The sequence below is a fragment of the Achromobacter kerstersii genome (assembly GCF_902859595.1).
GTDB classification, from domain to species: domain Bacteria; phylum Pseudomonadota; class Gammaproteobacteria; order Burkholderiales; family Burkholderiaceae_B; genus Achromobacter; species Achromobacter kerstersii.
This window is the reverse complement of record NZ_CADIJQ010000009.1, coordinates 226668-282686: the sequence shown is the minus strand read 5'-3', so window position 1 is coordinate 282686 and position 56019 is coordinate 226668. Positions and strand designations below refer to the sequence as shown.

59 protein-coding genes and 1 tRNA gene (2 of these 60 running past the window's edge) are annotated in these 56019 nt (G+C 60.2%); 23 read left to right on the top strand and 37 right to left on the bottom strand.

The window, feature by feature from the left end; genetic code table 11:
• Positions 1-834, top strand: the 3' portion of a protein-coding gene (locus HV765_RS24205) for a DNA cytosine methyltransferase (protein ID WP_175171243.1). The gene continues 282 nt to the left of window position 1, outside the view; 834 of the gene's 1116 nt are visible here — the last part of the coding sequence; its start codon lies beyond the left edge, outside the window; it ends in the stop codon at positions 832-834.
• Positions 835-1639: 805 nt separating this feature from the next.
• On the opposite strand, the gene HV765_RS24200 is transcribed toward HV765_RS24205, so the two are convergent.
• From HV765_RS24200 to HV765_RS24140, 13 genes are all read right to left on the bottom strand, one after another.
• Positions 1640-1936: a HigA family addiction module antitoxin gene (locus HV765_RS24200; RefSeq protein ID WP_175171242.1), complete on the bottom strand. Its 297-nt coding sequence runs from the start codon at positions 1934-1936 to the stop codon at positions 1640-1642.
• Positions 1933-2283, bottom strand: coding sequence for an XRE family transcriptional regulator (locus HV765_RS24195; RefSeq protein WP_175171241.1), 351 nt, complete (start codon positions 2281-2283; stop codon positions 1933-1935). The genes HV765_RS24200 and HV765_RS24195 overlap by 4 nt, the downstream gene beginning before the upstream one ends.
• On the bottom strand, positions 2276-2641 hold the full coding sequence (locus HV765_RS24190) for a type II toxin-antitoxin system RelE/ParE family toxin (RefSeq protein ID WP_175171240.1): 366 nt from the start codon (positions 2639-2641) through the stop codon (positions 2276-2278). Before HV765_RS24190 ends, HV765_RS24195 begins: the two co-directional genes overlap by 8 nt.
• 165 nt (positions 2642-2806) lie before the next feature.
• Entirely contained in the window at positions 2807-4792 is a 1986-nt protein-coding gene (locus tag HV765_RS24185; RefSeq protein ID WP_175171239.1) for a ParB/RepB/Spo0J family partition protein, read from the bottom strand.
• Positions 4793-4820: 28 nt separating this feature from the next.
• On the bottom strand, positions 4821-4970 hold the full coding sequence (locus tag HV765_RS24180) for a hypothetical protein (protein ID WP_175171238.1): 150 nt from the start codon (positions 4968-4970) through the stop codon (positions 4821-4823).
• A 69-nt stretch (positions 4971-5039) separates the two neighbouring features.
• Positions 5040-5462, bottom strand: a complete 423-nt coding sequence (locus HV765_RS24175) for a thioredoxin domain-containing protein (protein WP_175171237.1) — start codon at positions 5460-5462, stop codon at positions 5040-5042.
• Between the two features lie 19 nt (positions 5463-5481).
• The gene (locus tag HV765_RS24170) at positions 5482-5712 is read right to left on the bottom strand and encodes a hypothetical protein (RefSeq protein ID WP_175171236.1); all 231 of its coding nucleotides are present in this window, start codon (positions 5710-5712) and stop codon (positions 5482-5484) included.
• 13 nt (positions 5713-5725) lie between these two features.
• Complete coding sequence (locus HV765_RS24165) at positions 5726-6217, bottom strand: hypothetical protein (RefSeq protein ID WP_175171235.1); 492 nt, start codon at positions 6215-6217, stop codon at positions 5726-5728.
• A gap of 500 nt (positions 6218-6717) precedes the next feature.
• Positions 6718-7365, bottom strand: coding sequence for a hypothetical protein (locus tag HV765_RS24160; RefSeq protein WP_175171234.1), 648 nt, complete (start codon positions 7363-7365; stop codon positions 6718-6720).
• A gap of 259 nt (positions 7366-7624) precedes the next feature.
• A complete protein-coding gene (locus HV765_RS24155; RefSeq protein ID WP_254600712.1) occupies positions 7625-7813 on the bottom strand; it encodes a DUF6900 domain-containing protein in 189 nt (62 codons plus the stop codon).
• Positions 7814-7822: 9 nt separating this feature from the next.
• Entirely contained in the window at positions 7823-8077 is a 255-nt protein-coding gene (locus HV765_RS24150; RefSeq protein ID WP_175171232.1) for a hypothetical protein, read from the bottom strand.
• Positions 8074-8721 carry a DNA methyltransferase gene (locus HV765_RS24145; RefSeq protein WP_175171231.1) on the bottom strand — a complete coding sequence of 216 codons (648 nt, stop codon included), beginning with the start codon at positions 8719-8721 and terminating at the stop codon, positions 8074-8076. The genes HV765_RS24150 and HV765_RS24145 overlap by 4 nt, the downstream gene beginning before the upstream one ends.
• 301 nt (positions 8722-9022) lie before the next feature.
• Positions 9023-9514: a class I SAM-dependent methyltransferase gene (locus tag HV765_RS24140; RefSeq protein WP_175171230.1), complete on the bottom strand. Its 492-nt coding sequence runs from the start codon at positions 9512-9514 to the stop codon at positions 9023-9025.
• A gap of 222 nt (positions 9515-9736) precedes the next feature.
• On the opposite strand from HV765_RS24140, the gene HV765_RS24135 reads away from it, so the two are divergent.
• The 4 genes from HV765_RS24135 to HV765_RS24120 all read left to right on the top strand — a co-directional run bounded on the left by HV765_RS24135 (position 9737) and on the right by HV765_RS24120 (position 14114).
• The gene (locus HV765_RS24135; protein ID WP_175171229.1) at positions 9737-10720 is read left to right on the top strand and encodes a restriction endonuclease; all 984 of its coding nucleotides are present in this window, start codon (positions 9737-9739) and stop codon (positions 10718-10720) included.
• 316 nt (positions 10721-11036) lie between these two features.
• Positions 11037-12332, top strand: coding sequence for a hypothetical protein (locus HV765_RS24130; protein WP_175171228.1), 1296 nt, complete (start codon positions 11037-11039; stop codon positions 12330-12332).
• Positions 12333-12655: 323 nt separating this feature from the next.
• On the top strand, positions 12656-13138 hold the full coding sequence (locus HV765_RS24125) for a DUF2321 domain-containing protein (protein WP_175171227.1): 483 nt from the start codon (positions 12656-12658) through the stop codon (positions 13136-13138).
• Positions 13139-13154: 16 nt separating this feature from the next.
• Complete coding sequence (locus HV765_RS24120) at positions 13155-14114, top strand: PDDEXK family nuclease (protein ID WP_175171226.1); 960 nt, start codon at positions 13155-13157, stop codon at positions 14112-14114.
• A 399-nt stretch (positions 14115-14513) separates the two neighbouring features.
• Here the strand turns inward: HV765_RS24120 and HV765_RS24115 are convergent, their stop codons facing one another.
• Positions 14514-14927 (bottom strand): antirestriction protein, encoded by a 414-nt coding sequence (locus HV765_RS24115; protein ID WP_175171225.1) that lies wholly within the window; start codon positions 14925-14927, stop codon positions 14514-14516.
• A gap of 297 nt (positions 14928-15224) precedes the next feature.
• Here HV765_RS24115 and HV765_RS24110 point away from each other — a divergent pair, with 297 nt between their 5' ends.
• The 4 genes from HV765_RS24110 to HV765_RS24095 all read left to right on the top strand — a co-directional run bounded on the left by HV765_RS24110 (position 15225) and on the right by HV765_RS24095 (position 18520).
• Positions 15225-16241, top strand: coding sequence for a hypothetical protein (locus tag HV765_RS24110; RefSeq protein WP_217483391.1), 1017 nt, complete (start codon positions 15225-15227; stop codon positions 16239-16241).
• A gap of 102 nt (positions 16242-16343) precedes the next feature.
• A complete protein-coding gene (locus HV765_RS24105; protein ID WP_175171223.1) occupies positions 16344-17021 on the top strand; it encodes an SOS response-associated peptidase in 678 nt (225 codons plus the stop codon).
• 299 nt (positions 17022-17320) lie between these two features.
• Positions 17321-17632: a hypothetical protein gene (locus HV765_RS24100; RefSeq protein ID WP_175171222.1), complete on the top strand. Its 312-nt coding sequence runs from the start codon at positions 17321-17323 to the stop codon at positions 17630-17632.
• Positions 17633-18142: 510 nt separating this feature from the next.
• A complete protein-coding gene (locus tag HV765_RS24095; RefSeq protein WP_175171221.1) occupies positions 18143-18520 on the top strand; it encodes a hypothetical protein in 378 nt (125 codons plus the stop codon).
• A gap of 348 nt (positions 18521-18868) precedes the next feature.
• Here the strand turns inward: HV765_RS24095 and HV765_RS24090 are convergent, their stop codons facing one another.
• The 7 genes from HV765_RS24090 to HV765_RS24060 all read right to left on the bottom strand — a co-directional run bounded on the left by HV765_RS24090 (position 18869) and on the right by HV765_RS24060 (position 23171).
• On the bottom strand, positions 18869-19855 hold the full coding sequence (locus HV765_RS24090) for a Fic/DOC family protein (protein ID WP_254600710.1): 987 nt from the start codon (positions 19853-19855) through the stop codon (positions 18869-18871).
• Positions 19809-20015 (bottom strand): antitoxin VbhA family protein, encoded by a 207-nt coding sequence (locus HV765_RS24085; RefSeq protein ID WP_205736951.1) that lies wholly within the window; start codon positions 20013-20015, stop codon positions 19809-19811. Before HV765_RS24085 ends, HV765_RS24090 begins: the two co-directional genes overlap by 47 nt.
• A gap of 99 nt (positions 20016-20114) precedes the next feature.
• Positions 20115-20363 carry a hypothetical protein gene (locus tag HV765_RS24080; protein WP_175171219.1) on the bottom strand — a complete coding sequence of 83 codons (249 nt, stop codon included), beginning with the start codon at positions 20361-20363 and terminating at the stop codon, positions 20115-20117.
• Between the two features lie 56 nt (positions 20364-20419).
• Entirely contained in the window at positions 20420-20767 is a 348-nt protein-coding gene (locus tag HV765_RS24075) for an H-NS histone family protein (protein WP_175171218.1), read from the bottom strand.
• Positions 20768-20820: 53 nt separating this feature from the next.
• On the bottom strand, positions 20821-21132 hold the full coding sequence (locus HV765_RS24070) for a hypothetical protein (RefSeq protein WP_175171217.1): 312 nt from the start codon (positions 21130-21132) through the stop codon (positions 20821-20823).
• 90 nt (positions 21133-21222) lie between these two features.
• A complete protein-coding gene (locus HV765_RS24065) occupies positions 21223-22419 on the bottom strand; it encodes a DUF7673 family protein (RefSeq protein WP_175171216.1) in 1197 nt (398 codons plus the stop codon).
• Positions 22416-23171: a ParA family protein gene (locus HV765_RS24060; protein WP_254600709.1), complete on the bottom strand. Its 756-nt coding sequence runs from the start codon at positions 23169-23171 to the stop codon at positions 22416-22418. The genes HV765_RS24065 and HV765_RS24060 overlap by 4 nt, the downstream gene beginning before the upstream one ends.
• A gap of 1639 nt (positions 23172-24810) precedes the next feature.
• Here HV765_RS24060 and HV765_RS24055 point away from each other — a divergent pair.
• The 6 genes from HV765_RS24055 to HV765_RS24030 all read left to right on the top strand — a co-directional run bounded on the left by HV765_RS24055 (position 24811) and on the right by HV765_RS24030 (position 28962).
• Positions 24811-25164 carry a hypothetical protein gene (locus HV765_RS24055; RefSeq protein WP_175171215.1) on the top strand — a complete coding sequence of 118 codons (354 nt, stop codon included), beginning with the start codon at positions 24811-24813 and terminating at the stop codon, positions 25162-25164.
• 22 nt (positions 25165-25186) lie between these two features.
• The gene (locus tag HV765_RS24050) at positions 25187-25567 is read left to right on the top strand and encodes a hypothetical protein (RefSeq protein ID WP_175171214.1); all 381 of its coding nucleotides are present in this window, start codon (positions 25187-25189) and stop codon (positions 25565-25567) included.
• Positions 25568-25836: 269 nt separating this feature from the next.
• Entirely contained in the window at positions 25837-26331 is a 495-nt protein-coding gene (locus HV765_RS24045) for a hypothetical protein (protein WP_175171213.1), read from the top strand.
• Positions 26331-27596 carry a DUF1173 family protein gene (locus tag HV765_RS24040; RefSeq protein WP_175171212.1) on the top strand — a complete coding sequence of 422 codons (1266 nt, stop codon included), beginning with the start codon at positions 26331-26333 and terminating at the stop codon, positions 27594-27596. The genes HV765_RS24045 and HV765_RS24040 overlap by 1 nt, the downstream gene beginning before the upstream one ends.
• A gap of 33 nt (positions 27597-27629) precedes the next feature.
• Entirely contained in the window at positions 27630-27896 is a 267-nt protein-coding gene (locus HV765_RS32255) for a DUF4224 domain-containing protein (protein ID WP_175171211.1), read from the top strand.
• The gene (locus tag HV765_RS24030; protein ID WP_175171055.1) at positions 27802-28962 is read left to right on the top strand and encodes a site-specific integrase; all 1161 of its coding nucleotides are present in this window, start codon (positions 27802-27804) and stop codon (positions 28960-28962) included. The genes HV765_RS32255 and HV765_RS24030 overlap by 95 nt, the downstream gene beginning before the upstream one ends.
• 94 nt (positions 28963-29056) lie before the next feature.
• Here the strand turns inward: HV765_RS24030 and HV765_RS24025 are convergent.
• Positions 29057-29132, bottom strand: a tRNA-His gene (locus tag HV765_RS24025).
• Positions 29133-29339: 207 nt separating this feature from the next.
• Here HV765_RS24025 and cls point away from each other — a divergent pair.
• On the top strand, positions 29340-30797 hold the full coding sequence (gene cls, locus HV765_RS24020; protein ID WP_175171210.1) for a cardiolipin synthase: 1458 nt from the start codon (positions 29340-29342) through the stop codon (positions 30795-30797).
• 62 nt (positions 30798-30859) lie between these two features.
• Here cls and HV765_RS24015 read toward each other — a convergent pair whose 3' ends face one another.
• Positions 30860-31288: a PaaI family thioesterase gene (locus HV765_RS24015; protein ID WP_175171209.1), complete on the bottom strand. Its 429-nt coding sequence runs from the start codon at positions 31286-31288 to the stop codon at positions 30860-30862.
• A 218-nt stretch (positions 31289-31506) separates the two neighbouring features.
• Between HV765_RS24015 and HV765_RS24010 the strand changes: the two genes are divergently transcribed.
• The gene (locus tag HV765_RS24010; RefSeq protein WP_175171208.1) at positions 31507-32379 is read left to right on the top strand and encodes an NAD(P)-dependent oxidoreductase; all 873 of its coding nucleotides are present in this window, start codon (positions 31507-31509) and stop codon (positions 32377-32379) included.
• Positions 32380-32394: 15 nt separating this feature from the next.
• Here HV765_RS24010 and HV765_RS24005 read toward each other — a convergent pair whose 3' ends face one another.
• Entirely contained in the window at positions 32395-33657 is a 1263-nt protein-coding gene (locus HV765_RS24005) for an MFS transporter (protein ID WP_054427791.1), read from the bottom strand.
• 160 nt (positions 33658-33817) lie between these two features.
• A complete protein-coding gene (locus HV765_RS24000; RefSeq protein WP_175171207.1) occupies positions 33818-34210 on the bottom strand; it encodes a hypothetical protein in 393 nt (130 codons plus the stop codon).
• A gap of 144 nt (positions 34211-34354) precedes the next feature.
• Here HV765_RS24000 and HV765_RS23995 point away from each other — a divergent pair, with 144 nt between their 5' ends.
• Positions 34355-35257, top strand: a complete 903-nt coding sequence (locus HV765_RS23995; RefSeq protein ID WP_175171270.1) for a DMT family transporter — start codon at positions 34355-34357, stop codon at positions 35255-35257.
• A gap of 54 nt (positions 35258-35311) precedes the next feature.
• Here HV765_RS23995 and HV765_RS23990 read toward each other — a convergent pair whose 3' ends face one another.
• Positions 35312-35968: a GntR family transcriptional regulator gene (locus tag HV765_RS23990; protein ID WP_054427793.1), complete on the bottom strand. Its 657-nt coding sequence runs from the start codon at positions 35966-35968 to the stop codon at positions 35312-35314.
• Between the two features lie 163 nt (positions 35969-36131).
• Here HV765_RS23990 and HV765_RS23985 point away from each other — a divergent pair, with 163 nt between their 5' ends.
• The gene (locus HV765_RS23985; protein WP_054427794.1) at positions 36132-37118 is read left to right on the top strand and encodes a Bug family tripartite tricarboxylate transporter substrate binding protein; all 987 of its coding nucleotides are present in this window, start codon (positions 36132-36134) and stop codon (positions 37116-37118) included.
• A 25-nt stretch (positions 37119-37143) separates the two neighbouring features.
• Positions 37144-38739 carry a gamma-glutamyltransferase family protein gene (locus HV765_RS23980; protein ID WP_217483390.1) on the top strand — a complete coding sequence of 532 codons (1596 nt, stop codon included), beginning with the start codon at positions 37144-37146 and terminating at the stop codon, positions 38737-38739.
• Between the two features lie 13 nt (positions 38740-38752).
• Here the strand turns inward: HV765_RS23980 and HV765_RS23975 are convergent, their stop codons facing one another.
• Positions 38753-39454, bottom strand: coding sequence for a response regulator (locus HV765_RS23975; protein WP_054427796.1), 702 nt, complete (start codon positions 39452-39454; stop codon positions 38753-38755).
• A 412-nt stretch (positions 39455-39866) separates the two neighbouring features.
• On the opposite strand from HV765_RS23975, the gene HV765_RS23970 reads away from it, so the two are divergent.
• The 3 genes from HV765_RS23970 to HV765_RS23955 all read left to right on the top strand — a co-directional run bounded on the left by HV765_RS23970 (position 39867) and on the right by HV765_RS23955 (position 45352).
• Complete coding sequence (locus HV765_RS23970) at positions 39867-40289, top strand: Hpt domain-containing protein (RefSeq protein ID WP_175171206.1); 423 nt, start codon at positions 39867-39869, stop codon at positions 40287-40289.
• A 267-nt stretch (positions 40290-40556) separates the two neighbouring features.
• Positions 40557-42296, top strand: coding sequence for a ShlB/FhaC/HecB family hemolysin secretion/activation protein (locus HV765_RS23965; RefSeq protein WP_254600708.1), 1740 nt, complete (start codon positions 40557-40559; stop codon positions 42294-42296).
• A gap of 80 nt (positions 42297-42376) precedes the next feature.
• Complete coding sequence (locus tag HV765_RS23955) at positions 42377-45352, top strand: two-partner secretion domain-containing protein (protein ID WP_175171205.1); 2976 nt, start codon at positions 42377-42379, stop codon at positions 45350-45352.
• Positions 45353-45470: 118 nt separating this feature from the next.
• Here HV765_RS23955 and HV765_RS23950 read toward each other — a convergent pair whose 3' ends face one another.
• The 10 genes from HV765_RS23950 to HV765_RS23905 all read right to left on the bottom strand — a co-directional run.
• A complete protein-coding gene (locus tag HV765_RS23950) occupies positions 45471-46655 on the bottom strand; it encodes a fimbrial protein (RefSeq protein ID WP_175171204.1) in 1185 nt (394 codons plus the stop codon).
• A gap of 53 nt (positions 46656-46708) precedes the next feature.
• Positions 46709-47488, bottom strand: coding sequence for a fimbria/pilus periplasmic chaperone (locus tag HV765_RS23945; RefSeq protein WP_254600707.1), 780 nt, complete (start codon positions 47486-47488; stop codon positions 46709-46711).
• Positions 47485-50064 carry a fimbria/pilus outer membrane usher protein gene (locus HV765_RS23940; protein ID WP_254600706.1) on the bottom strand — a complete coding sequence of 860 codons (2580 nt, stop codon included), beginning with the start codon at positions 50062-50064 and terminating at the stop codon, positions 47485-47487. Before HV765_RS23940 ends, HV765_RS23945 begins: the two co-directional genes overlap by 4 nt.
• A 148-nt stretch (positions 50065-50212) precedes the next feature.
• Positions 50213-50971: a fimbrial biogenesis chaperone gene (locus tag HV765_RS23935; RefSeq protein WP_420840150.1), complete on the bottom strand. Its 759-nt coding sequence runs from the start codon at positions 50969-50971 to the stop codon at positions 50213-50215.
• A gap of 17 nt (positions 50972-50988) precedes the next feature.
• On the bottom strand, positions 50989-51537 hold the full coding sequence (locus HV765_RS23930) for a fimbrial protein (protein ID WP_175171203.1): 549 nt from the start codon (positions 51535-51537) through the stop codon (positions 50989-50991).
• 331 nt (positions 51538-51868) lie between these two features.
• Complete coding sequence (lhpI, locus tag HV765_RS23925; RefSeq protein WP_217483389.1) at positions 51869-53635, bottom strand: cis-3-hydroxy-L-proline dehydratase; 1767 nt, start codon at positions 53633-53635, stop codon at positions 51869-51871.
• Between the two features lie 106 nt (positions 53636-53741).
• Positions 53742-54467 (bottom strand): amino acid ABC transporter ATP-binding protein, encoded by a 726-nt coding sequence (locus tag HV765_RS23920; protein ID WP_054427803.1) that lies wholly within the window; start codon positions 54465-54467, stop codon positions 53742-53744.
• Positions 54468-54496: 29 nt separating this feature from the next.
• Positions 54497-55156, bottom strand: a complete 660-nt coding sequence (locus HV765_RS23915) for an amino acid ABC transporter permease (RefSeq protein ID WP_175171202.1) — start codon at positions 55154-55156, stop codon at positions 54497-54499.
• Positions 55157-55159: 3 nt separating this feature from the next.
• Positions 55160-55825: an amino acid ABC transporter permease gene (locus tag HV765_RS23910; RefSeq protein WP_175171201.1), complete on the bottom strand. Its 666-nt coding sequence runs from the start codon at positions 55823-55825 to the stop codon at positions 55160-55162.
• A gap of 18 nt (positions 55826-55843) precedes the next feature.
• Positions 55844-56019, bottom strand: the end of a protein-coding gene (locus HV765_RS23905) for a transporter substrate-binding domain-containing protein (RefSeq protein WP_254600705.1). 673 nt of this gene lie beyond the right edge of the window; 176 of the gene's 849 nt are visible here — the last part of the coding sequence; its start codon lies off the right edge, out of view; the stop codon is at positions 55844-55846.

Here is a 56019-nt window from a genome sequence, read left to right as displayed (position 1 = left end):
GCGCGTAACGGGCTGTTCTCGGATTTCTTCCGATTGGTCAGCCAAATGCGCCCGGCGTTCTTCGTTGCTGAAAACGTGCCTGGCATCCTAGCGGAGCGCAATGACGACATCCGGGCGCAAGCGCTTCGCAACGTGCCCGGTAACTATTGCGTCCTAGATCCGATCGAGGTTCAGGCGAATCTCTACGGAGCGCCGACGACCCGAAAGCGAATTTTTTTCATCGGCTATCAGCCAAATCGCTTCAGTGTAGAGTTGACCGCGGAGCACTTTGCTCCTCCTACGCATATCGAACAGGCTATCGTTTCGCTCGCCCTTCAAGGTCTTCCTCTACGCATCGATTCCCGCTGGCAGACTGAAGAACTCGGCTGGAGGTCTGCTACGACATGCGGCGGAGAATTTTTAGCCGATCGTATTACCAACTGCGTGCCGCAAGGGGTAGGCGACCCACAGCTCCTTGAACGCTACTTCGAAAAAGGCCAAGTATCGGGCTGCCTAGGGACACGCCATAGCGACGAACTGCGGCGCCGTTACCGAGCTCTTAAGTATGGCCAGATGGATGCGGCCACTAGGTCACGCCGTTTGGATCCAAACGGCTTTTGCCCGACGCTACGTGCGGGGACCGGTTCCGACAAAGGATCGTATCAAGCGGTGAGGCCTATCCACTTCAGTGCGCCGAGGGTGATAACGCCGCGGGAGGCCGCAAGACTTCAAGGCTTTCCAGACTGGTTCGTATTCGACCCTACCAAGTGGCACAGTTTCCGCCAAATTGGCAACAGCGTGTCACCGATCGTGGCCGAACGGATCCTGACGCCGCTTCGCCAGTTTCTGCTGTAAGCGGAAGGTTTGACGGGTGATCGTTACCTTTCTTCCGGGTCGGAAAGAATTGCGAGCGTGAAAAATGGGGTGCTCAAGGCATTCGTTAGTCCTGGCCACTGGTGTGTTCATCTCTCGAAGAATTGGAAGCAGCCCGATGCACAGGCACCAATGGATGAATGCAGGGTTTCACGCCCAGCCGTGATTTTGGCAACAACAGATCATTGCCCGTCGCCCCATCGTCCGTGTTTCGCCCGTTCGGTCCATCATGCTTCCGGCCTATCCTCCAGTGAGGGCCATGGTTGCACCGTCGATTTGGCACGGTAATGGCTCGGTCATATCCAGGATGTGGCACGGTCATGTCCCGGTTGCGTCCCGGTTGCGTCCCGGTTGCGTCCCGGTTGGGTCCCGGTTGGGTCACGGTTGGGTCACGGTTGGGTCCGATTAGTCCTGCGGCCTGCCTCTCACACCCATTTTGTATACGCGCGCACCGGTTTTTGAGCCATATGGCGCGGGGCTTTGGCCTATCGCAGCGATTTCGTTGTCAGACAAAAGAAAAAAGCTCTCTCGCAAGAAAACCCACAAAAATCAAAGAGATAAACCCACCCGGAGGGTGCGTCCTGTGTGGTGGCTTTAAGGGACCCGCCGCCGCCTGGCGGCGGGGGCCTTAAGGGCACCTGTGAGCGTCCGGGGGACGCTCACGAAGTCCGCAGGACGGCCCCGCCGGCGCAGCCGGTGGGATAGGCCGCCCCATACCAAACCCGTTGGTACATCCAAAGCAAAAGGCCGCCCTAGGGCGGCCTTTTGCTTTGGCGGATGGTTTAGGTCAGTGCGATGCTGCCGTTGAGGCCAACGGCCGAACAGGCGGCTGCTCATGCTGTAGCGCCTGCCATAAATCATAGTTGGCCTGCATTGCCACCCAGGCCTGTGCGGTACTGACCCCAGCATGCTCAAGCCGGACAGCCAGATCTGGGCGGACACCAGCCTTGCCATTGAGTACCCGGGAAAGTGCCACCCGCGACATGGCCAGCCGTTCAGCAGCCTCGGTCACAGATAGCCCCAAGGGGGCAATTACGTCCTCCCGGAGAATTTCCCCGGGGTGCGGCGGGCGGTGCATGGTCATGGTCTAGCTTCCACTAGCTCTGCCCCACCGATCTTGTCCGACAGGTCGGAAAAGTTGCTGATCCGCACGGACCCGTCCGGGAACCGGGCGACAACTTCAAGCTGGCCACCCATCGCCTCGATGTGGCTGCGCAGCGTCGAAATGTACATGTCCGTCCGCTTCTCCATCTTGGCGATGGACGGCTGCTGTACGTGCAATATGTCGGCCAGGACCTTTTGCGACAGACCACGGGCCTGACGCAATTCCTGTAGCGGCATGTCCCGGAGCATCTCTTCCGTAGCAGCCTTGGCGCGAAGCTGAGATTCCGGCGACATGGCCGCTCGGAGCGCTGCAAATTTCTTAGCCATTGATCTGCCCTTCCTTTCGCAATTGTTCCAAATGATCGTCGTAAAGCATGTCGGCTCGCGGCACGAACTCTTCATACCAGCGGTCATTCCCCGTTTTGTCACCGCCTATCAGCAAAATGGCGGTCCTCCTGGGGTCAAACGCGTACAGGGTACGCAGAGGATGCCCGCCCGCCTGCGTTCTAAGCTCACGCATGTGTTCGTGTTTTGAGCCGTTGATTCCACTCGAATGCGGAAAGCCCAACGACGTGCCCCGTTTTTTTAGCAGCCCAACCGTGGCGGCCACTGATTCCTGTTCGCTGACGGACAAGCTGTTCCACCAGTCTTCGAACTCATCCGTGAACTCAACTTCCCAAACCATCAGTTCCCCGCCGTTGCTGTTTGAAAAATTATAACCTGCACGGAATATTCCATCAAGGGAATATTCCGTTGTTTTCGCCGTGTCGCAGACGACCCACGGACCGGAACGCCCGTCGGCTCGCGTTCTGGGCCAGGGGCCGTCGCGCGGCCCCTGCGGACATGCTCCTTATTCCTCCATTTCCCCCATCGGGTGTTCCACGGCCAGTGCGACCTGAAGGGGTTGGGCGCGCATCAGTTCAGGCACCCAGCCCTTCCCTTCCAGCAATTGCTCGGCAGCGGTGGCGGCCTGCGCCTTTTTCATCGCAAGCAGCGGCTTCGCCTGCTCGGCATCGACCGCTTCCGTGACCACTGCTGCGATTCGGTCCTTGGACACGTGGGCGAGGTAGGACTGCGCCGTGGGCTTCCACCAACTGCTCATGTCCAGGCTTACCATTTCTCCCAGGCGGTCCAGGTGCTTCGTTTCCGATCCGTATGCATGGCTGCGATGGCGGTAGATCGAAACGCTGGCCAGTACTGCCAACAATGAAATCAAATCGGCGTGCGATTTTTCGAGCAGCCAGGGCAGCACGGCTGCGCCGTCCTCGGGCACACCCTTCGTCGCGGCTTCGATATGCTCCTGCACCGCTGCCCACGCCGGACTGGCCTTGATGTCCGGGTCGGTATTCGCCAGATCGTGATGCGCGGGCCGCAACGAAAAATCGAAAGTGTCGCCGCTGCCGGGACGCCGGTTGAATTCAAAATCGCCCAGCATCTGTTCGATAAGCAGGCAAAGCGCCAGCGTAGGACGCGCCATGACTTCAGCTTGAATGGCTATCACGCGCTGCGCGTGAAGGCGAGTGGTCAACGCTTCAGAATGGACGGGCCGTGTTTTGACGGGGGGCAAGTCCACGCCCGCCATCGTGTCACCCTCTCCTGCTTTGCTGCGCACGATTTGCGCCACCGCCTCGCGTTCATCCTGGCGGATCAGGCCACGGGTAACGGTCAGCTCACCTTGATAAGTCAGGTGCAGGACCGCGCCAGCCAGGGCTTTGAGGTCGGAGGGGTAATCCGCGAATGAGTCGCGGAGCGCTTGGATTTGCTCTTGAAGCCGTTCATGCTCGTCGATCAACTGGCAGTACTTGTCGTCGTCGCGATCATCGTCCTGTTCCAACTCACCAAGGCTCTCGCCAACCTTTTCCAACTTGGATTGCAGCGCCTTCATCGACTTCGCCTCGTCTTTGGTCGGCTCACGACGCGCGCGTGCGATCTCTCCAAAATTATTTTTGTCCTGGTCCGTGAACGACACTTGATAATCCACCCAGAGCCAGCCTTCTGCCTCAATTGCCTTATTGCGCTTGGACCGTTGCATCTTCGCCTTAACCATCGAGCGAACCATTTCCGAGTCGGTCAGATACACGTCGTCTTCGAAAAGATCACGGCGGACGTCCCCGCCCGCCTTCTCGTAGGCCGCGACCGTCACGTAGCGGGCAGCGGCCGAGTCGCTGCGGATTTCGGATTCCCCCAACAGACTCCGGATGTAGTGAGGCCGGTTCCAGTATTGCCCGTTTGCCGACTTCCATGCGGCTTCTTGGCGGGCATGGTCTGCGACGGAAGCCAGCGCTTGCATATCCACCAATTCCATCTTGCCGTCGCGATAAAGCTGCATCAACGCGGGGGAAACGCTGCCCAGCGCAAGCAGCTTCTTCACTGCCGATTCGGTCGCGCCATGAGCCGCCGCGATAGCCTCTACCGTCCAGTTATCGGCGCGCAGTTGCGCATACCCCGCATACACGTCTGCCGGGTGCATCGCCTTGCGCCCGATGTTTTCGATCAGGCTGGCGTGGTAAGCGTAAGCGGCCGGAATCACGAGGCAAGCGACCGGGTAGTCGGCAGGGAAAACTCCGTCTTCGATCAGCAGGCCGAGGGCCGTCCAACGCCGCCCGCCCGCGCATACTTCGTAGGAACCGTCCGGCGCGGCGACGACAACCAGGTTTTGCAACAGCCCGCCCATGGCCCGAATCGTTGCCTTCAATTGCAGGAGTTCAGGATCGTGCTTGCGGTCTTGTACGCCACGAGCCTGATACGTGTCGCTGAGGCGCAGTTGCGAATGGGGAATGTCCATGCGAATTGCGGCAGCGTGGACGGCGGCGAGTTCGTTGGAATCGAGTTTCATAGGTATGTACTCCAGGTCAGTATCGGGATCAGTGCAGTTGCGGCGCGGCGGCAGGCTCGTCCAGCGCGGCGATTAGGACGGTGAGTTGTCGCATGGTCATCGCGGGAATGCGAAAGCCCAGGCCCAGCAAGTGAGCGCGGCGCATGTCGTTCGCCAATCTGATAAAGTCGTGGTTCATCACGATTCTCCTAGTCCGAGGGTTGCGGGTGATGGCCCTTGTCGGTTGCAGCCGACAGGGGCCTTTTACTTAATAGCCCAGCCAGTTCAGCAGGTCGCGCCCGCGATATAGCGGGTGGTTCCCGTTGTCGGTGAAAAAGTCTTCGGCGCTCAGTTGGTGATCACGTATCTCGTGCATCACCTGAAGCCGGGTCAACACGGCTTCCTCTGCCGCGTCACTTTCGCGCAGGCCGTCCGCAGCGACCGGGCCGGTGTCCAACAAGTCGGCCAGCAGTTCGATCATGTCGGGACGGTGGCCTGTCCAGGCGACCAACTCGTTTTCGATGGCGACGGCCAAGACCGGCGCGGTGTCATAGCCTTTTTCCGCGAGCGCCTGCGCAAAGTCGGCGGCGCTGCGTTCGGTGAACTCGATGCCGCGTGCGGCAAGATCATCTTTAGAAAGCTCGCACTGGGCGCAAGCAAGGTGGGTGTACAGAACGACGCCGCAAGACATGGTGGATTTCCTTGTTTGACTAGACTTCGGTTGAACCGATCCAGGACGTTCCCAGAAACGCATCGCAGCCGATCACGGCCGATTCAGGTTGCACATCGCAAAGCCCCTCATGTGTCCAGCCCTGGGTCGGTGCCTGTTGGACGTGCAGGGTCAACCCATCCAGGCCACGCAGGAGCAAAGTCCGGTGGCGCAGCGCGGCCAAAATATCCGGCTCGCCTTCCATCTGGTCCGTTACGTACTTGATAAGCATCTCGGCTCCGCACTCAGCCGTGGTGCGGGCAAGGATTGCCGAAGCCGTCGTAGCAGCACGAACATTCGGCCATGGCTATGGATTCCTCTGCGGCGTTCCAGCCGTCCACCCATGCGCTTGCCAGTTCGGCAACATCCGCCAGCAGCGGCGGTACGTTTTCGGCGTCACGGCCACGGGAAAAGTCTTCCCGGCCCTGAACGTGAGCAAGCATTTGCGAGTAGCCAAGCTCCATGTAGCGACTTTCATCGTCGAACATTCCGGTGGCCTTAGTACGAGCCACTCGGGCATCCAAGCCGCGAAGGAACACAACGAAGGGCTTCGGCGTTGCAGTTATCTGTACAGTGTTTGCCATGGCTATTTCCTCTGCATCAAAGATTGTTTTGAAGTGCTGACCGGGCCTGAAGATCGTTAGCCCGATCGTGAACGGCTGGAATCGCTGGACTTTGTCTTCGTGGTGTTTGCCGCCAGTCCTGTTAGTCGCCGAGCCCGTGCCGATCTGGATCATGGAGAGAGGAGCGGAAAGGGGCAGGAACGGAAGCCGCAGCCTTGCGCTCAGCGCAAGGACCGGGTGAGTACCTGGCGAAGCGAACCCCTTGGAGGGACGAACGCAGTGATACAGTCGGCGTTTCTAGGGCGCGGGGACTGACAGGGCGCCAGGCTTGCGTGAGATAGCCAGAGAGGCGCAGGCGTGCCGCGCGGCGAGCGCCCCAAGCCCGTAGGGCTCAAATTCGGCCGTAGGCCGTTGGCAAGCGGTAGCGCGCAGCGCCGTCAGGCGCGGAGGCGTGAGCCGACCAGAGGGAGGGACGGATGGAAGCCCCCACGGGGGGCAAGACTGGCGGGGTTGGCCAGGCTTGACGCGCAGCGCGAGAGCCCGACCCGTAGCGAGTAGCGTAGGGGCACGCCCTAGCCTGGTTGGCTTACCTGATCGTCCACTTTCTGATCCTGCTGCGTATGCACATAATGGCGGACCAGCTATAAAAAAATCGACCTCTTACACGGTTCTACTTAGGCGTTGCTGGCGGCGAAACCGGTCCCGTAGACGCGGATCTCTCCGTGCTCGAGAACCCATAGTCCAAGGGCGCTGAGCATTGGTTGCACAACTAACTCATACACTGCAACGGCTACGAGTTGGGCCGACTCGGCTTGCTCAATATCCGCCCTTGCTCCCTGATGGATGATCTGGTTGCGCAACTTCTGCTGCTGCTTGCATTCTTCGAGCAAAGATTTCGACACCAGGGGTCGTCGAACTTCAGCAATGTCCATACCGGCAAGATCAGCGAACAACGTCTTGAGCAAATTTACGTACCGATCGAAGCCGGCTTGTCCAAGTGCTTGCCCCACGATGACTTCCGCCAAACCGTCCATGTGGACGAGCCCATGAACGACTGGCTTCAGTAACGTTGCCTTGAGTAGAAGTTCGATCGCGGTCACGAAATACACGACGGCGGCGCCAGAATGACCATTGGAACGAAGCCTCCTTCCCTCCTGGATCGCATCGACAGCAGGCCGCATGACGCGCGGATTCGCCACGTAATAAGATTGAAGGCGGTCTCTGGTGAACTCGGTAATAGCCTGAGCTTTGTGGTCGGGATAGAAATCACGGGCAATCTGCTCGTACATTTCATTGCGATCATCTTCATCAGGAGTGTTCATTTCTGTGCGTCCCTGGAAACGCTCCGCGGGCATGCGGCGAAAGCGATATTGGCTTTGCAGTTTAGCTGCTAAATCCAGGCGGCAAATGACTGGGCGACGAATGACTGTTCCCACACTACGGCAGTTGAGGCGAGCTGGTCTCATACGCCTTCCCCGAGGTTGATCACGCAGCCGCCGGCGGCAACCGCCCTCCTATATGCATTCGCCGTACGCGGCCGCGTCGAGGTGCGCCACGCCGAAGGCTGACGCACCGGCCCCGCTAGTCGGACCGGTGGTGGTCCACCATGCCAGCCAGATACGCCGCCTGCAATGCCCTCCAAAGATCCCACACCGATATTTCGCGATAGTCCTTGGAGCGGATCCTCTGAAGTTCCAGACATTCAATGTCCAAGATTTCCAGGGCGATGTTTTCGATGGCCAGTTCCGCGGCCTCGGATAGTTGCGGCATTGCCATCCGTCACTCCCTATCCAGTTCGACCAGCACCTGGCTGGCCAGCTCGTTGAGGTTGATTTCCAACAGGGCGATGGCTCGCACCTCGTCCAGCGGCAAGGATTCGAGGAATCGCGCCATGCGTTGTTCAATTTCCTGAGCCGCCAGCACCGGCCAGGCGCCGTATGCGGCGATCGCGGATAAACCTGCCCGATTGTTGCGGCCGTAGCCTTGTAGGTATGCGATAAGCCCACTCTGCATTTCGTTAGCTGTCCGGCTCATGCTGCGATCCTTTCCTGGCTGGCCAGCGCGAGGCGCTGCATTGCGGCGTCGTGGTACTTCGGGTCCATTTCGATCCCGTAGAAGCGCCGACCGGTCTGCCGGGCGGCCACGCACGTGGAACCGGAACCGGCGAACGGGTCTAGAACAATGTCGCGCGGACGACTAAAGGTTTCGATCAGCGGCGTCAGGCATTCAACCGGCTTCTGGGTCGGATGGTGGCGGTTCCCGGTGTACTTCCAGGGCAGCACATCGGGCAATGGCGTCGCTGGCAGCGCCGGCTGGCCCTTGGCTAGCAAGTAGGCGGACTCGTGCTGGTACGCCAAGAATCGCGCATTCGATTGGTATTGCTTGGCGAACACGATGTGGCCTACAACACGAAAGCCTGCCGCGCGCCAGGCGGCAAAGAACCGATCGACGCGGTTCCAGCCATAGAACGAAATGCAGAACGCATCATCGCGAAGCACGCGGAACATCTGCGCAAACGCCGGCGTCATCCATTCGTCGGTGCGGTCATTGGCAATGCTCCGGCCGGAGCGGTCAACGTAGTTGACCAGGTACGGCGGATCGGTCAGTACCAGGTCAACACAGCGATCCGGCAAGGTGGGAAGAACGGACAGGCAATCGCCCAGGACAACACGACTCATGGTTGGCTCCTTGCGTGCAGCAATGTCAGCCGATCTGCATTGCACTGCACGGGGCAGGCGGGCGCAGCCCACGAAAGCGCGGTCAAGGGACGTGGAATAAATAGCGAACGTAGTGAGCGGTTTATGCCGCGAAAGCCCTTGAAGATGGGGCCGCGGCTACAAAGCCGCGCGCAGCGGCCCTAGCGTCCGTGCGGGAGTGGGATGCGACTGTATGCTCCGTGCAGTGCTTGTGGCTCTGCATGGTCCGAAGTTGGCGCGTCGCCAGCGCGCCAGGCCCCGATGAGGGGCCATCACGGCGAGCCTAGAAGAGCGACATTTGGCCCGCGGCAGCGGCCTGACGTGCTGCCTTCGGCATTGCGTACAGCGCCTCGTTGATTTGGGGTTCAGGCGCCTCGACTGCGGGCTGCCCCACGTGCACCTGGCCAGCGGCCGCCGGTGCCTCCACTAGATTGCGCATCGCATCGAGCGCCTCACGTTGACGCAGCCGCGCACTCCAGCCGCCCAGCACGTGCGCCGGGGTAAACCAATGCTCCCATTCCTCGAGCGACAGCGCGTTGCCGTGAATGACGATCGCCGGCACATGCAGCAAGGCCAGCTGCAAGTACGTCATATGCACGCAGCGGCGGTCGAGGTCGATCGCAGTCACGTGCATGGCTTCCTGATAGTTGATCTCTGCGTCGGACATCGCATGCGCTGCCGCAATGATCATTCCGCCGGCGCCGCTCGTCGGCTCCGATACCCGGACGAATCCACGATCGGCAACCTGCTTGGCCAGTGCTTCGCGATCACCCATGACGATGCCACCTATCTGGCATCGAGGTAGACGATGCTCTTGAATAGGCAGAGCAAACCGAGGTTTGATGGGTTGCCTGCCGGCGAGCGGTCGCTTGCCGGTCAATATGCTCTTGGCGCTGGCATAGCTCCCTCACCACGGGACAAAACGACACGGGCCCGGGCGCTGCAGCTGATAGTACATTCCTGAAACTAAACAGCTTGCCACATAGGATCATACGTAATGAACTTAAGACTTAACGACTTTCTTGAACCGCCTGAGGATGCTAGCCCAGCTTGGTTTCAGCGTCGCGGCCGCAGCTTTGAGCGAGTTCTTAAGCAAATATTTGAGCGCGAAGGCATGGCTCCTAGAGCCAGCATGCGTCCCAGCGGAGAGGAAATTGACGGATCCTTTTCTATCGGTGATCGTTTTTTTTTGCTAGAGGCCAAGTGGCACACCCCGCCGATGGCGGCCTCCGCTCTTTATGCCTTCAAGGGCAAAGTTGATGGCAAGCTCGTCGGCACTATTGGTGTCTTCTTCTCAATGTCCGACTACAGCGCCGAGGCCGTAGATGCGCTGCTTTACGGAAAGGAGCTCAACCTGATCCTATTTGGCCGTCAGGATCTGCTGCTGATTGAAGACCAGAAAATCTCCATGCATGAGGCCATGCGGGTGAAGCTGCGTTATGCAGCCGAGTACGGCCAACCTTTCTTTCCCCTGTCCACTCATCTCGCCGAGCAGGCACGACTTGGCGCAGAAGACGCAACTCCAAAGCCTCAGCACGACTGGACCATAATCGTCGAAGGTGTGGATGATGTTCGGACTATCGAGGAGTTGCTTGCGCGTCTTGAAATCCCGGCTAAGGTCACAGTGTTTTCGGCAGGTGGCCAATTGTCTGTAGCACCGTTGGTCATGCATCTGCGAAGGACAGGCAATCGTCATGTGGCAGCCATCGTCACTCCGATCCCGGACGATGAAATGCAGCAGGAACATATGCAAGAGCTCCAGCGCAGTGGCGCTATCTTGATTCCCTTGCAGCATTCGTTGGAGGATTGGCTGGGTAGCTATGTCAATACGAACTATTACAACGCGGCCTATCCCCTCACTAATCGCGCCGGAAAAATGGCGCGTCGGTACGCCCGCAATGCCGACCTCCTTCAATTGCTGGCCGGCACACCGTCCTTTGCAGCGTTTTTGGAGCAACTAGAGGTGCGCCCTAAAGAGTGACCGGCCAAGTAAAACAACACATTAACTCGGCCAGTGGCGGATCCGGGTTGTCATCAGCCGATAGACGAGTACGGCTCTCGGCCAAAAGCGGACCTCACGGGTCACTCTTGAGATGACGGGTTCAGGCCGATTACGCCCCCCCAGGGTCAGATGTCTACGACCGTGATGGACATAGTTGGACTTTGACTACAGACAGCCTCATTGAATCCACTGGACCACACTTACTTCACCTACAACCAAAGCGTGAAGATGGCTAGTATCGCCAATATCCAAAAAGAGTTTGCATGCAGGGCAAAAAACGCCGAGGGAGATAACTATGAGATGTGATTTTGATGATTCGACACCTGCAGTCTGGCAGCGCGAATTGACAGTTGAAAATCTGATTGACTATGCGACAGCTTCGAGACAACTGTCAGCCTACATTCGCGTACTGAATGACGAAGGCTATAAAAACCTTGTTGTACCTAGTCGGGGAGCAGTGCCGTTTGTCCGTGCAGCTACGCAGGCTTACATGCTTCAATCGAACGAGTTGCCGACGCGTGAGGAGCGACTTGCAGGGAAGGTTGACTTGATCACCTCGCCGTTCATGCGCAAGTTGATCTTGCCATTCTCAGCAGATCCTAGCGAACAGTCTCAGACCAGCGGTGCAATCAGGGAGTACTGGAGCCGTGTTCTCGCTGCGATCATCAGAAGAGATGGCCGAGATCAATACTTAGTTTTATACAAGGCTCTTGTTGAAAAGCTTGCCAGGCGACGATGGGCTGATGCACTTGATCGCGATCTGCCAACGGAGAAGTTCATCTTCGTGGATACAGTGATCTCCGGTCGCGCTATCTGCGAAATTATTGCGGCCTTCAAAAAGGTTGGCCTTGATAAATGCTACTTCATACTGATTACAGATGACAATGGCAACAAGATTGCGCCGAAGTACAGACAAGTGATAAACGATCTCACCCAGGCGGGTCGATGTACCGTGATCGATGTAAAGCGAATGTTTACGGAAGACCGCGGCCCTGGTGCGAGTGGCGTCTGGAGTACTGTATATCCGCAGGTACTAAAGGCTGTTCAGCAGACATTTCCATGGGCGAAAAATTGCTACGGCGCGGGTACTTTTTATCACAAGGTCTCAAGCGCTCAATTCGAACCTAATGATGGAATTGGCAAGGCTGACTACAACATGCCTGTCACTCTGATGTACTCCTCAATTAGGACGGGCATCTTCACAGCGCTGCAAGCCATGCATCAGTGTGACCAAGCCGAAAATTACTTAGGAGGAGAGGGGCGTAAACAACTACCGAATTTTGGCTCTCTGGTAACAGATTACCGCACTAGGATAATGGACACGATGGAGAAAATGCTTAACTTTCAGCTTCGCGAGATGCGTGAGACGTTGAATAGCTTGGGGAGTTATTCGCCCCTGGACAAAAGGACCACGAAGCTCTTGGCTGGGCCAAGGGTCAAAGAGGAGCACCCTAATGCGGAAGTTGAGGTTTCGAGCTCACACCTAGTGAGGGTTATCCTGCCTGAGGCCGAGGTCGATGCCTTTGTTCGAGAGGCGATAACCGAACTCAGCACTAATCGCGATGTGCTCGCGGATGATTGGTTTCGTTGACGACGACTAACGCGATTCGCATTGTGTTTTGTAGCGAACGAACTGAATCGCCCCGGTTTTCGCCGAGGCTGAGGCAAACTATTACGACCAACTCGGCAAAACCGCCGACGAGGCCGTTTTTACTCTAACCAAACAGCCTCCGCGAAAACCGGGGCGATTCAGTTTGTCGTTGGTTCAAACCTAAAGAGCCCACCTCGATCTACCCTTAGCAGCCGGCATCTGCAGCGATTCTGCGGCAGGTGCTTCTTGCTTCGTGGGCCTGTGCCAAATCGAACGTCTGCAACATGCATGTTACAGTGAGCAACGTAGCTCTTGGAGGGACGATGGGTACCTACCGTGTTGCAGAGGTCTGCCCGAACGGGCATGTGTCCACCAGTTCGGCAGACACATCACCGGAGTTGCGCGAGAAGTTCTGCTCCTCGTGCGGCGAGCCGACGATGACCCAGTGCCCGTCGTGCCGTGCTGCGATACGTGGATACTATTACGTCGAAGGGGTGTTCTCCTTGAGTGAATACATCCCACCTGCGCACTGTCACAACTGCGGAAGCGAGTTCCCGTGGACGGCTCGCAAGGTCGAAAGTGCTGTCGAACTGGTGGAAGTGGGCGGCGGCCTGACCGACACAGAACTTGTGCAGTTGCGTACTGACTTGATTGAGTTGACGAAAGACAGCCCGAAGACGCAAGTAGCGTCTCTTCGCTTCAAGAAGGCAATGACCAAGGTCGGCGGCACCGTAGCTCAGGGCGTGCGCGACATCGTCGTTGACGTGTTGAGCGAAGCGGCCAAGAAGGCCATCTGGGGCGCTTGAGAGTAGGTACAACTACATGGCCGACGCATTCCACTATCCACCGGAGCTACTTGAGCTGTTGGTTGAGACCGTTCCTCGACTAAGCCGGGCGAAGAAAGGCGTTGTGCTATTCCTGCGCGGCGCTGGCGTAGCCGACGAGGATCTATCAGAGGTCGAACGTACCTTGGCGACGAATCCCCACTCGATCAACAAGTTTGAGATCGTCCGCAAAGTGCTCACCAAGGTCAACGTTCGTGGCGATAGCGGGCTGCGTCCTCGGCGCGAGATCATCAAGCGCGTTGTGGAGTTCGAGAACTTCGAGACCTGTTGGCCGGAAGATCAGTTGAAGGCCAAAGGGCTTGTCACCAGCGTGCGTGAAGCCGTCAACGCAAAGGACGCGTTCACGCGCATGAAACAAGAACGGGATGCCGAGCGTGAAGTTACGCTCGCCCGCCAGCGCGCAGAGCAGGCAGCATCGGCGGAGAAGCGCGCCAAGATTGAGCAGGTGGAAACGCGGCTCTCTGCATTGTTCGGCATGGACGACAGACCTCAGGAGCGCGGAAAGCTTCTTGAAGGCGTTCTAAATGACCTGTTTCAAGCCTACGGAATCTTGGTCCGTGAGGACTTCCGGCGAAAGGACCCTGACACATTGGTTGTGCTCGAACAGATCGACGGAGTCATTGAAGTCGATGGCGCCATCCACCTGGTAGAGATGAAGTGGCTCAAGGCGCCGGTTGGCACTGGAGAGTTCTTTCCGCATCTAGGTCGCCTCTTCCTCCGAGCAAACGCACAGGGCATATTCATCTCGTCCGCAGGCTTCACCGAACCTGTGGTCAAGGAGTGTGCGAACGCCCTGGCCCAGAAGACGATGGTCCTCTGTTCGTTGCAGGAGATCGTGATGCTGTTACAGCGCCGGGACGATCTCCTTTCGTTTTTGAAGAAGAAGTCGCGGGCAGCAATCGTTGACAAGAACCCGTACCTGCAAATCCTCGCGTGATCGAGTGGCCTCTTCTTTTGTGATTCGCGGCGCAGTCATCGCAGCAGGCGGCACAAGAGGCGGTCGACACCGCACCCGTACTACCCCTGCGGCGCGCGGGGGCACCTATAGTGCTCTGCTCAACATTCTTTAGGCTTGACATCGCACACAGTTACTCAAGTGTCGAAGACGGCCAGCGGCCGCAAGTGGCGCCGGCGCAGCCGGCGCCGCGCTGCACTTGAACGCGAGAACGCCGTGGCACCCTGACCGGGAATGCAGACCCGCCACCCCGTGTGGCTTGCAACGGTCTACCTTCAAAGCGCTACCCTCCCCCGTCATCGCCACTTAGTAGGGGCATCACTGCGCACCTCCGCCGGCGCAGCAAATGGAAATGCCCGCCAAAGGCGGGCAGTACATTTTTCAATCGATGGCCGCGAAGATGGCGCTGGCCTCCAGATGCTCGCCGGCGAAGTCGCGCAACGCGTGGTATTTCTCGATGAGTTCATCGATTGGATGCTGGCTGCACAGCTCGTTCAACGCGTACAGCGTCGCCACAATGCCGGCGGCATCGGCGGACATATTTCGGTCGCACCAGTTCATGGGCCACTCGATGCGCAGCTTGTCGTAGCCAGCCGGCGCCATGTAGAAGCCGCTGGGAATCTCGTAGTAGTGCCAGTATCCGCCGCGGTAGTCCTGGGCCAAGCGATCGAGCCAGTTGTAGACCGAGATTTCGCCGCGCAGCATCAGCCGCGTTCCGAAGTGCTTAGGCAGGAAGGCTAGACGCTCGTGATCGGCGACCAGGCGGCGGGCTTCGGCGAGGGTGGCTTGCGTCATGTAGTGCTCCTTGGAGGTGGGTCCCGGCCGGGTGGCGGGACGGGAGCACTGGCGCCCTGCGGAACAAGCGCCGCAGGCAAGGGGACGTGGAATATAAAGCGAGCACAGCGAGCGGCTATATGCCGCGAAAGCCCCTTGCGTTCGGTGCGCGCAGGGCCAAGATGCGCCCAGGCCTGACACCAGGTCGGACCTCACGTAGGTCGAGAGAATAGATGCGGCACCGCGAAGGTGCAGCGGCAGGTGCATGCAGAATTCTCCCCGACCCGCTATATTCCATGCCGTTACATAACGGAAAAGATGATGTTAGTTCTTGGCGTATATCTGGCAGGCCTGTGCATAATTGCAACCTTCGCCCATTATAAAAAATGGTATCGAATCGACGGAAAAGCACTGTCCGCTCAACCACTTTTTTGGATCAGCATTTTGGTGCCTGTGGCATCGTTTTTGTTTTTTGGATGCTTTTCATGGCAGGGATATGAATTTGACTGGAGCCCGAACGGCTATGCGAAATTCATCGAAATCAGCAAACTTCCGCTAGCTTTCCTGTCGCTTTCGATACCGTTTTCCGCCATAGTCGCTGCGATCCACCGCACGACGCAAACAGCGTCACAGATGCAGCAAGCCGCTTTGCAGTTGTCAATGGCTAGCGCAAAGAACTCTCTTGACGGCTTCTACGCGCATCAGAAAGACTTCATCGAGCATATAGCCACCTGGAAATTTGGCGAAACAAAGATATTTAACTCTGACGATCGCATATCGTCGGTTTACGTCGCATATCCCCGATTGCTATATCGGAAGATATATCCTGGAGCTAAAGGCACGGCCGAGGCTAGCTATTCTGTCGAGCCTAGTTTTGAGGCGGCCATTCGACTTAAAATAGCATCCATTAACGATGGTCTTTGGAATCACGTTGAGCGGGCGATGAGGAACGATCAACCAAGTATTGGAGACGAAGCGACGACTATTTACGTAGTTTTGCTCCAGACCTATGATATCTTCGATCACGTAGGGATAGACAACGCCTCGGATAATTATTTCTTCATTCCGCATCATTTGGGCGGGCACCAGTTCAATATTGTGTCGGAAGCAGACTTCAAGGAATTAATGCGGCTCTTGCTGAAAATTGCGACAGCAGTGATTGATATGATCTCCACTAAGCCGCTAGAGAACGTGTCGGGAATCCGGCGCTTCGCTGTCAGTGCTAATCCATTTTTCTTTTCGTTCAACAATGGTCAAAGGTCGACTCCAAAGCGAGCGAATACATGGAGAGAGACAGTCAACTCTTTCCCACATACGCCGCTCTTAGCCAAGTGATTCGCTTTAGATAGATGTTCCGTCCTTCAACGCCCGACACTCCTGACACTGCATTCACGCGCCTATACTGGCCTGACATCTGCATAGGGGGAGAGGTGATCAATGTGCGGTCGAATCGTTCAGAAATCTGGCCCGTTGGACTACGTTGAGCGAATCTTTACCAACCTGGGTAAGATCTTCGCGGACCCAGCGGGGCCGCGATTCAACATACCCCCGGGCACTCGCCCGCTCACGTTGCATCGCCTGACCGGTGCTGACGAGCTGGACCGCCAGTTCTGGACGTATCGACCCCAAGGCTCGAAGTACAAGATGAATTGCGCACGCCTGGACAAGGTCCTGGCTGGCGGCTGGCCGTGGAAGATGCTCGTAGCTCACGGCCGCATCCTTGTGCCGGCAGATGGGTGGTACGAGTGGAAAGCCCTCGGGACAGGAACGAAAGCTCCCAAGCGGCCCTACTACATTCATGGGGATGGACCACTATTTTTTGCGGGACTCACCGGCTGGCGGCCTGGTGATGAAAAGGATGAAGCCCACGGTTTCGCCATCGTGACCAACGATGCGCTGGGCGGCATGATTGATGTCCATGATCGACGCCCAGTGGCGCTGCCGCCCGAGCTGGCCATCCATTGGATCGACCCCGACTTCCCCACGCAGCACGCGCTTGAACTGCTGCACTCCGGATTGCCCGAGGATGCGTTTAGCTGGCATCCGGTACGACGGGAGGTTGGCAACTCGAAGTATCAACTGCCCGACGCTATTGACCCCGTAGACCCCATCTGAATGCGCGCTATCAACCAGTCTGATGGTCGAAAAGCGCAATCGCGGCTTCGAATGAAGCTCGCATGCCGATAAGCCGCCCTGCTTCTCCACGGGTATGCCACAGCTCGTGCTGATACCGGCCATCTACCCATACGCGACAGATCGTCCAGCCTGCCGGCCCGGCCCAGTAGTAGTCATCCATGCGGCGCCACTCTTCGGGATCAATCACCTTGCTGCCCCTATTTCGGCCCCATAAATCGGGGTGGTATGGCGCGGATTCTAGGCTTGTTTATACTGTATGTCCATACAGTATTTTTATCATGCCGTTCAGACCTCCCCTTCCGCTTGCCCAGCTTCGTGCCATTCAGGATCGTCATCGCGGCCCGGACGGCAAGATCCATGACGCGGACGTCCTCGCTCTGCTGCTAGAGGTCAAGCGCTACAGATCCTTCATCCTGCGCACCAAGCAGCTGTCCAGCGAATTCAAGCGTCCTGCCGGTGTGCTGGCGCCTGTGTACGACGAGTGGTGGGACACCTTGCTGGCCGAGCCATGCGTGGCCGAGCAGGAACAGATGATTCGCGAATTGCTAGAAGCCCCAAATAAACTGCGCAAGGGAATGGCCCCACGGTAGGTCGCACGCAGGGCCAGATCATTGGCTGGAAACTGCCGGAAAGCGCCCCACTGCTGGGCGAATCGTTTTTTCAGAGCGACGTTTAGCTGCTAAACAACCGCGCATGTTGCGCGGTTAAGTTTCGTCTAGACATATCATGAGATATCTGAGTTCATCGATATCTACATGCGCAAATCACTCCTGACCCTGCTTCGTTTCATCGGATACACCGCCGCTGCAATTCTTGGCTGGCTTGTGCATGTCTTCCTCGCCGTCCCTATGCAATTCGCGTTAGGACCGATATCCAGGACATGTTGGGGCCGTCGATGCTTTGTGACGGTGAGCCGATCGCGGGCACGAGTTTGGTGGGTAGCATTGTTCGCGTTCGTGGTGGCCATACCTCTACATCTGGATCCTTGGGTGGGCGCTGGCTTGAGCTTGACAGTGCTCGCCATTGGACGAGTTCTGTTCAACTATCACGGGCGAATCCTCCTCGTAAGCAATATCGGGACTGCCAGGTGGACGGTGCATATGAATCTCCTCAAGGCAGACAAACCAGCCACATTGTGGAAAGGGGCGTTCGAAGAACTCGACAATCTGATTCGAATGGCAAGGGCTGCCGGGATTGAGGGACTGAAGTTTAAGTCCCCGCTATTGGTCAACGACGCCACGGCGCGTCTGTTGCAGGGAAAGCTGGATAGGGTGCTGGCGAACAATGGCCTTACGGCCCGTGCGACCGTGTCTGAACCCAAAGCCATGGGCGTCCTGGGCACCGGCCTTATCCACGTGTACTTGGTCCGTCAGAAGCGGCTCAAATCGAAACGCAAGGCATATCACTGCAAGCCGTGGAATCTGAATACCCGCAAAGTCGAGGTCGAAATCACTTCTGCCTCGAGCCCCACCTCTTAGTCGGCGATCTCCGCGTCGCGTCATAGGACCGGCCGAGCATTCGCAGTCCGTACCCTGAATGTGATGACTTAATTGCGCCGGTCGCCACATTCGGGCGCGTGTCTTGAACTTCTGTATCTCATGATTGGTCGGTGGGGGCCGGTGGGTATGTGGGTGAAACTCGGGAAGCCGGTGGGCACACCCTGTGGTCAAGCGCGTGGTCAGGCGGAGCCTGTCCACCGTTTGTCCATCAGTGGTTGTCCATGGGCCGAGCGAAGCGAGCCGGGTGGTCGCGAAGCGATCATCCACATATCCACGGGTTCGGATAAACGTGTTTTGAATTTGATGTTTAGCGGCTAAACAGTCGCTTCACCGCTCTATGTCGCGGTCGCGTTGCAGCTGTTTTGAATTCTCTCGCTCGGACTGTGACAGAGATGCTTCCACCAGGCCGACGTCACCATGCGGATAGCGGATTCCGATCATCTGCCCCGGAACGACGAGATCCACGTTGAGAAGCGCGCGACGGCTGTGCAGGACCATCTCCCCAGCCAGCCCTTTTTGTTCTTGAACCAGGTACCGCTCCGTCAATCCGATAACCACGCCCTCATAGCTCTGCCCAGGAATAGCCTGAACGACGTGTGCGCGATCGCCTGCCACCGCCCTCGCCAGATCCAGCGCGTATTCCCGGTCAATTTCTCGGAGACTGGCGCGAATCAAGTGCGCCATGCGCTGCGAGTCTCCTTGATAGGCCTCAATCGACGCCTTCGTCATCTCGCCCCGATCAACGCCCTGCCAGTCAATGCCGTAGCCGGCATCCCTTGCAAGCTGACCGATGAACTCCCGGATACTTCTGCCATTGCCTTCCCGGAAGGGATGGAGCACATTCAACTCGCCCAAGTAATGGCCAGCACGCTCACTGAACGAATCAGGCGCAAGGCCCTTTAGGAGACCTTCGCGCGAAAGTGGTCTCGTGATCTGTGGCGCATAACTCGTGATCTGCTCGTGGCTGGCGAAGCGTGTTGTGCCCTTCGAAATGTCGACCGTGCGGATCTTGCCCGCCCAGTCATAGACGTCGCCGAACAACCGCTGATGGATCTGTTGAAGGTGCGCCAGGTCAAACTGCCCCCGAATGGGGTCCGTAGCAAGCTCATAAGAGCGCACGGCGGCGAAGGTTGCCTCCACCTTGTCCAGTTCGGCCTGGTCAGTGATTGCAAGACGATTACGCAGAACCCCGGAAACAGGGTCTCCGTATGGATCTTGCGCGTTGATGGGGTATTTGGCCATGAACTGGCCTATGCGGTCATTGAAGCTATCGAGCGGGCGACGAACGAAATTCGCCAGCGGCGATGCGGGCATGCAGCGTACGGAGGACGTCCGACACGCTCAATTCACCAGCCGCTGCACGTTCAAGATCGGCAACTGTGCGTGAGTCGGGTTCCAAGCCTTCCAGCCGCTGGTTCGCCACCGCATTTGCTACAGCGCGGCGCCGTTCTATCACGTCTTTAGAAGTCAGCATTGGGGTATCTCCGAAGGTCTTTCATTTTACTGCAACAAGTCCTGCGTTAGGGGCTAACTTACCGGGTGGACGCAACTGCACGACGTAAAGCCGGCCGAGTCACTCTGGCCAACGCCGCGACATAAAGCATGCACTGACGACGATGAGGAAAGCGATAAAGAAGAACGAGATAATGTCGACGAACATCCTTGTGTCTGCGGCCAGGCTGTCCATAAAAATGGATGCGAGGTAGAAGAGCCCGATCGCAGCCGCGAGGGCCATTAGCAGCATGCAGATCACAGTCGCCCTGTACACCCACAAGTTGCCCAGGCATTGACGGGGTCTGGGACGCAAATGGCTATCGCTCATGACATATCTCCAACGTCGCAATGTTGTTTCCAGGATGGCGTCTGAGCCATCCTGCTTCAGATTCTGAATTGTTCGCGCGACGCTCCTGCGAGCTCCGCAGCAGTCAGCCAGCGCGGCGCTCGCCCACGTCCGGTCCAGGTATAGCCAGATTCAGGATGACGGTATTTCGGCGCGACCGGGCGACGGGATTCGGTTCGCTCAACAGCCTTTTTGCGCTTGGGGCGAGCGGACTTCGTTGCGCCATATGCGGCCTGGATATCCGAGGGCGAAATCTGGAACTCGTGCATTTGCGCGACGATCTTTTGTACGGCCGACGCCCGACCGTTGGCGCGCAGGGTTTCGGCACGTCGCTGTAGAGCTTGAATTTGAGCAGTGAGTTTCGCGAGCGTTTTGTTCGAGTGCATTGAAGTTCCTTGCGCTTATTTCGTTGGAAGGATAAGTAGGTGGGTTGTGCGGCTTAGTTGTTCGATACGACTAGGCGCACATGTGGGCCTTTCGCCACTCTGGGGCAAAGCTTGCCCACTGCCTCGCCATTGGTTCTTGTAATGATGTAGCCAGTGAAGGCGAAGACATCGAGCGCCTTGAGTAGTTCGGGGTCTTCCTCGTCAACAGTCGCCAGGTAGAGTTGCGGCGTCATACCGTAGCGCTTGAGGACATTTGCTGCATTGCTTCGCTTCCGCCCGTCTTCACTTCTACGCCAGAACCTGACGAGCCAGCCACCGATCCCTGCCAACGCGGCGCCACAAAGCAGCCATAAGAACGCGTCCATTTACCAGACTCCGTAAGGTGGATTTCGTTGCGGGCTCCTGAGCTTGCCTCAAAAGCTGCGTGTTTAGCCGCTAAACATCCAGGGGCCATGTCATTCGTTAACGAGCTGGGGCCTCCAGATCTTTACTAGTTCTTTGAACGCCTCGTGAACGGGGGTAGTGAGCGTGTCCGGATAGGATCGGCTGCGCCGGACGAGGGCGATCACTGACGACATGTCGTCGTAGATTTCTTTGTCCACGCTCCACAGATCAGCTAAGTCGAAGCCGCCGCAGCTCGTCGCGTTCCACCAAGCAAGCAGAAAGTTGGCAACACGTGAGCTCTGTCCGGTCTCACGCCTGGCAATTTCAATCAGACGATTCAAGGCGGCCATACCGGCCTGGCGCAGCGCTGGATTGGCACCGTCTTGTCGCTCCTGTTCGAGCATGTCCCTGCGGCGTTGAAATTCGGCCTTCGCCTCGCTGGGGACTTCACGCTGAAAGCGGATACCGGTCGTGTCGGCCACAAAAGTGATCGTCGCGCCCTGTTCTACCGCCTGCCCCTCTTGCCGATCTTCAACGCAATCTTCGGATTGCGTATGAGCCTTGGGGACGGCCGGATGGCCCTTCGCCTTGGTGCTTTGCCGAATAGCTTTTACGGCCGCGCGGGTGGGCTTCTGCTCCGCAGCGTTGAGGAGATTTTCGACTGCTTGCGGGTCTTCCCGATATGCAATCACGAGTTCTTTGGCAACAGTGACGTCGGTGATCTGCCCATTCGCGACCGCCTCCGCAACCGGCTCTGGAAGGTTGAGCATTGCGACGTGCATGCTGACCCATGCCTTGGACTTCCCCATCTTGAGTGCGACATCCGACTGGGTCATGCCTTCCGCAAGCTTCCCACCGATGAAGTCCGCCATTTCACGCCCGGTCAGGCCCTCGTGATGGAGGTTCTCCGTCACCTGGTCGAAGTCGTCGAAATCAGGATCTTCGTGTGCGGGAATCTGGTCGAGACCGACCTCGCGCGTACCCAGGTAGCGGCGGTGTCCATGATTAATTATGAAGTCGCCCGGGATGGTCGGGTGAGGGCGCAATGAAATGGGGCACAGCACCCCTCTTTTCCCTGCCGCAACTCTTTCCCGAATAGTCGAGGCCATCTCCGCGATACTCTCCTTCGTGAGCCCCGGATTGCCGGCGCGACGAACGTTCCGCGCATCGAGATGGATTCGGGCGACGTCGTACATCTTGAAGCCGCCCTCCTGCTTCGGGTCGTCCAGCATCGATGCCAAGTCACCCAGTCCTTTCAGATCCATCATGCCTTTACTCCCATCTTGGTGCGGATGTACTGGCCCAGGGCGCGCATTTCGGCGCCCGCCGCACGCGCGGTGGTCTTCTTGGATTTCCAGACGGGTTCGCCAATAGACTGTGCCTCAGCGACGCTCGTGCGTAGACCGATGGTGACGGGAGCAAGCAGCTTCTCGTGGGCGGCACGGACTTCTGCCAAATGTCGGACCTGGCGCGGATTCCGCCGATCCACCATGCTAGGAAGTAGCCCAAGAAATTGCAGCTTAGGATTGCGCTGCCGAGCATTGAGTATCACGCGCATCATCTTCTTGATCCCTTCGATGCTGTACTCCTCCATCTCCACAGGGGATATGACCGCATCGGCAGCGTGAAGCGCTGCTGCCAAGGCGATACTTACGCCCGGCGCGGTATCAATCACGCAGAGGTCATAACCCTTTTCGGCGAACGCCGACAGATTTACCCGGAAATTCCTCAGCGCGGTTTCAAGCGGCATGTAGATCAAATTTGCCAGCAGCTGATCTGCGGCGATCAAGGAGATGCTCGATTCGTGAGTAGGCACTACCGGCGGACTGTCGAGAAAGAGCGCGCTTGCAGCGATTTCCAGCTTGAACCGAGCCATGGTTTTGGAGAGGTCGCCAGAATCCAAGTCGACAACTAAGACCCTAGCTCCTGCTTCGGCTGCTTCAAATGAGGTGTTGACTGCGGTCGTGGTCTTGCCAACACCGCCCTTTCCTTGTGCGACCGCGAGAATTTTCATTTCCATAAGCATTCCTCTTTTGCATTGAGGTGCGGGCGTTTAGCGGCTAAAGCGGCAATGTGTTTAGCCGCTAAACATTGAATTAGGGAAACCGCTTCAACTCGGCTTCGCCCGTGTGTTCTTGGTCCGAGGGCTCGGGGAGATCAGGCCAGGCAAGCCAATAATCATGAGGACGCAACTCGCGACGAGGAACTCCCGTAGCCCGTTCGATGGCCACGCCTCGGCGAGGGCCGACGAGTTTGTAGCCATATGCGATTTGGCGTAGGTATTCCCACGTGGTGTGCTGAGCAAGGCACTGCGCGCGAGCCTCGGCGACAGGCGTTACCTTCAGCCACTTGATCAGGGGTTCAATGCGGGGGTATCGTTTAGCGGCATTCATATGTACTAAATAGTACATTTTTTTAGTACATATGTCTTGTACTTTTTGGTAAAGCGCTGTCCCGTCATGCAGAATCCGGCCCATGGACGCCGCTGCGCAGGAGATGCAGGTCCGCCGGGACCAGTTACGTGCGTGGATTACTGCGCACCATGCAAACACGCGCGCGTTTTGCATCGCTCACAATCTCAATGAGAGCGAAATTTCCCAGTTGCTGCGGACAAAGAGCTTTGGCTCTCGGCGTGCCAGGAACCTAGAAGCGACCGTGGGGATGCCGCTGCGCTATCTAGAAGGCGTGATGAAGGCGGAAGGCAGGCCCGCTGCCCCGTCGCCCAGCCGAGCAACAGCGTTACCTCACACCGAATGGCCCTTTCGGTTGGCGTCATACGATGATTTCATACATCTCAGCCCCGAGAAGCGACACGAACTAGATGTTCGAGTGTCGGAGTTCATTGCGGGCGCTATTCAGAAAAAAAGAACGGCCTAATCCCCGTCTAAGAACCCAAGCTTGCAGCGTCGGTCGGGCAACCTCGTCCGCCAAACGCTTGCACCTGCGATTGGTATGGTCCGCGCCCTCGACTGGCGGCTAAGACTTCCCGCTTGCTAGGGACAGTCGCGATGTGTGTCAGCTTTGTTTCCCAGTGTATCAAATGATGAAAAATTCTCCTGTAATGGAGAGCTTTCGAAATATGTACTAAAAGGTATTGACCAAATATGTACTAAAGAGTACAGTCATTTCTCAACGCTCTTTAACACGACGAAACAAGTAAACGCCTCGCAGCGGCTCATGGAGCGCTGCGGTAGGGGAGATTGCCGCGAGCGAAAGCTTGGCCCCGGGCATTAAAGAAGCGGCAAGAATCAATGCGCCAGACGAGGCCCGTGAAGCTCGTTAGCAACCATGCTGACGTACAAATCCGGCCAGGTGCAGAGCCTGGCGGGCGCATTGATCTCGTGCAGTGAATGGAGTTGCTTTCCATCCCTGCTGAAGTGAACCGACTGAACGCTACTGCGTGGTCGGGCTTTCAAACGAGCGCCTAAGTAAGACATGCCCCACGTGGCGAATAACGTGTTGGGCGAACACCTGGCAGGGTCTCAACTTGCCTGCGCCGTGCAAGTCGGCAGGAAGCCGCCAACGTTGTGGTATCTCGGCGGCGGCATCCGAATCGGCGTTCATCAGAATTTTTCCCGGTGTTTAGCTGCTAAACACCACGGAATTCGAGCGCTCCGATCCGGATGGCACATTTCTCCATCTCACGGAGGTCTATCCAAATGAACGCTCTTCAAAGAAAGCGTGACTTCAACAGCAAGTATCAATTTTGTAGTCAGGCTGATGGGAGCCGCGCAACCAACCAGCGATGGTTGAAGGCCTTAGCGAGGAATGCCACCGCGCATTTTCTTGCTTTTGTGGCCCTGACGATTCTCGGCACAGCTATCTGGCATGCCCACAGCCACGATGTTCCTACCGTAGACGCTTTTCAAGAAGCATTCATGGCCATCCTGCTGGATGCGCAACTTCTAATTGCCCTTGCGTTGATGTCAACGGTCGCCGGATTGCGCGGCGGAAAGAAGGCTGTCTACGTCCGCGCTTCCGAACTATCAAAGCTAGGGACGTCGCTGACTTGACACCTCGCATTGGGAGGGGAACGTGCATAAATTTATCCGTGGCCTAGCAGCCGGCCTTTTCATACAGATTTACCTACTGCTCGGCATATTCGTCGTGACAGTAAGCCTTGGCGCCTTTGCCATAACCGCCTTGCACGGCCAGGAAATCTACGCCTGGGTGATGCAGCAACCGGCGCTGGCCCCGCTCACCGGGGCAGTCGTCGTGTTGGCCGGGCTGAAGATTGACCCAACTGGTAGCAGCTCAGACGCGCTGTTCATTAGCAACGGCATCCTCGGGATGTTGGCGCTCTCTTCGACCGCTATCTCGATATCGGTCTGCATCTCCATCCTGACAAGAGCCAGCTCCATGCTGACGAGGGGCATCCTGTTCTGGTGCCAATGGTGCCGCTCGCGCTCGACGTGAGTCCGTCAAGCGGGGCTTCCTTCATACGGAAATTCAATGAAAAAGCACATGATTATCTGGGGAGTCGTATCCGTGATCCTCGCTGCGGGCTATGCGTTATACGAGTTTTACTCCTCCACCAACGAAGATTGCTACGAGCAGCCCTACGTAAGCAGCACATTTTGTGCGATCGAGCGAAAGTAGCAAAAGGGGTCAGCCAATCATTGTCTTCGTCGGCTACGACTCTCCTCCATCGGGAAAGGCTGGCCGTCTGAAAAATGGAGTACATCTTGCACAAAAAACAGCACACTCATCGAAATCCAAACAGCACGTTAATGGCTTCGTCCGCGATAAAGGTCGCAATTGGGCTGGTCTTGATCGTCGTGGTGCTGGCCACGGTTGGAAAGCTAATTCAAGAATGGGCAACTGTTCTGTGGCTGGTGTCCCTGGGCGGACGGTTCTGGGGAGCTGTCTCCGTGGGACTAATCTGCGTCGCATGCGCTACTTGGGCCGGGTTGGTCAGTTATGGCATGAGGGAAAGAGAGGCCCCGATAGAGCCTGGCGCATCAAAGCGTAAGGCAGCGTTCTTGTTCTGGCTTGACGCCACGCTGATAGCGGGCCTGGTGATTTTCCTTGTCGCTAACGTCGCCCTGTACGTTTCGTACGGCTCTTTCAGCGGACTGAACATCTATCAACAGATCGCCGCGGCTGTTATGCACGGCTCCATCGCCATAGGGATTCCCGTCCTTTTCGTGCACGCGGTGATCGAGTTCGGAGACCACTGATGGATCGAATGATATATACCGTGGAGGTCACGCTAGCCGGAATGACCCGACCGTACTCGTCGGAGTTTCAAACGGCTGATCAGTTCAAGGACGGCTGGAAACGCGTACTGTTGATGGCGCATGGCAAGGCAGACGTGAGGTGCACTTGCCCTGGATCGGGCGAACGGCGCTTGTCGATCCACAGCCGTTCCAACTCTGATCGGTTCCACCTTGCCCGCTTTCCCGAGACAGGGTCGGAGCACAGCGAAGACTGCGTCTATTACGGTGTAGATCCGAGCATGTCCGGTCTTGGTTCATACCGGCGCGGAGTGGTCCAGGAACTCGACGACGGCGCGGTCAAGATTAAGCTGAAGGTCGGGCTTCAACAGCGTGCGACGTCCGCCCCAGAAGAAGGTGACGCCTCGTCCGCCACCGCACCGTCGATGCCTGCGACGCGCCCGCGAACCGGTCAAGCCAGCATGACGTTGCTCGGCCTCCTGCATTTTCTCTGGACACAAGCAGGCCTGCACGCATGGTCGCCAGGCATGGAAGGAAAGCGCAATCTTGGTGTGGTGCATTACCACTTGATGCGCTCGGCCATGACTACCTATGCGGGGCGTGTCCGACTGGCTCAAAACCTCCTAATCTCCACGCCGACCGCAAGCGGGCAGCAAGCGGGACACAACAAGGCCAAGGCCCTGGAGGCGGTGACTCAACGACGGCGTTTGGTTGTGATTGCCCCCCTCGCACAGCACCAAGAAGGAATGGACGGCAGCGCCACACTGCCTATCGCGGGGTTTCATGGAATCCCGTACCTGACCCTCGATGAGAACGTCTGGGAACCGTTGGAGCGCCGCTTCGCCCGAGAAATCGACTCTTGGCGGGCTGGGAATGCCGTCATCGCTGTCGTACAAACTGACCCACCCAAGTCCTCTGGCGGCAGCATGCGCGCGCAGGTTGTCGATATCGCCCTGATGCAGACAACGCGCGACTGGATACCAGTCGATTCAGGCTACGAGGCTCTAGTCGCTGAAAAGCTCGTGGCCGAAAAGCGTCGGTTCGAAAAACCGCTGCGGTTTGATGCTGGCGAGGACGCCGTTTTCCCCGACTTCTGGCTACGCGATACTGACACGCCCACGCCTTTGGAGGTTTGGGGTATGAGCACGCCCGAGTACCAATCTCGAAAGGCAGGAAAAACAGCTCTTTACGATGACAGGTACGGGCAAGATGGTTGGTGGTCCTGGAACGCCGGAGCCGGAGATCCAGTTCCGAGTTTCCCCTCATGAACACATCAACGCTGAACCACGGAGATTCACGTCGTGAGCGAATATCTGACAGCATCAGAGCTCGCCGAACTTGTCGGCTGCAAGGCGAACCAACGAGCCGCTATGGCAAATTGGCTCACCGCTAACCGTTGGAGCTACGTCGTGACTATGAACGGTCTACCGCGCGTGCTTCGCGAATACAGAAACAGAAAGCTAGGTCTTGTTGATGAGCAAAGAACAAAAGCCCGCCTCGAAGCGAGCCCGAACGTCGACGCGTTCCGGCGGCCAGCGAGAACCCACAGGAGTGGCGCGACTCTATAAACGCGTCGGCACGAACGTCGTGTCGTTCTATTACATTCACCCCGACGGCAGGGGCGAAACTCTGGGCAGGGCATCACTCGGCGATAAAGCGGCTATTGAACAGGCCCGTCGCACAGCTATGCGACGGGCCTTAGAAATCCGCGATGGTGCAGTCATTGCTGGCTCCGTTGCCGAAATGATCGAGAAGTTCCGCGATGAGATCGATTCAACGCACTATGCAGATCAAAGTCCGCACGGGAAGGCACTGAGGCTCGCCGCTTACGAAAATCTGTCTGCCTTTTTTGGAAGAATGGGGCCAAGGACTCTACGCAAACAACACGGCTATCAATATCTGCAAGCGCGGGCCGAAGCAGGTGCGCCCGCTCGCGCAAACAAGGAGCTCTCGCAGCTAGCAACGATTTGCCACTATGGGGTGCGTTGGGACTTGATGGAAGACAACCCGTTCACGGGAATGATGCTCAACAAGACGGACACGAAAGTCCGCGTGGTCAGTCGACGGCAAGTTTTGAGGTTCTACCTTTGGTCTCTCAAACAGCGCCAGAACTATCGAACGCTGGGCTGCGCGGCGATGTTCACGTATCTCACTGGGTTTCGTGCCGCCGAAGTGCGTCCGTTCACAAAAGACGGCCTCCAACGTGATGGCGTTATCGTCGTCTCCGCAAAACGGAAAAAAGGTGAAGCAGCCTCAGTAAAGCGGCGATACTGGTCTCGACGATTGCGTTGTGTAGTCGAACGCGCCCTACAGCGAGAGGACAAGATCGCTAGCAAATACCTGTTCGCTGCAACCCGCCGGGGCGCTTGCTATTCAAGGTCAGGATGGGGATCTTCTTGGCAAGACGCCATGAACGCTTGGATCAGAGCTCAGGACCAATCTGTGAACGAAACTGACCTCGTCACGGATCATCCGCTCTACTTCTCACTGCTTGATATTCGCCCGGCAGCAGTTTCCCGAAAGTTGGAGATGCAGGCCAAAGACGCATACGACTTCGCCGGTCACGCGAACCCATCAACGACGCACAAGCACTATGATCGCCGACTGGTGAAAAGTGCCGCAGCAACGGAGTGAATTTAAAACTTCGAATTTCTATTTAAAAATTCACATCGTGAAATGAAAAAAGGCACTTAGCTTTCGCGTAAGTGCCTGATTTCTTTTAATTCTTTGGGGTGGCTGATGGGGCTCGAACCCACGACAACTGGAATCACAATCCAGGACTCTACCAACTGAGCTACAGCCACCTCTGGTACTGCTTCAAGCGGTACTTTCGTACTGCTTTCTTCTTCACCGCCGCGCTTCAGGAAGAAGCTCAACAACGAAGAGGCCGAACTATAGCACATTTTTTTGACCTGTCAAAAGCCCTGCCCCTAATTTTGCTTGCCTGACTTCGCCAGCTTGCTATCCTTCCGCTTGGCTCACCTTTGGAGGCCGGCTTTTTTGCCATCGCTATGGATCGCCTACACGCATTTTTGATCGATTACTGGCCTCATATCGTGTTCGCCATCAGCATCGTGGCGGGGTCGGGCGCGGCGGTGCATGCCGCGATGACCAAGCAGGATGTGCGCGCCGCCATCGGCTGGGTGGGGGTCGCGTTGTTCTCGCCGCTGTTTGGCGCGCTGTTTTATTTTGTGGCGGGGATCAACCGTATCCGCAAGACACGCGTATCGCAGCTGCGCGATGAAGCCATGGTGGTGGATGCCGAGCAAGTTGAAACGCGGCCCGTGGATGTTGCGCCGATCTCGGGGCCGCAGTTCGCGTCGCTGAAGGTGCTGGGCGACCGGGTCAGCCGGTTCCGTTTGCTGGGCGGCAATGCCGTGCAGCCGCTGGCGGGGGGGGATGAAACCTATCCGGCCATGCTGAAGGCCATTCGCGATGCGCGTCATGCCATCGCGATGCAAAGCTACATCTTCGACAACGATGCCATCGGCCGTGAACTGGCAGAGGCGCTGATCGAAGCGCACGCGCGCGGCGTACAGGTGCGGGTGTTGATTGACGCCATTGGTTCCAAGTATTCGCGCCCGCCCATCGTGCGCATGCTCGCGCGCGGCGGTGTGCCCGTGGCGCGCTTCATGACGAATCCGCTGGGCGTGCTGCGCATGCCGTATGCCAATCTGCGTAGCCACCGCAAGGTGCTGGTGATCGATGGGCGCGTGGGTTTCACCGGCGGCATGAACGTGCGGGCGGCCTTTGTCAGCGCGTTGTCGGGGGATGCCACCAACCGCGACACGCACTTTCGGGTGGAAGGGCCGATCGTGACGCAGCTGATGTCGGTGTTTGCGCATGACTGGAACTTCACCACGCACGAATCGCTGCCCGCCAAACCCTGGTTTGATCCGCACGCCTTGCCGCCCACGGGCAACGTGCCGGTGCGCTGCGTGCCGTCCGGGCCGGACCGTGCGCTGGGCAGTTCGCACAATATGCTGCTGGGTGCGCTGGCGGTGGCGCAGCGCCATGTCCGCATTCAGTCGCCCTACTTCCTGCCCGACCAGACGCTGATTGGGGCGCTGGCCACCGCAGCGCGGCGCGGCATCGTGGTCGATATTGTCATTCCGGACAAGAACAACTTACGGCTGGTGGACTACGCCATGTCGGCGCAGCTGGACCAGGTCGTGCGCACGGGCTGCCGCGTGTGGCGCGCGTTGGGCGCGTTTGATCACTCCAAGCTGATGACGGTGGACGACGCGTGGGCCTACGCCGGTTCGTCGAACCTGGACCCGCGCAGCTTGCGGCTGAACTTCGAGTTGGACATCGAGATCTACGACCCAACGGTAGCGTGCTGGATTGGCGACCAGATCGACGGGCGCATCGCGCACGCCAAGCGCGAGACGCTGGAAACGCTGACGCAGACGCCGTTTGCCAAACGGCTGCGCAACAAGATCATCTGGCTGGCGACGCCCTATCTGTAAGGGGGCCAGCGATGGCTGAGTTGCCCTTCGCCAGCAGCGGCCGATGACAGCCGCCCAGCGGCTCAGCCGTCGGACGCCGGCACGGCCGCGTGGCGGACGGCGAACACCGCGTTGGCTTTCAACATCACCCGGCCGTCCGCTTTGAGCAGGCAGGTGGCGTAGATCAGCCGCTTGCCCTGCTTGTCCACCTGCACATGCGCTTCGAGCCAGTCGCCGGGCTGCACGGCGTTCAGGTATTCCACCGACATCTGCACCGTTACGATCGACACGTGCGCCTGTTGCGCGATGGTGTAGCCCAGCGCGCTGTCGGCAAGTGTGGCGAGCAGGCCGCCATGCGCCATGCCGTGCATGTTCGTATGCGGCTCGCCGACGCGCAGCGCCATGACGCCGTCTGCATCGCGCCGGTAAAAGGCGCCCAAGTCCGCCAGGTGCGTCATGAAGGGGCTGCTGGGGGTCCAGCGTTCAAAGCCCTCGGGGATGGAATCTGTCATGGCCTGGAAATTAGAAAAGTCCGATAGTGGATGATCGAAAGTACCCCAAAGCGCAAACCATTGGGCATCCCCGGCTGCAAGAGGTGACCGCACAGCGAACGAAGCGGTCATTTGCCCGGCGCGGGGGCCCGCCCCCCCTGAGGCCTTCGTATCGTCCGACTTCTGAGAGTAAGATTTACGGCACAACAAACACCTACACATGGCAGGAGCAGTGGAAGATGGCGAAAGTCGGCATGGTTGGAATCGGCCTCATGGGCCACGGCATTGCAAGCAATTTGGTAAAGCATGGTCATAGCCTGACCGTGCTGGAGCACCCGGGCAATCAGCCCCTGGATGCCTTGAAGGCCGCGGGCGCAGCCAGCGTGACCACAGGCGCCGCGTTGGCCGCGCAAGCGGATGTGATCATTCTGTGTGTGACGGGCAGCCCGCAAGTCGAGGCCGTGCTGCTGTCCGAAGGCGGCGTGCTGGAAGGCCTGCGCGCAGGCACCGTCATCATCGATTGCTCGACCGCGATCCCGTCGTCGACCGTGAAGGTGGCGCAGGCCGTGACGGAATCCGGCGGCCGCTTCCTGGACGCGCCGATGACGCGCACGCCCAAGGAAGCCGCCGAAGGCCGGTTGAATCTGCTGGTGGGCGGTGACGCCGCCTTGTTCGAAGAGTGCAAGCCGATCCTGGCCTGCTTCGCCGAGAACATCACGCATGCCGGCCCCGTGGGCGCCGGCCACCGCATGAAGCTGCTGCACAACTACGTGTCGCTGGGTGTTGTCGCCCTGCTGTCCGAAGCGGCGGCGTGCGCCCTGCGTTCCGACATTGATCCGGCGGTGTTCGCCGATGTGCTCAGCAAGGGCGGCGGTGGCGGCGTAGCGCTGGAACGCATCAAGCCCTATCTGCTGGAACAGGACCCGTCGTCGCTGCGCTTTTTCATGTCGAACGCGCAGAAGGACCTGTCCTACTACAACACCATGGCGGCCGAAGCCGGCGCCGTGCGCGAAATCGGCGCGGCCGTGCAGCACACGTTCGACCAGGCCGTGACGCAAGGCGGCGGTGACCGCTATGTGCCTGAGCTGGTGTCGTTGCTGAAAGACCGCTAAGGCGCCCGCAACGCGTTAACGACTGACGGCTGCCGGCGCCCGCACCAATCCGCGGCCCGGCAGCCGCAGCGAAATCGCTGCAGCCAGCAGCAGCAACACGCCCGCCGATCCGAAGGCGACCCAATGCGTGTGGAACGTGTCGAAGGCCCAGCCGCCCAGCCACGAACTGATCATGCCGCCGACCTGGTGGCCCAGATACGTCAGCCCGTACAGCACGCCGACCAGCCGGATACCGTAAACGTCCGCCAGAATCGCCGAGGACAAGGCGATGCTGCCCGCCCACACGATGCCGCCGATGGTGGCCGCGGCGTAGAGCTCCCAATGCGCGCCCACCATGACCAGCGCGAAGAATCCCAGGCCACGCACCAGATAGATGGCGGCCAGGATGTTGCGCCGTTCGACCTGGTCCGACATGCGCCCCAGCACCAGCGTGCTGAAGATGGCGACCAAGCCAATCAAGCCGATACCCAGCGAGCTCGTCGTGGCGTCAAAGCCGTGGTCCATCAGCATCGGCATGCCGTGTGTGCCCAGCAGGTTCATGCTGTAGCCACAGGCGAAAAGACCCAGCGCCACCTGCCAGAAAGGCAGCGTGCGCAAGGCATTGCGCACGTTGGGCGCGGGCCCCTTTGCTGCGGGCTTGGCGGCGGACTTGCCTTCGATGATCTGGTGCGGCAGCAGGTCGGTGTGCTCGGGTGCGGTGTCGCGCATCACGAAGAGCGCGACGGGCACCGTCAGCAAGGCGAACAACACCGAGAAGGCCAGCAGCGTTTCCTTCCAGCCCACTGCGGCGATGGCGAACGTCAGGGTCGGCGTCATCAGCGCGATGCCCGCCATTGAACCCGTGGACAAAAAGAACAGCGCCATGCCGCGCTGGCGCGTGAACCAGCGGCTGATCACCGGGGTCAGCGCAACGGGGCTGGTGAAGGCCAGGCCGACTGATAGCGCCACGCCGAACGACAGCAAGAATTCAATGGGGCCGCGCGCGAATACTGTCCATAGCGAAGACGCCACGACGATGGCAGTGCCGGTCAGCAGCACGAAGCGCGTGCCGCGCGTGCTGACCAGGTACCCCGCCAGCGGCATGGCCAGGCCGTAGCACAGCATGCCCACCGCGACGATGCCCGACAGCAGGCTGCGCGAAAATCCCAGCCCGTCCGCCATGGGCAGGAAAAACGGCCCGATGCCCATGCGCAGGCCAACCGTCAACAGGGTGAGTACCGCGGCGGCGCCGACGATGTTCCAGCCGAAATACCAGCCGCCCGACTCTTGCTTGTCCAAGTCCTTCTCCTCGATGTCTTCTTATGGCCGCTTGCGCGCCAAGGCTTACAGACACCGCAGGGAAGGCGCGGAGAGGCTCCGCTATCGACACGGGTGGGAAGGGCGAGGCGTGGATCGGCGTGTTCTTGCCAGCGGCCATCGGCCGTCCGGACGCGTCATATTACTCCTGGCTATAAAGCTTGCGCCCGCCAGAAATTAAAAACTGTCCGATCTCCGGGCAATCTCCCAAGCCGGCGCGCCAGGCGATCTCGCAGGCCCGTGCGCCGAGGGATCTCGCAGGCCGCCGGGCCGGGCACTCACGCAGGCCGCCGCGCCGGCCCCTTCGGCGCAGCACGTTGCGCACGAAGCGCAGCACGTTGCGCACGAAGCGCAGCACGTTGCGCGCGAAGCACAGCACGTTGCGCACGAAGCGCAGCACGTTGCGCACGAAGCACAGCACGTTGCGCATGAAGCGCAGGCGCGTCTCGCCGTCATTGAAGCAGGCATACGGCTGGGCACTGCTGTAGATCGCGAAGTCATCCGTGCCCCACCCGTGTGAGCGACGCTCGACCATTCCAGGCGTAATATGCCGCCGATGCCGTAGGCCATTTCGTGCCACCCATCAGGATCGGTGCGGCCACCTATTGTTCGCCCGGCGCCACGGTCCAGATCCACAACTGCGCAGCTGCTGAATTCAATCGTGAACCCCAAGACGTCGATGTTCGCCCTTTCCCGCCAGGAAATTGCCCTGGTGCTGGTCACCATGCTGTGGGGAAGCACGTTCCTCATCATTCATATCGCCATGCAGCACAGCGGACCGCTGTTCTTCGTGGGGTTGCGCTTCACCATTGCGGGTTTGATGGCGCTGTTGCTGTTCAGAAAACACATGGCGGGGATCACCCGTCTGGAAGTCGGCGCAGGCATCGCCATCGGCTGCGCGCTGTTCCTGGGCTACTTTCTGCAGACCGAAGGCCTGCGCACCATCACCAGCAGCCAGTCCGCCTTCATCACCGCGCTGTATGTGCCGATTGTGCCGCTGTTGCAATGGGCGGTGCTGAAGCGTCCGCCTGGGCTGATGAGCTGGATCGGCGTGGCGCTGGCCTTCTCCGGACTGATCCTGTTGGCGGGCCCCGAGGCGGGTTCGCTGAGTTTCAGCCCCGGTGAAGTCGCCACGCTGGCCGGCGCCGTCGCCATTGCCGCGGAAATCATTTTGATCGGTCTGTTCGCCAAGCGTGTCGACAGCCGCCGCGTGACCTTCGTGCAGTTGCTGACTGCCGGGCTGGTGTCGTTTGCGCTGATGCCGGTGATGGGCGAATCGATCCCGGCGTTTTCCTGGCTGTGGGCGGGCGCCGCGATTGGGCTGGGCCTGGCCAGCGCCATCATCCAGCTGACCATGAACTGGGCGCAGAAGTCGGTGTCTCCGACACGCGCCACCGTCATTTATGCGGGCGAACCGGTATGGGGCGGCATCGTCGGGCGCTTGGCGGGTGACCGTTTGCCGGCGCTGGCCCTGGCGGGCGCGGCGCTGATTGTGGCCGGCGTGCTGGCCAGCGAAATCAAGTTCGGCAGAAAGAAACCCGTCGCGGCGAAGGGTAAGCAAGCGGTGGGCGGCTCGGCCTGAATTGAAGTCGGCCTGAATCGAAGTCGGCCCACGTCAAAGCCGACGTCGGCGAAATCAGCCCGCCTGTTCCAGAAATGCTTGCAAGGCGGGCACGGTATTGAGCACATGCTGGCGCATGGCGGCCTCGCAGCGCGCGGGGTCGCGGGTCTTTAACGCGTCGATCAGTTCCTGGTGCGATTCGCGCACGCGCAGCACGCGGCCCGGTTGGGCGGCCCACAAGCGCATATAGGGTTCCACCACGGAATGCAGTTCCGAGAGCTGGCCCAGCAAGCGCGGCTGCTGACAGAAGCTGCACAGGTATTCGTGAAACTCGCGGTGCGCGGTGGTCCAGTCGAGATCCTCGCCCGAGCCCTGGTCCAGTTGCTCAAGCATGTTCGACAGGCGGCGGATGTGCTCGGCGTTCATGTGCAGGACGGCGTTGCGCATGGCCAGCCCTTCCAGCACCGAGCGCATCTCGAACACTTCCAGCATCTCCTGCTGATTCAAGCCGCGCACGACCGCACTGCGGTTCGCGCGAATTTCCACCAGCCCTTCCGATGCCAACCGGCGCAACGCCGCGCGCACGGGCATGCGGCTGGTACCGATCTCGGTGGCGACAACATCCGGCACCAGGCGCTGGCCCGGGGCATAGTTGCCCAGCCGGATTTCGCGTTGCAGATGCAGATACGCCTCGTCTTCGGCGCTGATCGCTGTCTTTTGAAATTGCAGCATCGTCGTCCCCGGGCTTGGAAAGCCGCAATGATAGATAAACGCAAAAATAACACAAACTGGATACAGTTATCCATGGATGCAAATACCAATGGTTCGAGGGCGCGCGGTCCCGTCTAATTCCCTCCGAAGGGCGTTGTCATGCGCCCTCATAACAGGGGAACCCATGAAATTTCGTCTTATCCGGACGCTGGCGGGCCTAGCCGCCGTGGCCTTCGCGGCCCAGGCCGGTGCGCAAGCTGGCGCCCCGGCCACCGATTGGCCGCAGCATCCCGTGCGTATCGTCGTGCCCTTCCAGGCCGGCTCCGCCACCGATCTGATCTCGCGCCAGCTGGGCGCCGCGCTGGCGACTGAACTGGGCCAGCCTTTCGTCGTCGAAGCCCGTCCGGGCGCGGCGGCCGCCATTGGCAGCGCCTCGGTGGCGCGTTCGGCGCCCGACGGCTACACGCTGTTGATGGGCGGCCCGGCCGCCGTGGTCACGAACCGCTTCCTGCAAAAACGCCTGGCCTATGACCCCGACGCCTTCGCGCTGGTGTCGATGGTGGCCTACACGCCCAACATCCTGCTGGCCAACCCGCAGCAGCCGTTCAAGACGCTGCCCGAAATGGTCGCCTATGCGCGCGCCAACCCGGGCAAGCTGACCTATGCCTCGTTCGGCACCGGCACCACCTCGCACATGGCGGGTGAAATGCTGAAGTCCATTGCCGGCATCGACATCCTGCACGTGCCGTACAAGGGCGCGGGCGAAGCCATTCCGGCGTTGCTGTCGGGCCAGGTGTCCATGTACTTCGACACCATCATGACCGGCCTGCCGCAGGTCAAGAGCGGTTCGTTGCTGGCGCTGGGCATGTCCAACTCGCAGCGCTCGGCGCTGGCGCCGGACATCCCCACCATCGCCGAACAAGGCTACGCCGGCTACGACATCGCCCCTTGGTACGGTCTGGTCGCGCCTGAAGGCACGCCGGCCCCGATCCTCGACAAGCTCAACCGCGCCGTGAACAAGGTGCTGGCCGACCCGGCATTGCGCGGTAAGCTCGCCGAAGCAGGCGCCGAGCCCCGTGGCGGCAGCCGCGAAGAATTCGCCGCCTTCATCAAGGCCGAAATTCCGCGCACCAAGCAGTTGATCGATCAAGCCGGCATCACGCCGCAGTAATCCTATTCACGAGTTTCCAGCATCCATGTCCTCCTCCTTCGATTGGTCTTTTCCGTACGCTTCCCGAAAAATGCCGGTCCTGGCCGCCAACGCGGTCGCGACCAGCCAGCCGCTGGCGGCGCAGGCGGGGCTACGCATGCTGCTGGCCGGTGGCAATGCCGTTGATAGCGCCATTGCCACCGCGATTGCTCTGACCGTTGTCGAGCCCGTCATGAACGGGATCGGCGGCGACATGTTCGCGCTTGTCTGGCATGACGGCCGCCTGCATGGCTTGAACTCCAGCGGCTGTGCGCCGGCCGCATGGACCCCCGAATTCTTCAACGGCCGCGACGCCATGCCCGGCACCGGCTGGGGCACCGTCACCGTGCCGGGCCAAGTGGCAGGCTGGAAGGCCTTGTCGGAACGCTTTGGCAAGCTGCCCTTCGCCAAGCTGTTCGAACCCGCCATCGCCTACGCCGAAGAAGGCTTCGCGGCATCGCCCACCATTGCGCGCCAATGGGCCACGCAAGCGCCCAAGCTGGCTCACGAACCCGGCTTTGCCGACGCGTTCCTGCCGCAGGGCCGCGCCCCGCAAGCTGGCGAATGGTGGCGCTTTCCGGCGCAGGCCAAGACGCTGCGCGACATCGCCGAAACCGGCGGCGAAAGCTTCTACCGCGGCGAACTCGCCCGCAAGATCACCGACTTCGCCCGCCAGACGGGCGGCGCGCTCAGCGCCACGGACTTGGCCGAGCACCGCCCGGAATGGGTCGCGCCCATCTCGCAATCGTTCCGCGATGTCGAGCTGCATGAAATCCCGCCAAACGGCCAGGGCATTTCCGCGTTGATGGCGCTGGGCATGTTGGAACAGTTCGACCTGGAAGGCATGGGCCGCGACAGCGCCGACTACTACCACGTCAGCATCGAAGCCATGAAGCTGGCGTTCGCCGACCTGCACCATCACGTCGCCGACCCGCGCCACATGCGCACCGATGCCCGCGCCCTGCTCGACCGCGCCTATCTGGCCGAGCGCGCGCGTCTGATTTCCATGGACCGCGCCAGCGTCCCCACCGCGGGCACGCCCGCCACGGGCGGCACCGTCTACCTGACCGCGGCCGATGCCAGCGGCACCATGGTGTCGTTCATTCAATCGAACTATCACGGCTTTGGCTCCGGCGTCGTGGTGCCTGACACCGGCATCAGCCTGCACAACCGTGGCCTGAACTTCGTGCTCACACCCGGCCACGCCAACCAGGTCGCGCCGCGCAAGAAACCCATGCACACGATCATCCCCGCGTTCGTCACGCGTGGCGGTGAACCGCTGATGTCGTTCGGTGTGATGGGCGGGTCCATGCAGGCGCAAGGCCATCTGCAAATGGTCACGCGGCTGGCCGCGTTTGGCCAGAACCCGCAGGCGATGAGCGACGCGCCGCGCTTCCGAGTGGAAAAGGGCCCGGTCGTGAATGTGGAATCGCACCTGCCGGCGGATGTGGTCGAGGCGCTGCGCGCACGCGGCCACAACGTGGCCGTGGCGCCTGCCGACAGCCTGGAATTTGGCTCGGCGCAATTGATTTGCCGTTTGCCGCAGGGTGGTTATGTGGCGGCGTCGGACTCGCGCCGCGACGGCCAGGCGGTGGGCTTCTAAGCCATCCGGGCGGTCAAACGCGGTTCCAGACGCGCTCGTCCATGCGCGGGATCATCGACAGCCCGCCATCGCCCGCCTGGATTTGCGCCGCGTCGGCGCCGTACTTGATCAAGTCGGCGTCGCGTTCGATTCCCAGCTTGCGCATGGCGCTACGCTTTTGCGAACTGACCGTCTGCACGCTGCGATGCGACATCTGAGATATTTCGGTCACGGTGGCGCCGGCGCAAAACAACCGCACGATTTCGGCTTCGCGCTTGGTCAGGCGCGCGCGCCCCAATGCAAACGCCTGATTCACGATCATGTCCTTGATCGTGGGCGAATAATAGGTGCGGCCCTGGTACATGGCGTGCACCGCATTAATGATGTGGCTCGTCGAATCCGACTTGCTGAGCACGCACAGATTTTCATACGCCAGCAAGGCGCGGATCAGCGTGGGGTTGTCGATCATGGTCAACACCGCCACGCGCAAGGCAGGATAGCGCCGGCGCAATAGCGCAATCAGGCCCAGGCCGTCGCCGTACTTTCCACCTGGCATGGTGTAATCGGAAACCACTACGTCGCAATGCTGAGTTTCCAGCCGCGCAATCAGGTCGGTGGAATTTTCCGCGCAGCCGATGACATCGATGGCGGGATCAAGACCCAATTCATAACTGACGCCCAGCGCAACGGCGGGATGGTCGTCTGCGACGATGACACGAATATATCGGGACGACATTGTTGCATTCCCCTCTTCCACATTGGGACTCCCCGGGCAACATTCTCGTTCTCGCGCAATGTCGACGATCGGCGAAAACGAGGTTTCTCATTTATCGGATGATACTCATGGGTGCTTCGTCGGTGTCAAACCACTAGAGCGATAGACCGATATAGTGCTGCCGTACACCTAATAAACAAATAGGAAGAATACGAAAGTGCCAGTTTCGTACCGTTGCCGCGCATGAGTCAGACGTAATCCTAATACGCCTCAGACCAATCCCACAGACGACGCCTCTCTTTTGGCGCATATTGTCTGATCCCGCGTACCGGCACTCAGGACGCTAGCCAGGCCCATGAAAGAAAAAGACCCATTGGAAGCCGGGACTTCCCCCTCCAGACCCACCGCACTCGCCCTAGACCAAGACCAAAACATGGCCTCACCTGACGTGACGGCGCTTGTGCTGCCCCCTCGGCCCGAAGACCGCGAACGCCGCCATGAACAACGCGTGCGCATGATCAGCGACTTGACCGCGGCCGACCCCGCTCGCATCCGCACGCTGGCCAGCGCATTCGTCAAAGCCAACGACGTCGACAAGCAGCAGTTGCGCCGGCTGCATGACAACGGCGACCGCCTGGCGTTGCGCCAACTGGCGCACCGCATCAAAGGCGCCGCACAAATGATGGGCGACACGCAACTCGTTGCGCACTGTACCGCGCTCGGGGCCGCCTGCATTGATTCCAAGGCCTCACCCTTTACGCTGACCCGCTGCGTTCATAACATGGAAGACGCCATGCGCGAGTTCGGCGAGTCCTGCGAGCGCATGGCGCAAGAAGCCGACGGGCCGCCGCCCTGAACGCCGCGATTCAGGTGTCGGACACGTTCCCGACACCGCTAGGGCACAGCTCGGCCCCTGCTCGGACAAACCCCGGGCACACCTCGGACACGAATCGGAATCGTCAACCGCGGAATTCGTACTCTTCATAGGGCTTGATTCCTGCCCGCTCCGTATATTGGCCGCTTGCATCGCGTGACCTGATTTTTCGCGTCCACGCCACGCCTCTGACGCCCATTCGCACCGCGTTCACGTCTGCGACGCCAGCGTCCCATACGGATGACCCTGATGACCCTACGACACGGCGGCGCCCGCTGCATGGCGCTCGCCAAGACGTCCCACACGCTCTTTCGACACTTCCGCATCACGCCCAACCGGGCCGCCTGCCTGGCGCTGCTCTTTGCCCAACCCGCCTGGGCGCAGGTACCCGACGCCGGCCGCTCTATCCGGGATCTGGAATCCACCATCCCCACCCCGCCGCCCGCCGCCCCCGCGCCGGCGCTCGACCTGCGTGAACCCGGCGCACCCGCAAGCCCTGCTGCCGACAACGCCGCCCCCCTTGCCACCATCAGGGTGCAGGGCTTCCAACTGGACGGCAACCGCGTTTACGACAGCGCCGCATTGCAGGCGTTGCTGGCCGACCTGGTCGGCTCCGAGCAAGACCTCAACGGCCTGCGCAGCGCCGCCGCGCGCCTCACGGCCCACTATCAGCGCGGCGGTTATCCGCTGGCGCGCGCCTACCTGCCCGCGCAGGAAATTCAGAACGGCATCGTGCGGATCAGCGTGCTGGAAGGGGTGTATGGGCAGGTCGTTCTGAACAATGCCTCACGCACCCGCAACCACGTGCTGCAACCCGCCCTTGATGCGTTGCATAGCGGCGATGCGGTACATGGCGCCGAGCTCGACCGTGCGCTGCTCGCGTTGAACGATATCCCGGGCGTCACCGCCAAAGGCACTTTGCGCGCAGGCTCGGCGACGGGGGCCACCGACCTGCTCGTCAATGCGGACTCGGGCCCCTGGATTTCCGGCAGCGTTGACGCCGACAACTACGGCGGCGCCTACACCGGGGAATACCGGCTGAGCGCAGCGGCCAACATCAACAGCCCCTTGACGCTGGGCGACCAGCTCGATGTGCGCCTGCTCTCAAGCGACCGCCAACAACGCTACTACCACGTCGACTACTCCCTGCCGCTAGGCCCCTGGTCCACGCGCGTGGGCGCCGGCATGTCGGCCATGCGTTATGAATTGGGCCGGGAATTCAACTACCTGGAAGCGCATGGGCGCGCCGACACGGCAAACGTTTACATCAGGCAAACCCTGTTGCGCAGCCGCGATGCCACCGTGCAGGCCACTCTGCAATACGAACACAAGCGCTTGCAAGACGACTACGACGCCGTGGACTACACGCGCGCGCATCGCGTCGGCTTGTGGACGGCCGCGCTGAACGCCAGCGCCCGCGACCACATCCTGGGCGGCGGGCGCAACGCCGCCTATCTGAGTTTTTCCCGGGGCAACTTGCGCTTTGGCGATACGGCGCTGCGCGATGAAGACCGGCGCTTCAAGCACGCGGGCGGCGGGTTCGGCGTGGTCAATGCCAGCCTGGGCCGCTTGCAGCACGTAGCGGGTCCCGTGCAGTTCTATGGCCGCCTACGTGCGCAGTGGTCCAGCAAGAACCTGAACAGTTCGGAAAAATTCAGCCTGGGCGGGCCGTACGGCGTGCGCGCATTCGCGCCCGGCGCGGCCAGCGGCGACCAAGGCTGGCAGGCCTCGGGCGAGCTGCGTTATCTGCCCCTGCCGGGCTTGCAGCTATCGGCCTTCATCGACACCGGTTCGGTGCAGGCCAGCAAGCGCAGCTGGACGGACGAACGCAACCGCCATTTCCTGACCGCCTTTGGCGTCAGCATTGCGCATGCCGCGCCCACCCATTTGATCAACGTCAGCGCCGCCTGGCCCTTGCAGCAAAGCATGCCACGCACCGCGACGGATCAAGAGCCACGCTTCTGGGTGCAAGCCACCCGGTATTTCTAAGCGTAGACACCGCCCTTGTTGCATCGTCCTGGGCCAATGCCGCAGGCGTTAAGGGCACCCATCCATCCCTGGAGAGAGCTTTGAACAAGACCTATGCATTAGTGTGGAGCGAATCGCGACGCGCCTGGATCGCCGCCAGCGAGTGCGCGCGCCGTCGGGGCAAGTCCACTCAATCGGGCGCCCGTGCCGCCGCAGCGGCCATTGCGCTGCTCGGCCTGAGCACCCACTTTTGCGCGCAAGCGTTACCGACAGGCGGCACCATCACGCATGGCGACGCCACGATTACTACCGACGCCGGACAGATGGTCATCCAGCAGAACAGCGAAAAGATCATCGCGGACTGGACCTCGTTTGACATCAGCGCCGGGAATACCGTCAGGTTCGAGCAGCCCAGCAGCACGTCCGCGGCATTGAATAAAGTCACCAGCTTCCTGCACACCGAGATCAACGGCAAGCTCGAGGCCAATGGCCGGGTCTTCCTGATCAACCCGAGCGGCGTGATTTTCAAGCACGGGGCAGAAGTCAACGTGGGCGGCCTCGTCGCATCGACGCAACCTATTCAGGATGCCGATTTTATCGGCAGCCATTACGTCTTTTCCGGCGACAGTGCATCGGTGGTCGAAAACTATGGCGCCATTACCGCTAGCGGCGGGGGCGGCGTTGCATTGCTCGGAGCGAACGTCAGTAACGAAGGCGTCATCCGTGCGGAGTTGGGCACCATCGCTCTGGCCGCGGGCGAAGCCTTCACGCTGACTTTCCAGGACAACCAACTCCTGGATCTGCAGATCGACCGCGCCACCGTCGCCGCCATAGCCAGTAATGGCCATCTGCTGCAGGCGAACGGCGGCCAGGTGCTGATCAAAGCCGACGCCGCGAACGCCACGTTAAGAACGGTCATCAACAGCGTAGGCATCATCGAAGCCAACACCCTGTCCGGCAAGGCGGGCAGGATCGTGTTGGATGGTGGCGCACAAGGCTTGGTACGGGTCGCTGGCACGATGAGCGCTGCGGCGCTGGGCGGCCAAGGAGACGGCGGCGCCGTTACCACCCGGGGAAGTGAAGTGCGCGTCCAGCAGTCCACCCAGACGGATACCCGTGCAAACAAGGGCAAGAGCGGCATCTGGAACATCGACAGCAACATCGTGAAGGTCAACACGGTAGGCGCTAACACCGAGGGCCTGACGATACACAGCAACACGCTCAGCCAGAACCTTGCCACCACGGCAGTTGCGTTGACCGCCGTCGACGGCGATCTTTCGATCAATGGCCCAGTCTCCTGGGCCAGCTCCAATGCTTTGAGTCTGCACACCAACCAAAACGCCAACATCAATAGCAACGTGCGCGGCTCGGGCGCGAATGTCCATATGTCCGTGAGCGCAGGGGCTGGCGCGTTCATCAATGGCTCTCTGGGCGTCACAGGCGCCAAGAGCAGGATGACGATCAACACCTTGAACGGCTACGAGATAGCGGATGGCGCGACCGTGATGCTGTCCGGCGCGGGGACGACGTTCAGCGCCAATGGCCGGGAGCACACCGTGATCCAAAACGTGTCCCAGTTGCAGGCGATTAACAAGCGCCTGGACGGTCATTATGTATTGGGCAACAGCATGGGGGCCAAGGCCAATTTTCAAGCCATCGGCGGCGAAAGCGGCACATTCTCAGGCACGTTCGATGGTCTGGGCCACACGATAGAGAACCTCTCGATAAAGGGCAGCGGCGCCAATCTTGGACTATTCGCGGCGTCCTCCGGCGTGGTCCGCAACACCGTTCTGAAGTCCGTGACGGTCAGCGGGGCGCGCGATAGTCTGGCAGCGATGTCGATAGGATCGCTGGTGGGCTTGAATACCGGAGACATCTACAACGTCAAATCCTGGAGCACGGTGGTAGAGGGTTCCGCCAATCGCGAAAATGTCATCGGTGGTCTGGTCGGCACCAACGAGGGCGCCATCATTCAACGCGCCACGGTGTCGGGCAACGTACGAAGCAACGGTCATACCCGAGCCGCAGGCGGTCTGGTGGGCGAGAACAAAGGGGGTGCTACGGGCCGCGGGACCATTCGGAACAGTGCGTCGACCGCTACCGTATCCGGCGACATGCAGCGCAGTTCGACAGGCGGCATGGGAGGGCTGGTAGGGGTCAACAACCGTGGGTCTGTCCACCATTCGTCCGCCACGGGTAAGACGGCAACCCGCAGTGTTGGCATTAATGTGGGCGGCTTGGTTGGCAACCACACCGACAGCTTCATTGAGTCCTCACAGGCTGGCGGTCTTGTCCAGGGCGGCAAACTCGGCAACACCGGCGGCCTGGTAGGGGCCAACAACGGCGGCGCGATTTACCACGCGATCGCGAGCAACACCGTCGAAGCCTTTGGCGCCGGCAACACGGGCGGAGCGGTGGGCAGCAATAATGATCGAGGCGAACTGCTCAACGTCAGATCCAATGGAAAAGTCGCAGATTGGGAAGGCCATAACGTCGGCGGACTGGTGGGCGCGAACGTCGGAAGCGATAGCCTGATCGAGGAAGGCCACTCCACCGGACGGGTCGACGCGCGCAAGAGCCAGAAGGGCGCACAAATCGGCGGTCTGGTCGGCTACAACAGCGGCGTCATCAGAGACTCCGAATCACATGCTTCTGTCGAGACCGGCCACAACGCATCGGCCGGCGGCCTGGTCGGCACCAACGATGGAAGGCTGCAACGCGTGCGCGCAAACGGCAATGTCACCGCCTACAAGCATTCGTCCGTCGGAGGATTGGTAGGCACCAATAATGGCAGAATAGATTCGGCTGTCGCGTCTGGTGCAGTGTGGGGCCATGATCAAAGCCGTATCGGCGGCATCGCTGGCGTGAACGCGCGCAATGGATTTATCTTCAACGCCACTGCGCGTGGAACCCTGGAAGGCGCTCACCACACAACGATTGGAGGCATCGCCGGATTGAATCAAGGACTGATTGAAAGGTCTAGCGCCGCAGGCCGCATCAAAACGCATTGGTACACATGGTTGCTGGGCCAGACGCATGGCGTGGTCGCGGGAAAGAATACCGGCATTATTCGCTAATGGGCTCCATGCCCCTTTGATCGTCTAAAGCACTTTCCACGCCTAAGTTCCAGGGCATGAAAAAGGCCGTACGGGTTAAACCGTACGGCCTTCTTTCCTATCACGCCATCATCAGTCATCAGGGAAATTCAATGGTGAACTCCGCTGTCCCATTCGCATGCCCGCCTGCCATCTGGGCCGGGTGCGCGGCGGTGCGCAAATAGCTGGCGCGCAGAAATATGCTTGCGCTGTCCGCGCCGGCTCTCGCCATGTCATAGAACTTGCCGAATTCGATGCGCTTGTTGGTCGCCGCGTTAATCATCACAATGCCCACGCCTTTGGCCGGTGGCAATCCCCGGTCGTCCACTTTGGGATCGAGCTTCAGCACAGTCTTGTCAGCACTGGCGCCGTGTTTGGCGGTAAAAGAAATTTTGGGTCTGGCAAGGGCGCTGCATTTGCCCAGCGTGATATCAAATGGTCTTTCTTCAGAGGTGGCTCCTTGACTGGGAAAATCACGCAGCGAGTAGGACCCCAGTTCCACGGTCTTGGTCTGTGTCAGCCCCACTTCGCACGCGTTGGAAAACACCACCTCGCTGCCACCCGCCCCAAGTCCCATGATGCCGCTTCCCAGCAAGGGGCCCAGCTTGGTAGAGACACAAACCTGCGGCCCTGCGGGATAAGACGGAAAGCGCGGAATCGTTTGTCCGAGTTGATACGGATTACCTTTCGGAAAGCTCATTGCATACAGCGCGAATCCCGCGCCAAGGGCGACACCGGTCACACTCTGCGGCCCGTTGGAAGGCAACTGATCCAGCGGGGAGGCCAACACAAGCTGTTGGATCAAAGCGGTATGCACCGAATCATGTTTCGGCTTCGGCTTTCCGTCGTTGACAGCCAGCGCGTGCTTTGCCACCACCACCGGAAGATTGCCGGGCAACACTGCCTGGCCGTTTGCCAATATCGCCATGGAGATGCCGGGAACGTTGGTCTTGGCCCAGCCGTTTTGATCCACAGCCAACCTGGGTTCCCAAATTGCCGCCACGATCAATTCGTATTCCTCCGAAGGATCGCCGTAATCCTCATAGGTAAAATCCGTCGTCACAATGGCACTTCTTTCAGACAGCACATCACTCACTTGCGCCGCACTGCTAAGTTGCGGCCTAAGCGGATTCCATCGCGAGCCTAGCTTATTGCTCCAGGTGCAATTCCCGGCGATCAGGCCTTTCTGCGTTGACTGGCCCCACGCCATCGGCGCTGCCACCGCCAGCAACACGCCCGCCAATCCTCCCGCGCCGAGACGCCGCAACACACCCCTGCTTGCCATGTTTGTCTTCCTTGTTCGGTTGACGACGGCTTGCCCGCAGCCGCCGCCTTGATTCAGTTGGCCGCGCCCGTCGCGAGCGCGCTCGTGCCCTGCACCATGACGCCGTCGTCCGTCGGCGCTTCAAACCGCAGTGCGTCCCGGCCGGCTAACGGGATAACGCCCGGCGCCAGCGGAAAGCGCGTTCCGCCCATAGGCGCCACGGTCAGTCCGTCCAGCAGGACGGGGCCGCCACGGGCCTTGAATTCCACGCGGGCGAACGACACGAAGTAGGCCGACGGATTCCACGCTTCAAGCACGCCCTCGCCCTGCGCCCCCTCTGCCGCATTGCGATACGTCCACCTCACCTGATCAATGGCCTCACGCGCCGATCCCGCCAAGCCCGATGGCCGGTACAACACCTTCATCCGAAAGCGATGCGACAACTTCAAGCGATTAGGCGCGTCGCCCGCCACCGACGGCGTACTCGACGGCACGTTCAGAAAATTGATCCAGAACACGGATTCACGATCCGTGGGCATGGGTTCACCCGTGTGCCGCAGCGACACCGCCGCGCGTTCATGCGCGTTCAGACGAAACACGGGCGGCGCCACAACAAACGGCACCGCCAGCTGGCTGGGGTCCGCATCACGGCTTCCTTGATCCAGCCAGACCTGCACCAGAATCGGCCGCTCGCCCGTGTTGCGGGTTTGAATCGTCAGTGATTTGTCGTTTGCCGGGTAGACATGACGCGTACCCACCACGGCGAGATCGGCGCGCGCAGCCGCGCTCAGGCCCAGCGCCAAGGCAAGACACAGAATGACTCGGTAACCAGCAGGCAAGATAGGCGCATTCATCGCATCGTCAGCGCGTCGCCCGCCGCCGCCTTCAACACCGGCGTTGCCACCCCCGCGGTGCAGGCCAGCTCAAGCACGTCATAGCCCTTGGACGTGTTCCGCTCGGGCAATTGGTAGTCAATCAGGCATTGCTCATCGTCACCCGTTCCCCACTGCACACGCACCGTACCGCTGTCTTGTTCGGCGCGCATGACGATACGGCTGCCCTGCCCGACCACGCCCACTGGCAATGCGGTTGCCACATCGATGACCTCGGCGCCAAACGGCAGCGAAGCGCCGTCGGCCTGCGTGCTGCGAATCAGCAGTTGGCGCGCACGCAACGTCGGGTAAACCAGTTTGGCGATGGCCCCGGCCCGGGGCGCGATGTTGACCGAGCTGGTCTTCAGTTCAATGTCGTCCGGAATATTCTTGGGGTCCAGGTCCACCGAGTTCAGGCGATACGGCGTCAGATGGCCAACGATGGCGTAGCCGCGAGCGTCCACCTGATTGAAGCCGTACCCTACCCGCGCACCCTGAGCGCCCTTGGCCTCGACCAGCGCCACGGTCTCGCCCATTGCCTGGGCGAACGTCACGCCGCCGCCGTGCACCAAGACTCCGCCATTGGCGCTCATGGATGCCTGGCGGTACCCCTGGCCCGCGCCTACGCTTGCCGACACCGATACCTGAGGGAATTGGTACGCCAGGCTGGCATCCGCCGTATTGGAGCCATTGCCGCCCGTGTGAGAGGCAGATACCGAGTAAGTGCCGGCGCTTTCCTCATCCAATGCGCCGGTTGCACCGGTGGTGAGGCGCGTTCCAGACTGGCTGTCGCGGCTGTAGAACGTATTCAATCGGGGCGATCCGCCCGAGGCTGCGCTGCCCAAGGAGATGGAGATATTCAGCGTCACCTGCGTGCTTCTGTCGCCATTGCCACGACGGTACCCGTCTGCGCCGCCCACGTTGTGCACCCGCTGCACGCCTAAGGAATACGAAATGCGGTTCCAGGAATTGCTGTAGCCCAATGCATAGTTCAGGGCGTTGCCCCGCTCGCTCCAGTAGTTCGCCGCCGAGCCCGCCACATACACGCTGCCCCACCGCTCACCCAGCGCCTGATTGATGTTCGCGTCGAACCGGCTGCGCATGCCATTGACACGAAATGGCCGGTAGCCGTCTCCGTGCGACGTTCTCCCGGCGGCGACGGCCTCTCCCAAGCCGACGTATCCGCTGGTGGAGTACCGGTACGCCAGCAACGAAAAGCTGGTGCCGCTGTTCGGCAAATCCTTGCTGTAGGTCAGCCGGTAGCTGGCGCCGCTGCGCTTGCCCGAACCCGGCAAATCAGCGCGCGCTGTCGTGACGTCCGCCGCAAAAGCGCCTATCCGCGTACTCATCGCCGCGCCCAACAGCATCGAGCGGTAATCGTCGGTAAAGGCCAGCCCGCCGTAGGCCGTCACGGCGTCGCCCACCCCGCGTTTGAGCGTTCCTTGCAGGACGTACTGCGAACTGCCGCGCAGCCCCGGGTCCGCCGCGCGGCCCGCAGTCAGGCTGTATTGGGTCGTGCCCGGTCTGAGCAACTGCACGATCGTGGCAAACGGCACCACGAAGCTGCGTGAGCTGCCATCGGCTTCCGTCACGCGTACGTCCAGGTCGCCGCCATAGCTGTTGGCGCGCACGTCTTCAATCGCAAACGGGCCGGGCGAGACGGTCGTTTCATACACAAGAAAGCCGCGCTGATAGACCGACACCTTGGCATTGCTGTTGGCCGTGCCCCGCACGATGGGCGTGTAGTACCGCAGGGTCTCGGGCAACATACGGTCATCGCTGGCAAGTTGAACGCCCCGGAACGTCACCGAGTCGAACAGTTCACCGCTGGTGGCGCTTTCCCCCAGCAGCAACTGTGATTGCCACGAGGGCAAATCAGTTTGCACATAGTAGGAACTGGCTTGATACCTGGCTCCGTTGCGGGTGGACCACGTGACCGATCCCGTGTGCCGGAACCGCAGCGCGCCCACATTGACGCCCAGGTTCAGCCCCGAGTATCCCCGCGTCATGCGGCGCCCCGCGCCTTCGCTGGTGTACACGTTGACCGTGTAGTTCAGTCGCGCCGCCGTCATGCCGCTGTCCCATTGCGACGGGTCCACATACCGGTGCGACGCCGCCAGCCGTTGCAGGTATTCGGGGTAGGTGATGTACAGGCGCTGTTGCGCGATATCCAGCTTTATCTGACCGCCCGGCACGTATGCCGCCAGCTCCTCGCAGGTCAGCGCGTCCGGCAAGGGATCAACGCCTTCTGCGCGCGACACCTTGTTCAGATCCAGCCCGCCCCGGTCGAGAAAGGCGGTGTCATAGCAAGGCACGGCGCTATCGAAGCCCTCGATGTGACGGAACTCGATGTCCTCGACCCCGCGCCATTGGCCGTTGAAATAAACATCCAAATGATGTGTGCCGGCCTCGGCGTAATTCACGCGCTGAAACCGGCGCGGATCAATGGTGACGCCTCCGATGCCTTGCACCAGCATGTTCGGGTCGAAGATGGCGATTTCGTCCTGCGCGTTCGTGGCGGTTGCCGCGACACCCAGGGCGAAAGCCAGCGCCATCATGCCCCCGATTGGCCGCCGCGAGGGCGCGGCAGGCGCCGCGATCAGAGGCGATGGGCGTGCAGAGGCACGAACGAAAGTCCGCAAGCGTAAAGGTTCCATCTCGGGCGAATTGGCTCCTTGGCCCAACCACAGTCAAAGTGACGGGGAGTCAATCAAGCAGGCGCATATCCTGAGGCTGCAACCCGCCGTAATCGTTGACAATTTCGTAGCGAACGCTCAGCCCTTTTTGGGTAGCTGAAATGCCGGCCGCCGGCAATTCAAAACGTGCGGTGTCAAAGGGCGCCACCATACCGCTACCGGCATCGACTCGACCGTTCTTGGAGTACAGCCCAATGCCCACCAACGTCAAGTGGTACGGCGTCGGATTGGCGACTTCAAGGACAGTCTTGCCCTTCGCACTGCGCGCGAGCTTCCAGCCGAGCTTGCCGGGCGCGCCGCCCACCCCTTGCTTCAATGAGACCGGCCGAAAGAAGATCTTGATGCGCGTTCTGATGTTGAACATCAGTGCGTTCTCGGCGCCCGCCACGCGCGGAGGCGTTTCCATCACGTTCAGGTAGAACAGGCTTTCGCGATCAGCAGGCAGCGGTTCACGGGTGTACGAAATGCGAACCACCGCCGAACCACTGGGTTCTACCCGAACGATGGCCGGCGTCAGGATGAACGGCACATTGATATCCGCAGGCAAGGCGTCTTGCCGCCCGTCATCGATCCAGTTCTGCGCCAGCACGGGCACATCACCCGTGTTCTGCATGCCAAGCGTGACACTGCGCGCATCGGACGAGATCACAACGCGAGTTCCGTCCAGCACGATCGCAGCTTGGACCGGGGTGGCCCAAGCTGCCAGGATCACTGCGGACGACACAGCAAGTAACGATGCGCCGCGCGCAAGGATTCCAGAGTCAAACATCATGTCGCTGACAGCAATTAACGGACGTTGACCGTAAAGTTCAGGCGCGCGTTACCATCGCCCGGCGTGACCGGAGCCGCGTTGTCCCGGCGCACATACTGCGCGAAGTACGAGTACTTCGCCGCGTTGTCGACGATCTCGGCTTCCACCGCGCCAACCTGGCCAAGCAGCACCTTGTCGCCCTTCACGCCGTTCGTGCTGTTGGAGATTTCGATTTGCACGTTGCCCGCACCGCCCGCATACAGCGGAACGTTGTTGGACACCAGGTCGACGTCGTTGCGGTCGAAGCTCAACATGGCCTTCTTGCCATTGGTGCAATCGGCCCCGCCACCCACGTTGATGTCGAAACTCAGGGCCGGCGCGGTGCCGGCAATGACGGCATCCGGTTTGACGGTGCCAAACCGCACTTCCGAGCCCGTGGCCGACGAAACATCGACGGCGCACGTCGTGTCGCTGATGTCACCGCGAAATTGAATAACCCCGTTGGCGGCATACGTCGATACGGGCGCCAACACGGCCAGGAGTAAACCGGAGGCGGCAAGGGTATTCACAATACTGCGCTTCATGCGAGTTCCTCTATGCAGAGATAAAAAAGTCCATTCGAAAAAAGGCACCGCCAACGGGCAATAGCTGCTTGCCGACGGTGCTTCAAATGGCTACCAACGCTGTGAAAAGCCCAGACACGGCAATGCCGTACACAAGGCTGAAAGGACATACACAGACCTGATTGGCGGACCAAGTCGTGGATCTGTGCAGACCCACGAACGATACTTTTTTGACACGCTCAAGGAACTAGGATGATGCTTAATTCAAACCCTGATTAATCAGATATTCCCCTCGAAATCTGAGGGTGATGCGCAGGCTGTATTACTGGATTGCAAAGCGCAGTGTCTGGGCTCAGCCATCTTGGCCAAGCCACAGTGGCGGTTCGGTGCTGAACGTTCCAGTACAGGCCGCGTCGACGCAATCCGCCAAGGACCCGAAGCGTACGTTCCTGTCCACCAGCCCCGGCCCGTAATGCGCGTACTTTCCGGAATTGGTCATGACCGTCTTGACGGCGGGGTCAAAGACCGGCGCCTGGATCACGCACCAACACGTGTCCACGACGAAACTGACGCCGAAGCTGCGCAATGCCGCAACGGGCCCGGCTATTGCCGCAGAACGCAGTACGTCGCCATGGGTCGTGACCGTGATGCCCACCGTGTCGCTCTTCTTCCGGCCGGCGCATCGCTCTGCCAGCGCCGTGATTTCTTCGGCAGAAAAGTGCGGATTACCCAACGCCACCCATTCCACCTGATCCCGCTCGGCCTTGTTGAATGCCCGCCACGCGTTTCGCAAATCTGCAACCGTGATTCGCCGCGTCGAGTTGGGCTCCGCCCCGCCCAGCGCCGCCGCCAGATCAGGCGCTTCCGGGGTGTCGCCCGCGATATGAAACATGGGTGCAGACGACGTGGTCGCGAACGCGGCGCCAAACGCGCGCAGCGCGTCCAGCGTGGGCGACGCAGCCTGCAGTCCATTCACCACCGGCACATCGCGGCCCGCCCAAACGCCCACGAGATAACCCAGCAGGGGCCAAAAGCTATCGTCATGATCGGCCGGCGGGTCGATGTCCACTTGCAACACGGCACGGCGGTTCTGTGTCAGATGACTGCTGGCCGCGGCGGCGCGACCGGTCAGCGCGATGAATATGTCCAGGAAATCCGGATACTTGGCCGTGCGCGCGCCGATCACGCTGTTCGCATAGACAACCGCATTGGATTCGGCCCAGGCAATCTGTTCGCCGAACCTCGGCGCCGTGGGCAGGTGATAGGGCGCACAGGTGTAGGTGGGCGCCACGCCCATGGCCACATAGGCGTCGGCCAGCGCTTCGGCTGGTACGCCCAACGTTGCCGGCACGCCCTGGGCGCGCCAGGCGCAACGGTCCACGGAAATGGCGTTCATGGTCGTGGGGATCTTCACCTTCGCGTCCCAACTGGCCAGCCGCCGGGCGAACGCCAGGCCTGCCGGCCCGGTATAGATGCAGCCGTCGATATGGCCTTGCTGGATATCAAGCAGTTGCGTCGCACCCGCCGCGCGCGCCATGCGCACGATGATCTCCATCGCAACCCGCGCAGCCTTGCCTTCGGTCCCTTGCAACATCCGCAGGTCGCCTTCGCCCAATGCCACCACCGACCAATGGGATGCATCGGCGATGATGACCGCGTCGTCCGTCTGCTCGGGCATCGGTGCGGACTCCGGCATGGGCGCTTCCCCTGCCTGCACCCGCAGCGATGGGCGTTGCTTCAAGGCAAGAAAGGCCGAAGCGCCGACGCTGACCACGGGGATGCTCTTGCCGAACACCGCTTCGGCCACCAGCACGCCCAGCATGAGGACGTCGTCGCGGCCGGCCAGCACCAGCGCCCGCGGGGCCCGGCCGCCCAGCAGCAATTCAAGCATGACGGCGCTGCCGGTGCACGAGCCCCGACTGCCCGGCAACACCAGGATGCGGTCTGAGAGGGTTTGCCCGTGCAACGGATGATGCTTGTCGATCACCACGCCCGTGCGCGGGTCGACGCCGCCCCAGAAGCTCAAGTCCATATCGGTCCAGAGCACCTTGCCTGACGCCTCGCCAGAAACCCAGGTCTTGCCCAGCAGTTTGGGCGTGTCCGACTGAAAGCGATCCACTTTTTTCTCCCTGTTGGTCCTATTCGTACCCGGCGCGCGCGCCACGTGGGCGGCGACGCGGTTGCCACAAGCGCCGGCCTTAGCGCAGTTGCCGCAGGCGCTGGCCTTAGTTCAGGACGCGCTGCAAAAACTGCCGGGTTCTTTCTTCGCGCGGTGCGTTGATGACGGTTTTGGCGGGCCCCACTTCGCACAGGGTGCCTTGATCAAAGAAGGCCACCCGATCTCCGCTTTCGCGGGCGAAGGCAATGTCGTGAGTGACGACGATCATCGACATTCCGGATGACTTCAGCCGGCGCAGCGTGTCCAGCACTTCGCCCACCAACTCCGGGTCCAGCGCCGAGGTGACCTCGTCAAACAGCATGTAGTCGGGCCGCATCGCCAGCGCGCGGGCAATGGCCAGACGTTGTTGCTGCCCGCCCGACAGCTTCACCGGGCGCAGCGTAGCGCGCTGGCTCAAGCCCACGTAATCCAGATACTCGGCAGCCAGCGCCAGCGCATCCTTGCGGCTCATGCCCTTGACCACCCGGGGCGCCAGCGCCACGTTCTCCAGCGCGGACAAATGCGGAAACGCGTTGTACTGCTGAAACACGATGCCTAGCTTCTGACGCAGCTGGTTCAGGTTCGTATGCTTGTCATGCACGTCCACGCCATCCACCAGGATCTGCCCGCTTTGTATCGGCTCCAACCCGTTGATGCATTGAAGCAGCGTCGATTTACCCGAGCCGCTGGCGCCGATCAGGCACACGACCTCGCCCCGTGCAATGGTCAGGTCTATGCCTTTGATGACCTCGACCTGGCCGAACGACTTTCTTACGTTTTTGATTTCGATCATGGGGTTGCCTTGGCAGGAGTGGCGCGGCGTCAAACGCCGTCAAGACGGCGTTCCAGCGCACGGCTGTAGCGGGACACCGGGTAGCAGATCAGGAAATACGCGATGCCCACGCCAGTCAGCAGCAGCAAGGCATCGTTGGTGCGCGTAATGAGGATCTGCGCCGCGCGCAACAGCTCGACATAGCCGACCACGCTCACCAGCGCCGTATCCTTCGTCAGGCCCAGCACCGTGCCGATCCAGCTGGGAAACACCGTCCGTAACGCCAGCGGCAGGGAAACATGACGAAGCTCCTGCCAATACGTCATGCCCAGAGACCGCGCCGCCCGCGTGAGCTCGGGCCGCACCGACCGTAACCCCGAGCGCACCAGTTCCGACGTCAGCACGCCCATATAGAGGCTCAAGGTCAGCACCCCAACTTGAAGCGGATCAAGCGGCACGCCCAACACCGAGAACGCGCTGTTCACCAGAATGAACTGGATCAGCAGCGGTATGCTGCGCGTGATGTCGACATAGGGCGCCAGCAACACTGACACGGCGCCATTGGCCTCTCGCGCCCAACCCAGCAGCACCCCAAGCAGCGTGCCGAAGGTGGTGGCTATTGCGGCCAGCAACAAGGTGCGGCTCAAGCCGATCAATACGAAGCTCATGTCGCCCCACTGCAACCCGGCGTAGGCAAATTGAAATTGCATGGATCATCCCCTTCCCATCAGGCGCCAGGCCAGCATGCGCGCCACGAAGCTGATGCCCTTGGAGATCAGGTAGTACATCGCGGCGGCGACAACGAAGAATTCAAACGTGCGAAACGACTCCGCCAGTGAGGTCTGCGTGGCGCCGGTCAGTTCGGCCACCCCGATGATCGACCCCAGCGAACTGTTCAACAGCGCCCAATTCAGCTGATTGATGTACGGGAAGAACACCATCACGAAGACCTGAGGAAAAATGACGCGGGTATACGCCTGCATGGCCGTCAGCCCCAAGGAGCGGGCGGCGGCATACTGAGTCGCGGGCACCGACGCAATTCCGCCACGGAATATTTCAGCCAGATAGCCCGCGTTGTTGAAGCTCAGCGCGGCCAGCAGCGAGGCGTAGCTGGGGATGTCGATACCGATGGCGCCCAGACCGAAATACGCCATGTAGATCTGAAACAACGCTGGCGTGTTGCGCGACAGTTCGACCCAGGCCGTCGCCACGTAGTACCCCACGCCGCCCGCCCGGTTGCGCATCAGCGCGAGCGGCAGCGCGATGCATGTGCCGATCAGCATCGATAGCGCGGTGATCTCGATGGTGCGGCGCGCGCCATCCAGCAGGATGGGCAGCTTTGCCCACACGACGGACCAGTAGAAGGTGTAATCAAGCATGGGGCGCGAGCACTCGGATCAGAAGTCCACACCGGCCACGTTCAGGGCGGGTGCGTTGGCGGTGCCGTAATAGGTTTCGTAAAGCGCTTGATACCGGCCGGTGCGAACCTGGTTCCAGACAAACACGTTCACCCAGCGCAGCAAGGCCGTATCGCCCAACCGCACCGCAATCCCGACGAGATCAGGCGGATAGT

Excerpts from the sequence above, each read along its gene's own strand:
- HV765_RS24060 (WP_254600709.1), bottom strand. The coding sequence starts at position 23,171 with ATGGAAATGAAAATTCTCGCGGTCGCACAAGGAAAGGGCGGTGTTGGC.
- HV765_RS24165 (WP_175171235.1), bottom strand. The coding sequence starts at position 6,217 with ATGATCCAGATCGGCACGGGCTCGGCGACTAACAGGACTGGCGGCAAA.
- HV765_RS24075 (WP_175171218.1), bottom strand. The coding sequence starts at position 20,767 with ATGCACTCGAACAAAACGCTCGCGAAACTCACTGCTCAAATTCAAGCT.
- HV765_RS23945 (WP_254600707.1), bottom strand. The coding sequence starts at position 47,488 with ATGAATGCGCCTATCTTGCCTGCTGGTTACCGAGTCATTCTGTGTCTT.
- HV765_RS24150 (WP_175171232.1), bottom strand. The coding sequence starts at position 8,077 with ATGAGCCGGACAGCTAACGAAATGCAGAGTGGGCTTATCGCATACCTA.
- HV765_RS24130 (WP_175171228.1), top strand. The coding sequence starts at position 11,037 with ATGAGATGTGATTTTGATGATTCGACACCTGCAGTCTGGCAGCGCGAA.
- HV765_RS24200 (WP_175171242.1), bottom strand. The coding sequence starts at position 1,936 with ATGACCATGCACCGCCCGCCGCACCCCGGGGAAATTCTCCGGGAGGAC.
- HV765_RS23930 (WP_175171203.1), bottom strand. The coding sequence starts at position 51,537 with ATGAAGCGCAGTATTGTGAATACCCTTGCCGCCTCCGGTTTACTCCTG.
- HV765_RS24190 (WP_175171240.1), bottom strand. The coding sequence starts at position 2,641 with ATGGTTTGGGAAGTTGAGTTCACGGATGAGTTCGAAGACTGGTGGAAC.
- HV765_RS23935 (WP_420840150.1), bottom strand. The coding sequence starts at position 50,971 with ATGTTTGACTCTGGAATCCTTGCGCGCGGCGCATCGTTACTTGCTGTG.
- HV765_RS23970 (WP_175171206.1), top strand. The coding sequence starts at position 39,867 with ATGGCCTCACCTGACGTGACGGCGCTTGTGCTGCCCCCTCGGCCCGAA.
- HV765_RS24170 (WP_175171236.1), bottom strand. The coding sequence starts at position 5,712 with ATGCTTATCAAGTACGTAACGGACCAGATGGAAGGCGAGCCGGATATT.
- HV765_RS24080 (WP_175171219.1), bottom strand. The coding sequence starts at position 20,363 with ATGAGCGATAGCCATTTGCGTCCCAGACCCCGTCAATGCCTGGGCAAC.
- HV765_RS23915 (WP_175171202.1), bottom strand. The coding sequence starts at position 55,156 with ATGCAATTTCAATTTGCCTACGCCGGGTTGCAGTGGGGCGACATGAGC.
- HV765_RS24030 (WP_175171055.1), top strand. The coding sequence starts at position 27,802 with ATGAGCAAAGAACAAAAGCCCGCCTCGAAGCGAGCCCGAACGTCGACG.
- HV765_RS24135 (WP_175171229.1), top strand. The coding sequence starts at position 9,737 with ATGAACTTAAGACTTAACGACTTTCTTGAACCGCCTGAGGATGCTAGC.
- HV765_RS24140 (WP_175171230.1), bottom strand. The coding sequence starts at position 9,514 with ATGGGTGATCGCGAAGCACTGGCCAAGCAGGTTGCCGATCGTGGATTC.
- HV765_RS24090 (WP_254600710.1), bottom strand. The coding sequence starts at position 19,855 with ATGCCCGCATCGCCGCTGGCGAATTTCGTTCGTCGCCCGCTCGATAGC.
- HV765_RS24065 (WP_175171216.1), bottom strand. The coding sequence starts at position 22,419 with ATGATGGATCTGAAAGGACTGGGTGACTTGGCATCGATGCTGGACGAC.
- HV765_RS24085 (WP_205736951.1), bottom strand. The coding sequence starts at position 20,015 with ATGCTGACTTCTAAAGACGTGATAGAACGGCGCCGCGCTGTAGCAAAT.
- HV765_RS23980 (WP_217483390.1), top strand. The coding sequence starts at position 37,144 with ATGTCCTCCTCCTTCGATTGGTCTTTTCCGTACGCTTCCCGAAAAATG.
- HV765_RS24185 (WP_175171239.1), bottom strand. The coding sequence starts at position 4,792 with ATGAAACTCGATTCCAACGAACTCGCCGCCGTCCACGCTGCCGCAATT.
- HV765_RS24000 (WP_175171207.1), bottom strand. The coding sequence starts at position 34,210 with ATGGTCGAGCGTCGCTCACACGGGTGGGGCACGGATGACTTCGCGATC.
- HV765_RS23920 (WP_054427803.1), bottom strand. The coding sequence starts at position 54,467 with ATGATCGAAATCAAAAACGTAAGAAAGTCGTTCGGCCAGGTCGAGGTC.
- HV765_RS24070 (WP_175171217.1), bottom strand. The coding sequence starts at position 21,132 with ATGGACGCGTTCTTATGGCTGCTTTGTGGCGCCGCGTTGGCAGGGATC.
- HV765_RS23995 (WP_175171270.1), top strand. The coding sequence starts at position 34,355 with ATGTTCGCCCTTTCCCGCCAGGAAATTGCCCTGGTGCTGGTCACCATG.
- HV765_RS24105 (WP_175171223.1), top strand. The coding sequence starts at position 16,344 with ATGTGCGGTCGAATCGTTCAGAAATCTGGCCCGTTGGACTACGTTGAG.
- HV765_RS23940 (WP_254600706.1), bottom strand. The coding sequence starts at position 50,064 with ATGATGGCGCTGGCTTTCGCCCTGGGTGTCGCGGCAACCGCCACGAAC.
- HV765_RS23990 (WP_054427793.1), bottom strand. The coding sequence starts at position 35,968 with ATGCTGCAATTTCAAAAGACAGCGATCAGCGCCGAAGACGAGGCGTAT.
- HV765_RS24195 (WP_175171241.1), bottom strand. The coding sequence starts at position 2,283 with ATGGCTAAGAAATTTGCAGCGCTCCGAGCGGCCATGTCGCCGGAATCT.
- HV765_RS24120 (WP_175171226.1), top strand. The coding sequence starts at position 13,155 with ATGGCCGACGCATTCCACTATCCACCGGAGCTACTTGAGCTGTTGGTT.
- HV765_RS24040 (WP_175171212.1), top strand. The coding sequence starts at position 26,331 with ATGGATCGAATGATATATACCGTGGAGGTCACGCTAGCCGGAATGACC.
- HV765_RS24010 (WP_175171208.1), top strand. The coding sequence starts at position 31,507 with ATGGCGAAAGTCGGCATGGTTGGAATCGGCCTCATGGGCCACGGCATT.
- HV765_RS24015 (WP_175171209.1), bottom strand. The coding sequence starts at position 31,288 with ATGACAGATTCCATCCCCGAGGGCTTTGAACGCTGGACCCCCAGCAGC.
- HV765_RS24110 (WP_217483391.1), top strand. The coding sequence starts at position 15,225 with ATGATGTTAGTTCTTGGCGTATATCTGGCAGGCCTGTGCATAATTGCA.
- HV765_RS24145 (WP_175171231.1), bottom strand. The coding sequence starts at position 8,721 with ATGAGTCGTGTTGTCCTGGGCGATTGCCTGTCCGTTCTTCCCACCTTG.
- HV765_RS24100 (WP_175171222.1), top strand. The coding sequence starts at position 17,321 with ATGCCGTTCAGACCTCCCCTTCCGCTTGCCCAGCTTCGTGCCATTCAG.
- HV765_RS23910 (WP_175171201.1), bottom strand. The coding sequence starts at position 55,825 with ATGCTTGATTACACCTTCTACTGGTCCGTCGTGTGGGCAAAGCTGCCC.
- HV765_RS23985 (WP_054427794.1), top strand. The coding sequence starts at position 36,132 with ATGAAATTTCGTCTTATCCGGACGCTGGCGGGCCTAGCCGCCGTGGCC.
- HV765_RS24115 (WP_175171225.1), bottom strand. The coding sequence starts at position 14,927 with ATGACGCAAGCCACCCTCGCCGAAGCCCGCCGCCTGGTCGCCGATCAC.
- HV765_RS24180 (WP_175171238.1), bottom strand. The coding sequence starts at position 4,970 with ATGAACCACGACTTTATCAGATTGGCGAACGACATGCGCCGCGCTCAC.
- HV765_RS23950 (WP_175171204.1), bottom strand. The coding sequence starts at position 46,655 with ATGGCAAGCAGGGGTGTGTTGCGGCGTCTCGGCGCGGGAGGATTGGCG.
- HV765_RS23975 (WP_054427796.1), bottom strand. The coding sequence starts at position 39,454 with ATGTCGTCCCGATATATTCGTGTCATCGTCGCAGACGACCATCCCGCC.
- HV765_RS24160 (WP_175171234.1), bottom strand. The coding sequence starts at position 7,365 with ATGAACACTCCTGATGAAGATGATCGCAATGAAATGTACGAGCAGATT.
- HV765_RS23965 (WP_254600708.1), top strand. The coding sequence starts at position 40,557 with ATGACCCTACGACACGGCGGCGCCCGCTGCATGGCGCTCGCCAAGACG.
- HV765_RS24175 (WP_175171237.1), bottom strand. The coding sequence starts at position 5,462 with ATGTCTTGCGGCGTCGTTCTGTACACCCACCTTGCTTGCGCCCAGTGC.
- cls (WP_175171210.1), top strand. The coding sequence starts at position 29,340 with ATGGATCGCCTACACGCATTTTTGATCGATTACTGGCCTCATATCGTG.
- HV765_RS24055 (WP_175171215.1), top strand. The coding sequence starts at position 24,811 with ATGAACGCTCTTCAAAGAAAGCGTGACTTCAACAGCAAGTATCAATTT.
- HV765_RS24155 (WP_254600712.1), bottom strand. The coding sequence starts at position 7,813 with ATGCCGCAACTATCCGAGGCCGCGGAACTGGCCATCGAAAACATCGCC.
- HV765_RS24095 (WP_175171221.1), top strand. The coding sequence starts at position 18,143 with ATGAATCTCCTCAAGGCAGACAAACCAGCCACATTGTGGAAAGGGGCG.
- HV765_RS24125 (WP_175171227.1), top strand. The coding sequence starts at position 12,656 with ATGGGTACCTACCGTGTTGCAGAGGTCTGCCCGAACGGGCATGTGTCC.